The following is a 55,843-nucleotide window of genomic DNA, read 5'->3' as shown; positions in this document are numbered from 1 at the left end:
CTGTCCGATTGCGAATTTGGCTGTTTTCATCGTACTCACCACTGAATTCCTTGAGCTTATTTGGCGCAGACCGCGCATCAATTCAATCCCGAGGCGCTTGACGCCCTATTAAGCAACGGGCTAGCCCGGCGCCAGGGTTTCGGACCAGCATAAAAATGTCTGACGTCATCGGTCTTGTTCTTCCGTTCTTCGGCTTGATTTTTGTCGGGTTTCTGGTGGCGCGCATCACCAGGCAGCCGCTGGAGGCGCTCGGCTGGATGAACACGTTCATCGTCTATGTCGCGCTGCCGGCACTTTTCTTCCAACTGCTTGCCAAGACGCCGTTCGAAGACCTGACGGAATGGCGCTTCATCTTCGGCTCGGTCGTCTCGACCTTCATGATATTTTCCTTGATGTTCATGGGGTCGGTCCTGACCTCGCGCGGCGAGATAGCGCAATCGACAATCAAGGCGCTCGCGGCCGCCTATGGCAATATCGGCTATATGGGACCGGGCCTGGCATTGCTGGCCTTCGGCGAGGAGGCGGCTGTGCCGGTCGCCTTGATCTTCTGTTTCGAGAACATCATGCATTTCGCCATCGCGCCCATGATGATGGCGCTGTCGGGCGACGAGAAGACCACTCCTCTCCGGCTTGCGCTGGGTGTGGTGCGCAAGATCGTGCTGCACCCGTTCATCATCGCAACCGCCCTGGGTGTCGGCGCCGCCTATATCGGCTTTCGACCGCCCGTGCCGGTGGAGCGATTTCTAGAATATCTTTCCCGTGCGGCCGCACCTTGCGCGCTGTTTGCCATGGGCGTCACGCTGGCGCTCAGGCCACTCAATCGCGTCCCGCATGAGATGGTTCCGATCGCGGCGCTGAAGTTGATCCTGCACCCGTTGCTCTGTTATGTCGTGCTGAGCTGGATCGGCAATTTCTCTGAGACATGGGTCTTCTCGGCGGTGCTTCTGGCCGCATTGCCGACCGCCACGAACGTCTTCGTCATCGCCCAGCAGTATGGCGTCTGGGTACAGCGAGCGTCGGCCAGTGTGCTGATCACAACCTGCCTGTCGGTCGTGACCGTTACCGGGCTGCTCTACCTGATCCGGCACAATATCCTAGCGCCGGACCTGTTTCCCTAACCCGCCGGCAAGCGCGGCAAAACCGCTGCCGGGACGAAGCCCCTCGCGCATGAAAAAAGCCCGAAGCGGCGCGAAGCCTCCGAGCACGCCGAGCCCGGCAACGCGGGCCATCTGCGCCGGCAGCATGTCGGAAAGCAGCGACATGTTGAGCAGGTTGACCGCGCTGCTGCGCGCCAGAATGTCGGGGCGGCGCTTGAAATCGTAGGCTGCAAGCGCCTTGGCTGCGCCCGGATCGGATCGATTTTCACAAGCGATTCCAATTAGATCGTCGACGTCTCTGATGCCGAGGTTGAGGCCTTGCGCACCGATCGGCGGAAACACATGGGCGGCTTCGCCGACCAGCGCCACCCGATCCCTTGCGAAACGCAGCGGCGTCACCGCCGATAGCGGGTAGATCTGCCGGCCCGGCTCGACAGCCACCCGGCCCAGCATCGACTGCATCTGCTGTTCGACCCGCTGAGAAAGTGTCGCATCGTCCAGCGCGGCGAGCTCGGTCGCGGTCTCGGGCTTGACCACCCAGACCAGGCTGGAGCGATTGCCGGGCAGCGGGACCTGCGTGAACGGACCGGTCTCGGTGTGGAATTCCGTCGAGGTGAAGGCGTGGTCGCCGCTATGGCCGAAATTGAGGACGAGAGCTGCCTGCGGGTAGGACCGGGCCGAGGTCGAGATGCCGGCCGCCTGGCGCGCCGGTGACAAGCGTCCGTCAGCGGCGACCGCCAGCGATGCGTCAACCGAGCTGCCGTCGGCGAGGCCGGCACGAACATGCTCGGCATCGAGATGCCAGTTCGCCACCATCGACCTCAGCCAGTCGATGCCGGCGTGCGCGGCAACGGCGCTGGCGAGTGCCGGGGTGAGGACGCTGTTGGGAAGGTTCAGCCCGAATTCATCCTCGTCGATCTCGCTGGCGCGGAAGGTGACGACCGGGCTGCGGATCAGCCGGCTGGTGGCGTCGACGATGCGCATCACCTTCAAAGGCGCCGCCTTGGATATGACGGCTTCGAGCACGCCGAGCCGGTCGAGCACTTTCAAGGCAGGGTTCATCAGGGCCGTTGTGCGACCATCGGGGGCGGTGGCCTCCGGCCCGACCAGTGTCACCAGGAAACCTTCGGCGGCAAAACCCAGTGCCGCGATCAGCCCTGCCGGCCCCGTGCCGGCAACCAGTATCCGCGCAGTTTGCTGATGCTCCAAGATCGGCTTCCGGCTTGCAATGCGAGGCGGTCCACCCGACCTGCCGTTCGATCAGCATATAGGTCAGATCATGCCGCTTGATCAACGCGGCGATTCGGCCCATTCGGATGTCATGACCGGCCAGCAGGACGACTTCAGCCATCTCGACCGCGCCGGCCGCGCCATGGCCGGCATCGCGCGCAATCCCCGGGTCACGGTAAACGTCGTTGTCGGCGCTTGCATCCTGCTTGCATGGCTGTCTCTTGCGGCGATGGCAATCCGCGGGGCTGAAACAGGGATTGCGGGCGTCGGCGCCCCTGGCGACACGATCCTTCGCAGCCTGCCGCAACTGCCGCTGCCCTATTTCCTGGAACGGTTCTTTGTGCTGTGCCTCTCACCGGTGCCTTTGGACGCAGGTCTCGGCTTGCGGGCCGGCGCGCTCGTTTCGATGTGGTTCCTGATGGCGATCGCGACGATGCTGCCTTCGGCGGCGCCGATGATACGCACCTATTGCGAGATCGCTGACACGGCACGCATCAAGGGCGAACCGGTCGTTCACCCGCTGCTGCTGGTCGCCGGCTATCTCAGCGTCTGGCTCGCCGCTTCAATTGCGTTCGCGGCGCTGACCTTGGCCGTCCATGCATTCGCTTCGTCAGCCGGGATGCTCGATCCGGTCATCGGCATTGCCGGTGCGCTCGCTCTGCTGATTGCCGGCCTCTACCAGTTCAGCGGCCTGAAGGAAGCTTGCCTTAAGAAATGCAAGAACCCGTTCTCGATCCTTTTCGCGAGCTGGAGCGCAAGGCCCCTTAACATCTTTCGGCTCGGTGTCGCGCAAGGTCTGTGGTGTCTGGGCTGCTGCTGGGCCTTGATGCTGGTGATGTTCGCCGTTGGCGTCATGAACGTTTTCTGGATGGCGTTGATCAGCCTGTTCACCCTGATCGAAAAACAAACGGCCAGCAGGGTTCCAACCCGGCTGGCCGGTGCGATACTGCTTGTCTGGGCAGCCGCGCTGCTAGTAGTCTCGCTGTGAGTGGGGGAAAATCGATGGCAGACCAGAGCTGGGCGATGAAGGGAGAGCTCGTACTCTCCTGCAATTGCACGGTTTTTTGCCCTTGCGTGCTCTCGCTTGGCAATCATCCGCCGACCGAAGGCTATTGCCAGACATGGGCCGGGTTTCGCATCGATGCCGGCCATTTCGGTGAGGTCGATCTGTCCGGGCTCAATCTTGGGCTGATCATGGAAATCCCAGGCTATATGAGCCGCGGCAACTGGACCGCGGGCCTGTTCATCGACAGCCGCGCCTCTGTCTATGCGGTCAAGGCGCTGACAAAGATCTTCACGGGCAAGGCAGGTGGAACCACATCGCTGCTCTCAATCCTCGTCGGCAAATTCCTCGGTGTCGAGCAGGTGCCGATCACCTATGAGACGCGTGACAAAACGCGTATCTTCCAGATACCCAGGATTATCGACGGAGCGGTCACACCCATCCAAGGCAAGGACCGTGACAAGGATACGGTGATCAGCAATTCGGAATACTGGATCGCGCCCGAGATCATCGTGGCCAGGTCCGACAAGAGCAAGATGCGGGCTTTTGGCCGCAATTGGAATTTCGCCGGCCGTTCGGCCGAAATCTGCAAGCTGGATTGGCGGGGCCCGTGAGCAAGAACACAACGGCCAGGAATTTGGCAGCACGAAAAGCCGCCAAAAAGATCACGGACCGGATTCCGCGCCCGAAGAAGAAGGTCACCTGGCCGCAGGCGAGGGCGTTCTCCGTCCACCTTTTGACCGCCTCGGGGTCGTTCCTGGCCTTCCTGTCGCTCGTGGCGGCAAGTGAAGAGCGCTGGACCGCAATGTTCTGGTGGCTCGGGCTGGCCCTGTTCGTCGACGGCATCGATGGGCCGATCGCCAGAAAACTCGAGGTCAAGGAGATCCTGCCGACATGGTCGGGCGAACTGCTCGACAACATCATCGACTACGTGACCTACGTGCTGATCCCGGCCTTCGCGCTCTATCAGCGCGGCTTCATGGGCGAGGGCCTGTCATTCCTGTCGGCGGCGATCATCGTCGTTTCCAGCGCCATCTACTATGCCGACACCGGCATGAAGACGAAGGAGAATTTCTTCAAGGGATTCCCGGTGGTCTGGAACATGGTGGTGTTCACCCTGTTCGTCATCGAGCCCGGACAATGGGTTTCGTTCGCGGTGGTGGTGGTGGCCGGCGTCCTGACTTTCGTGCCGATCAACTTCATCCACCCGGTGCGGGTGGTGCGGCTGCGGCGCATCAACCTTGGGATGACCCTGTTGTGGTGCGCTTTCGGCGCGCTTGCCCTGGCCCAAGCGGCGCTCGCCGCCTTCTACGATCAGATCGGCGTGCTGGGCGAGCAGGTCAGCACCTTCACCAAGATCGGCATCACCATCACCGGGCTTTATCTTGCCTGCATCGGTGGCATCATGCAGTTCTTTCCCAATCTCGGTGCCAAAAAGGCCTGATCGGCCACTCCCACAGGGAGCCTGGCCCCACAAGCCTAGCCCACAGGAAGCCTAGCAATGTCCAAAGCGATCCGCATTCATGCCAATGGCGGCCCGGAAGTTCTGACCTATGAGGACGCTGATCCCGGCCAGCCGGGATCCGGGCAGATCCTGGTCCGGCACACCGCGATCGGCCTCAATTTCATCGATGTCTACCATCGCTCCGGTCTCTATCCGCCACCCGGCGGCTTCCCGCTCGTGCCAGGCAGCGAAGCCGCCGGCGTGGTGCTGGAGGTCGGCCATGGCGTCGACTGGCTGAATCCGGGCGATCGCATCGCCTATGCCGTGACGACGGGGGCTTACGCGCAAGAACGCGTCATCGATGCCAGCCGCGTGGTCAAGGTTCCGGATGGCATCAGCGACGAACAGGCCGCAGCGATGATGCTGAAGGGCATGACCGCGGAATATCTGCTGCGGCGGACGTTCAAGGTGAAGGCCGGCGACACGATCCTGTTCCATGCCGCTGCAGGCGGCGTCGGCCTGATCCTCGGCCAATGGGCAAAACATCTCGGCGCCACCGTCATCGGCACCGCCAGCTCGTCCGACAAGATCGAGCTCGCCAGGGCGCATGGTTTCGATCACGTCATCAACTACAAGGAACAGGATTTCGTCGCCGGCGTCGCCGCCATCACCGGCGGCAAAAAATGCGATGTCGTCTACGATTCGGTCGGCAACGACACGTTTCCGGCTTCGCTCGACTGCCTGCGGCCGCTCGGCATGTTCGTCAGCTTTGGCCAGTCCTCGGGACCTATACCGCCGTTCAGCATGTCGTTGCTGGCACAGAAGGGCTCGTTGTTCGCAACAAGGCCGACACTGTTCGTCTACAACGCAAAACGCGAGGACCTCGACGCTTCTGCTGCCGCCCTGTTCGAGGTCGTGCTCAGCGGCGCGGTCGAGATCCAGATCAACCAGCGCTACGCGCTGAAGGACGCCGGCAAGGCGCATTCCGACCTCGAGGGCCGCAGGACCACAGGGACGACCATTCTCATCCCTTAGTTCGTTCTGCCTTGCTATCCCTTGAATTTCCGCTGAAATTCTTGAAGCTCTTTCAAGACGTGTGCCGCTTTCCGATGAGAGCCGGCCGCGCCTACCATGCCTGCGGGAACACAGAACATGTCTGGCTAACCAGATGGGAGGCACTGTGAGTGCAAATCAGGACGGCACGAACCTGCTTGAGGTGCGTGGCCTCACCAAGATATTCGGCACGCTGACGGCGTGCGATCATATCGATCTCGACATTGCCAGGGGTGAGATCCACGCCTTGCTCGGCGAAAACGGCGCCGGCAAGTCGACGCTGGTCAAGATGCTTTTCGGCTCGCTGGAGCCCAATGCCGGCGAGATCTTCTGGAACGGTCAGGCCGTCAGGATTTCCAGCCCGGGCGTCGCGAAAAAGCTCGGCATCGGCATGGTGTTCCAGCATTTTTCGCTGTTCGAGGCGCTGACCGCGGCCGAAAACATCGCGCTGTCGCTGGACGACGGCTCGCCGATCAGCAGCATCGCTGCGAAGGCGAGGGCGCTTTCCTTCAGCTATGGCCTGCCGCTCGATCCTGAATCGCTGGTCGGCGACCTGTCGGTGGGCGAGCGCCAGCGCATCGAAATCATCCGCTGCCTGCTGCAGACGCCGCAGCTCATCATCCTGGACGAACCGACCTCGGTGTTGACGCCGCAGGAAGCCGACAAGCTGTTCGAGACGCTGGAGCGCCTGCGCTCGGAAGGCAAATCCATCCTCTACATCTCGCACCGGCTCGAAGAGGTCAAACGCATCTGCGACCGCGCCACCGTGCTGCGCCACGGCAAGGTGGTCGGCCATTGCAATCCGCGTGAGGAAACAGCCTCTTCGCTGGCGCGAATGATGGTCGGCAACGAGGTGCAGGCCGTGGTGCGCGCGCCGGTCGAGGGCATCGACAAGGCGCAGCCGCTGCTCGAAATCCGCAATCTCAGCCGCCAACCGGCAACGCCGTTCTCGATCCCGCTCAAGGGCATCAACCTGAACGTCCGCGCCGGGGAGGTGATCGGCATCGCCGGCGTCGCCGGCAATGGTCAGGGCGAGTTCTTCGAATCCGTTTCAGGCGAAGTGCTGCAGCAGGATGCCGCCTCGGTGCGCATTCGCGGCAAGGATTCGGGAAGCCTCACCATCACCGGACGGCGCCTGCTGGGCGCTGCCTTCGTGCCGGAGGAGCGCCTCGGCCACGGTGCCGCACCGCGCATGAAGCTTTCCGAAAACCTGCTGCTGTCGCGCCATGCCACCGACGGCAAGGCGTTCGTCGGTTCCGGCGGAATGGTCAAGAGCGCCGCCATCCAGGCCGCGTCCCAACGCATCATCGAGGCGATGGACGTGCGCAAGAGCGCGCCGGATCCGGAGGCCGCGGCTCTTTCGGGCGGCAATCTGCAGAAATTCATCGTCGGCCGCGAACTCGACCGCCGGCCAAGCGTCATGGTGGTGAACCAGCCGACCTGGGGGGTCGATGCGGGCGCTGCCGCCCACATCCGCCAGGCCTTGATCGAGTTGTCGCGCAGCGGATCGGCGGTGCTGGTGATCAGCCAGGATCTCGACGAGCTGTTCGAGATCTCGGATGCGATCGCCGTCATGCACAATGGCGAGTTGTCGAAGCCGATACCGATCGCCGAGGCGACCTTCGAGAAGGTCGGCTTGCTGATGGGTGGCGCCGAACCCGGTCACGCCGAACACACGTTGGAGACGGCATGATGCGCCTCGAACTCGTCAAACGCCCGCAGCGTTCCATGCTGTTTTCGGCCCTGTCGCCGTTCATCGCCTTCGCGCTGACCATCATTGCCGGGGCCGTCATGTTCGCGCTGCTCGGCGTCAATCCGCTGACTGCGTTCAACATCTATTTCATCGAGCCGATCAGCCAAATCTGGCAGTTGCATGAGCTGGCGATCAAGGCCGCGCCGCTCATCCTGATCGCCGTCGGCCTGTCGGTTTGCTACAAGGCCAACATCTGGAACATCGGCGCCGAAGGCCAGTTCATCCTCGGCGGCATCGTTGGCTCGATGCTTCCAGTACTGTTTCCGCAGTTCGAAGGCCCGCTGGTGCTGCCGTTGATGCTGTTGCTCGGCATGGTCGGAGGTGCGGCCTATGCGGCGATCCCGGCTCTGCTCAAGACGCGCTTCGGCACCAACGAGATCCTGACCAGCCTGATGCTGGTCTATGTCGCGCAACTCTTCCTCGACTGGCTGGTGCGCGGACCGTGGCGCGATCCGCAGGGCCATGGCTTCCCGCAGACCATCCAGTTCAACGATTCGGCCGTGTTGCCGGAACTGATGCCGGATGCCGGACGGGCAAACTGGGGTTTTGTCTTCGCGCTGGTCGCCGCGGTGCTGGTCTGGATCCTGATGAGCCGCATGCTGAAAGGTTTCGAGGTGCGCGTGCTGGGCTCGAGCCCGCGGGCAGGACGCTTCGCCGGCTTCGGCCTCAACCGGATGGTGTTCTTTGCCTTCCTGCTGTCGGGCGCGCTGGCGGGACTTGCCGGCATCTCTGAGGTCTCCGGCGCCATCGGTCAGCTGCAGCCCGTCATCTCGCCGGGCTACGGCTTCACCGCCATCATCGTGGCGTTCCTCGGCCGTCTCAACCCGCTTGGCATCGTTGCCGCCGGACTGGTGCTGGCACTGACCTATCTCGGCGGCGAAGCGGTGCAGAGCGCGCTCGGCATCTCCGACAAGGTGGCGCGGGTGTTCCAGGGCATGCTTTTGTTCTTCGTGCTCGGCTGCGACACGCTCATCCATTACCGCATACGCCTGGTCGGCCTGGCGCTGACCAAACCGGAAGGCGTGGCCAAACTCGAAGCCGCACCGAAGCTGAAGGAAGCCCGTTGATGGACATCACCGTAAACATCCTTCTGACCATCGCCACCGCGGCAACGCCGCTGCTGATCGCGGCAATCGGTGAGCTGGTGGTCGAGCGCTCCGGCGTACTCAATCTCGGCGTCGAAGGCATGATGATCATGGGCGCCGTCGGCGGCTTCGGCGCAACCTATCTCACCGGATCGCCCTGGATCGGCCTTTTGGCGGCCATTGCCATGGGCGCGATGTTCTCGCTGCTGTTTGCCGTCATGACGCTGTCGCTGGCCACCAATCAGGTGGCGACCGGCCTGTCGCTGACGCTGCTCGGCCTTGGCCTGTCCGGCATGATGGGCACCAGCTTCGTCGGCCAGCCCGGCGAAAGGCTGCCCAACCTCGACATTCCCGGCTTGACGGAAATCCCTGTGGTCGGCAGGCTGCTGTTTGGCCAGGATCCGATCTTCTACATCTCGATCGCGCTGACCGCCGCCGTCATGTGGTTCCTGTTCAAGACCCGCACCGGGCTGACGCTGCGTTCGATCGGCGACAGCCACACCTCGGCGCATGCGCTTGGCATCAAGGTCATCCGCTATCGCTACCTCGCGGTCATCTTCGGCGGCGCCTGTGCCGGTCTCGCCGGCGGCCATCTCTCGCTGGTCTACACGCCGCAATGGGTGGAGAACATGAGCGCGGGCCGCGGCTGGATCGCGCTGGCGCTGGTGGTGTTCGCCTCCTGGCGGCCATGGCGGGTGCTGGCCGGCGCCTACATCTTCGGCGCGGTGTGGATCGGCCAGCTTCATGCACAGGCTTTTGGCATTCCAGTGCCCTCACAGTTCCTTTCTTCACTGCCCTATCTGGCAACCGTCGTGGTTCTCGTTCTAATCTCGCGCAACAAGCGTCTGACGATGATGAACACGCCGGCTTCCTTGGGGCAGCCATTCGTTCCGGATCGTTGACAACAAAAACAAACGGGAAGCTCCAAGGCTAACTCAGAGAGGTAACACGATGAAAAAACTGCTTATTGCCCTGATGACCACGACCGCCGCCATGTCGCTGGCAGCGACGGCCGAGGCCGCGGACAAGCTGAAGGCCTGCTGGGTCTACACCGGCCCGATCGGCGATTTCGGCTATTCCTACCAGCACGACCAGGGCCGTCTCGAAGTGGAGAAGGCGCTCGGCGACAAGGTCGAAACCGCCTATCTTGAAAACGTCTCGGAAGGCCCCGACGCCGACCGCGCTTTCGAGCGCCTGGCACGCGAAGGCTGCAAGATCATTTTCGGCACCTCCTTCGGCTTCATGGACCCGGAAGTGAAGGTCGCCAAGAAATTCCCGAAGGTGATGTTCGAGCACGCCACCGGCTACAAGACATCTGACAATCTCGGCATCTACAATGCGCGTTTCTATGAAGGCCGTTATGTGCTCGGCCAGATCGCCGCCAAGGAATCGAAGGCAGGCGTTGCCGGCTACATCGTTTCCTTCCCGATCCCGGAAGTGGTGATGGGCATCAACTCCTTCATGCTCGGCGCGCAGTCGATCAACCCGAACTTCAAGGCCAAGATCGTCTGGGTGAATTCCTGGTTCGATCCGGGCAAGGAAGCCGACGCCGCCAAGGCGCTGTTCGACCAGGGTGCCGACATTATCGTCCAGCACACCGATTCGACCGCTGCCCTGCAGGTGGCCGAGGAGCGCAAGCTGCACGGCTTCGGCCAGTCCTCCGACATGATCAAGTTCGCGCCGAACGCGCAGCTGACCTCGCTCACCGACGAATGGGGTCCCTATTACATCAGCCGGGTCCAGGCAGCCCTCGACGGCACCTGGAAGCCGGACAATGTCTGGCTTGGCATCAAGGACGGCGCGGTCAAGCTCGCCCCCTACACCAACATGCCCGACGACGTGAAGGCGATGGCGGAGGCCACCGAGAAGAAGATCGCCGGCGGCTGGAACCCCTTCACCGGGCCGATCGCCAAGCAAGACGGCACGCCGTGGCTGAAGGATGGCGAAGTCGCCGATGACGGCACGCTGCTCGGCATGAATTTTTATGTGAAGGGTGTCGACGACAAGCTGCCGCAGTAAGCAGCACAAGAGATCGAAATGAGGAGGGCGCCGCGAGGCGCCCTTTTTCATTCGGCGGGCTGCGCTCCGGCTGAGACGCGACGAAATCGCGCCAGGCCAGCATCGACCGCGCGGCCGAGCCAAATCCTCAGCAACCGCTGTGCGGGTCGTTCGCAGGCGCGCCAGATTGCCCACGAAACGAAAAGCATAAGTGCGCCGCAGCCAAAGGCGGCAAACCATTTGCCGATAAGGGGCGTCGCCGCATTGATGACGAGATAGCCGATGTCCTGGTGCAGCAAATAGAGCGGATAGGTCAGCCCGCCCAGCGCCAGAGTGAGCCCCGATGCCCTGATACGGCCGCGCAGCAGCACCGCACCGATCAAGGCCGCGTGCATGACGACGTCGGCGATGACCAGATTGGCCGACGAAACGGCAATGCCGTAGTGGCCAAGCATCCAGTGCTGCGTCACCGACAGCGTGCCGCAGGAGATCAGGAACGCGGCGGCAAGCAGCAGCATTGCAGGCAGTGAACGGCCATGCGCATGCAGGTGGTGGACCAGCACGCCGGCGGCGAAGAACGGTCCAAACTCGGTGATGAACAGCAGCCTGGCGGCACCGCTGCCGATGAAGAACTCGTTCAAGGCCGAGATCGCCAGCCAGATCAAGATCAGCTCCAGCTTGCGTCTCTGAAACAGCCCGGTGAGCAGCGCCAGCGTCACCCAGCCGTAGAACACCAGCTCAAGAACGATCGACCAGTAGACGCCGTCCATGAAGGGCTGGCCGAACGCCGGCGCCAACATCGACAGATTGGCGGCATACTGAACGAAAGAGGCCGAAAGCAGCGGCGACCCGGCAAGGAAGACAATCGCGAAGGTGATCGTCATGCAGAGCAGGAAGCCCGGATAGAGGCGAACGAACCGCGCGACCGCAAACTGGTCCCAACTGCGGTTTTCCGCCGACCAGGCAATGACGAAACCGCTGATCAGGAAGAACAGATTGACGCCGAGATAGCCGTAGAGGGCGAACGGTGCCGCAAGCGGATAACCCTCAGCCAGAATGCCCTCGGCAGCCGCGCCGCGAAAGAAATAATGGAAGAACACGACAGCCATCGCCGCGACCAGCCTGAGCAGGTCCAGCGTCGCAATGTAATTTTGTTCCGCAGGTCTGGTGTTCATCCGCATTTCCCGCATCTACGGTCAGCAAACCATAGAGCGGATCGCGGCTGAGCGGGTTAAGAGGCCTAGATTATCGCCAGATGTAGTAAATTTACGGCGGAACGAGGCGTCAGACCGCCGAACCATAGAGGTCATAGGCGTCGGCACGGTCGATCTTGACGGTGACGATATCGCCTTGGCGCAGCGGACGACGCGACTGGATGTGCACCGAGCCATCGATCTCGGGCGCGTCGTATTTGGTGCGGCCCTTTGCCGATGTGCCATGCGCCTCGTCGATCAGCACCGGGAGGCGCTTGCCGACTTTTCTGGCCAGCTGTGTCGCCGAAATCTTCTGCTGACGCTGCATGAAGCGGTGCCAGCGCGCCTCCTTGATTTCCTGCGGGACCTGTTCGAGACCGAGATCGTTGGAGCGGGCGCCGCGGACCGGCTCGTATTTGAAGCAGCCGGCGCGGTCGATCTTGGCTTCATCGAGCCAGTCGAGCAGCATCTCGAAATCGTCATCCGTCTCGCCGGGGAAGCCGACGATGAAGGTCGAGCGGATGGCCAGATCCGGACAGACCTCGCGCCAGCCGCGAATGCGCTCGAGCGTCTTTTCGCCATGCGCGGGCCGTCGCATGTTTTTCAGCACCTGCGGCGAGGCATGCTGGAACGGGATATCCAGGTAAGGGAGGATCTTGCCCTCCGCCATCAGCGGGATGACGTCGGCGACATGCGGGTAGGGGTAGACATAGTGCATGCGCACCCAGATGCCGAGCTTGCCCAGTTCCTCCGAAAGATCGAGGAATTTTGCGCGCACTTCACGGTCGCCGAACATCGACGTCTGGTACTTGATGTCGATGCCGTAGGCGCTGGTGTCCTGTGAGATGACCAGAAGTTCCTTGACGCCAGCCTTGGCCAGTTTCTCAGCCTCACGCAGCACATCTGCCGCCGGCCGCGAGACGAGGTCGCCACGCAGTGCGGGAATGATGCAGAAGGTGCAGCGGTTGTTGCAGCCTTCGGAAATCTTGAGATAGGCGTAGTGACGCGGCGTCAGCTTGACACCCTGCGGCGGCAGGAGATCGATATAGGGATCGTGCGACGGCGGTGCGGCCTCATGCACCGCGGCCATCACGCTCTCATAGGCCTGCGGCCCGGTGATCGCCAGCACGTTGGGGTGCTTTTCGCGAATGACGTCCGGCTCGGCGCCCAGGCAACCGGTGACGATCACTCGGCCGTTTTCCGAAAGCGCGGAGCCGATGGCGTTGAGCGACTCGTCGCGGGCGGAATCGAGAAAACCGCAGGTGTTGACGACGACGAGGTCGGCGCCGTCATGCTTGCGCGCGATTTCGTAACCTTCGGCGCGCAGGCGCGTGATGATGCGCTCCGAATCCACGAGGGCCTTCGGGCATCCAAGACTGACAAAACTCACGCGGGGAGCGGACATAGAGGGTTTCCGGGCTTTTCAGGATTGCCGGCGCAGTACCACACTTATTGCGGCATTGGTATGGGCAGGCCCGCGATGCGGCAAAACGCACGGCGGTCTTGCTTCGACGGAGTGAAGACGCGGATGTCCGCCAGCTTCAGCCGACCACGTTGTTCACATGTGGCCAGACCTCCACCGCGCCACGATAGACCATGTCCAGCGCGACATAGAGTATGATCAGCAGGCCGACATAGGCGATCCAGCGGTGGCGATGCAGCAGCTTGGCAATGAAGGTCGCAGCCAGCCCCATGAGCGCGATCGACAGCACAAGGCCGATGACCAGCACCGGAAAATGATCACGCGCCGCTCCAGCCACCGCCAGCACGTTGTCGAGCGACATCGACACATCGGCGACGACAATCTGCAAGGCAGCCTGGCCAAGGGTCTTGCGCTTCGACTTGCCGGCGACTGCCTGGTCACTGTTGAGGTCCGAATTCGACAGCGCCTCGGTCGCTTCCAGCTCATCGGCATGTGACGTGCGCAGCTCGCGGTACATTTTCCAGCAGACCCACAGCAGCAGGATGCCGCCGGCCAGCAGCAGGCCGACGATCGCCAGCAGCTTGACGGTAATTGCGGCAAAACCGATGCGCAGCACCGTTGCCGCAATCACGCCGATGAGGATCGCCTTCTTGCGTTGGTCAGCCGGCAGGCCGGCAGCGGCAAGGCCGATGACGATCGCATTGTCGCCGGCCAGCACGAGGTCGATGGCGATGACCTGGAGCAGGGCGGTCAGGCTGGCAGCGCTGAAAAAAATGTCCATCGACCGGAAGCCCTTGCTGATTTTGCCGAGTGTTCGTCGATTACCCAGAGGCCCTAACTTGGTGGTCCCTTGGCGTCAAGGGATCACGCGTGGCGCCATCACCGAAGCATCGTTACGTCAAGCCAGATCCAATGCTCGCGGCACTCGCCGACAGCCAGGCAAAACCATGGCCGATCGCCAATCAATCGTAGAGATTATACTTTGCCCAGTCGGCTTCCGGAATCTCGTCGCCGATCCGGTAGCGGAGTTGCAAGACTTCCATATGGTCCGGCCCGGTCTGGCACTTGAATTTCAGCCTATACCACTGCCCCTTGCTGCGAAACGCAGCACCCGGGCTCTTGATGGCATCGGCGCCCATCTCGGGCGTGGCAAAGGCGTAGGCGACGACGCGATCGGCTTTGAACTTGCGATCGTCATGGGTGATGCGGTCGAGCACTTCGGCGTCGCAACGCTGTTCAAGGCGAGTTTGGGGATCGAGTTTCATCAGTCCGGCGCGCAATGCATTGTCCATTGCGCTGGCTGGAAAACTCAGTGTCACTGACGCCAAGGCGGTCATGCAGAGCTTCTTCATGGGCGGGACAAGCAACATATTTTGTCGGAGAAATCAACCGAGCGGACCGCCTCGGACGCTGCGGGAATCTTCAATCATATGGCTGCTGCGTTCAAAATTGCGTGTCGGGATTCGTCGTGCGATGCCTGCGGCCAACGGACCAAAGAGGCACGGCCGGCATCGGTAAGATCGTACAGGCCGCGGTCGACGCGCGCGAACCAGCCATAGACATTGTGCTGCAGGATCTTGGGCGCGATCGGCGTCACCGCCTTCAGATCTCGCAGCCGCCTGGGGCCATCCACCATGGCGGCAGCGCAGGCGAGGGCGCTTTGGCGATAGGCGGTCATGATCGGATTGCGCGATCCTCCTCCGGCAACGGGATCGCCGCGACGGCGCTGGTGCTCGTCGACCAGGCGGGAGCGCCGGCGGGCATTCTTGCGCGGCGCCAGCGCGATCGGGCTGAGAAGCACCTCGACCCGGTCCGTCGCGGTCACGCCAAGCAAGCCGAAGCCAAGCCGGCGGCAGAGATTGCGGAACCTGGCATCGCTTTCGCGTCCCTTGCCGCGAGCCGACATGCGCGCGGCCAGCCACACCTCGTCGCAGGCCGCCGCACGATCGACACCTTGCAGCACCAGTTCGAGATTGAACTGCAGCTTCAACTCGCAGATGACGACAACCGGCGGCTCCCCCTCGCGCAACGCAACAACATCGCAGCCGTCGATCTCGCCTTTGACGACAAAGTCGAGGCTTTCGAGGAACCGCTTCACCGGCGCATAGAGTGAGGTCTCGTTCATGGCGCAAGGTTTAGCCGATTCGAGGCGAAAAGCCTTCCGGTGGTTCGGCGTCCTGCGGCTCGAAAGGGGACCGGTGTGGATACCGCAACGCCGGGCCAGCCGTCAGGTTTCGGCGTTCGGCACCGCCCGGTTCGGCAGCTTCCTGCGGCGCAGGAGCGGATAGCCGATCTGGCCGAAATAGGTGGAAGGGATCGGATCGTCGACGCCGTACTTCTCCGGCACCTTGTCACCGGTGGGATTGTAGGTGCCGAACAGCACGTCGAGGAAAGGCAACTGCCCGGCGAAGTTCTTGTCATAGGCTTCGCGCTGGTTGGCATGGTGCCAGCGATGGAACTGCGGGCTGGCGATCAGCCACCTCAAGGGGCCGAACGGAATCCGCACGTTTGAATGCACAAGCAGCGTATGTCCAAGGTAGAGAGTCGAAAAGACGGCGATCGACGCTTCCGAGAAGCCGAGGAAAAAGATCGGCGTCAGCGATATTGCCTTTGTGACGATGGCGTCGACGGGATGATTGTGGAAGGCCCCGAGCCAGTCGAGTTCCTCAATGCCGTGGTGAACGGCATGGAACTTCCAAAGCGCCGGGATTTTGTGAAAGGCCCGATGTGTCCAGTAGACGCCGACATCGGTGATCACGATGATTTCGGCAACCTGCAGCCAGACGGGCTGGCCGCTGACGGCATGCGTTATCGCTTGCGGGACCAGGAGTGCAGCGGCACCGAGCGCGCCTGCCGCCATCATGACGATGGCCAGCTTTATGATGAAGCCGTTGAACAGCAGATAAATCAGATCGACAGCGAAGCCCTTGCGAAAGATCTTCTGCGGCCGCTCGGCAAACAGATGTTCAAACGGAATGAAGATCAGGGCGCAGATCAGAAGTGCCTTGATGCCAAAGATATCCATCGATTCGCCTCAGCGCGCAGTCCGCGCCTCTGAGAGGAACCACATCTCCCTTTCCAAAGGCTAAAGGCTCTGCCTTTTGCGCGAGTGGCGGCGGCAAACGCGGATTGTGAATGGAACGCGGGCGGACGAGGAGACGCGAATGCGGGCTCGTTCTGCGGCGTGTGGCCCATCCCCCAGCTAGAACCTGACCGCGAGATTGGCTTTCACGCTCTGGTCTGCGGCGCGACTGCCGAATTGTCCCCCATAGGTGAGGCCGAGCGTGGCATTGTGTGCGATGGCGATGTCGAACCCGACATCGAGTATCAGCCCGTCCTTGGCGACCGGCACGCCCGCGACGGTGAATGGCGCGCCGCCGGCGAATGCGAAGCGCGACAGCGGTACGGCCTCGCCGAAGGCATGGCGCCAGCCGAGCGTGCCGCGAACCGTCGCCGCCATCTCGCCGACGGTGAACTCGCCTGAGGCATGTAGGCCGAGCGTGGTGAAGGTCGCATCGGTGATTGCCGAAGCGCTTGTCAGCGTCGCCGCGCCGCCTGTCTCGGTGAAGCCGTCAGTCCGGAGGTTCACATAGGCGAGATTGGCAAAGGGCTCAAAGCCTAAATTTCCAGCATGGATACCATAGCCCAGTTCGCCGAACACCTGCGCCGTTCCGGCGCGATAATCTGCCTTGAGGCTGTCATTGAAACCGGGGAAAGTGACGGAGCGGCTCGTCGCGATGTCGTGCCAAGTATAGGATGTACCGGTGCGCAAGCCGAGCGTGCCGCCCCCAACATCCCAAGTGGTGCCGCCATAGAGGCCGAGATGATAGTTGTCGCTCGAGCCCGACGAGGCGCGGTCTTTCACATCGAGGTTGGTGCGGCTGTATCCCGCCATGATACCCAATCGCCAGGTGTCGAAAATGGCGGCGTCACCGCCAGCCAGGAAACCGCCAGTCGAGCGGTCAACGCGGGCAGCATTGCCGTCGCTGCCAGTATGGCCCCATGAACCAAAGCCCTGACTCCAGAGGGCGAAGCGATCGGTGTCCGACGCCACTGCAGCGGTCGTATTGGGATCGAGCGAGACATAGGCGCCCGCAGCACCGCCATAGGTCTGATCGGCGTAGGCCATGACCGGAGCGGCCGATGCACCGACGATACCGAAAGCGGCCCGGATGCGGTTCGTCGCCGCGTCGCGCAGAAGACGGCTATCTTCGATGAGGGAAGTCTGCGCCGAGGGATACACCTCGCCCGAGAGCTGGTCGAAGGCATCACGTGCCTGCACATCGGTCGCGAGGTTGAGGATGACGTTGTACAGGGATCCGGATGTCGGCAGGCTCTCGAGCCCCCCAGCGGTTGCGATCTGATTGCGGGTCAAGGCTGCGTCGGTGAAGTTGCGGTATTTTAGGATGTCGAGATAGGCGTTGTTGGTGTCATAGGTATCGACAAGCCTGAGGAAGGCGGTGTTGACAACTCCAGTCAAGGCAGCGAACTGCCCGGTCAGCCCGGCATCGGCGGTCAACACCGTATAGCGGGTGCCCGGCACCGCAATGCCGCCCGCGGCGTTCACGGTCAGCGTCGCGCCAGTGATCGTCGCGGTGCCGGAGGTGCTGAACCTGTCGGCCTGGCCGGCCGTGTTGATATCGATCGCCATGATGCTGCCAGTCGCGAAAGCGGTATTGCCGCCGGTTTGCCGGATCACATCGCCGGCGCCAGCGTCGGCCATTGTCAAGGTGCCTTGATTGGTGAACTGAAACAGATTGGTCCATTGCGTCGTCTCCGCGACGCCGGCGGAGTTTCCACCGACGGCGGTCCCGTCGTTGACCAGCCTGCTGGCGCCACCGCCGAAATCACTGGTTCCACCGGCGCCGTTCCAGTTCCCGTCGTTGGCGAACAGTGTCGCGCCGCCGGCAAACTGCGCTGTACCGACGATCGAACCGGCGTTTGTGAGCGCCATCGTCGCGGCATTGGTCTCGATCGCCGCATCGCTGGACAATCCGGAAAGACTACGGATCGCGCCCGACGAGGCGACGTTGATGGCGCCCGTCCCACCAGTCAAAGTCAGGCCACGCGTCGCGCCCGTCACCGTGCCGGCGACTTGCACATCCACTACGCCGTTGCCCGTCGCGACGATGCCCTCGGCCGACGTTCCGGTCACCGCGCCATTGGCGATCACCGTGATCGCGCCCGTGCCAAGATTGGTTGCCTGGATACCTGTCGTACCCGAGACATTGCCATTCGTCGTCACATTGATCGTGCCAGCGCCCACCGGATTGTCCTGGAGCGCGAAGATCGCCGTAGCCGCAGTTGCGTTCACAGCACCCGTTATCACCGCGACATTGCCGGCCGAGCTTTCAGCGTCGATACCTCGGCCAGTCGTCGCGGTGATCGGACCAACCGCCTTCACGGTCACCGAACCTGTACCGACAGTCCCTGCGACAATCCCGCTGCTCGCGTCGATCGCGCCGTTCGCCGTGACATCGACGTTGCCGCTTCCCGAGGAAAGGCCAGCGAAGATACCGGGGCCGCCCGCCTTCACATCACCGTTCGCCACGATCGTCACATTGGCCGTCGCCGACAGCATCTCAACGTCGATGCCGATCTTGCCGGCAGCCAGCGCCGTCACCGCGCCCGTCGTGACGCCGATGTTGCCGCCCGTCGCCGTGTCGCGCACCACGATGCCGCCGCCACTCGTCGAGCTGCTGGCGCCGGATATATCGACCGTGACCGTGCCCGGGCCATAGTTCTGAATATTCACCGCATCGTCGCTGCCGCCGACGAAGCCGCCCGCGCCCGTCACCGAGAGATTACCCGTGCCGCCGCCGCCACCAATCAAGGTCAGGCCGGAACGCGCGCCCATCACCGTGCCGGCGACCTGCACGTCCACCGCGCCACCACCGTTCGCGACGATGCCGTCAAAGGATGTGCCGGTCACCTCACCATTGGCGATCACGCTGATCATGCCCGTGCCGGAGTTACCTGCGAGGATGCCTCCAGTGCCCGAGACATTGCCGTTGGTCGTCACATCGATTGTGCCTGTGCCTGTGCCGGTCCCTATTGCATAGACCGCCTGACCGCCCGTCGAGGTCACCGCACCCGTTGTTATCGAGACATCGCCCCGGCCCTGAGCGAAGACGCCAAGGCCCGACGCCATTGTCGCGGTGACCGGTCCCATCGCCTTCACCGTCGTCGAGCCGTTGCCCAAGTTCTGCGCGATAATGCCGTTGCCTGCGTCGATGGCGCCGTTCGCCGTGATATCGATGTTGCCAGTTCCTGTGGAGGAAACTCGACCCAAGATACCGGTATTGCCCGCCTTCATGTCGCCATTCGCCACGATCGTGAGATTGCCTGCCGTCGAAGACGACTGGACGTCGATACCGAACATGCCAGCAGCCAGCGCCGTCACCGCGCCCGTGGTGACATCGATGGAGCCACTCGCCGCCGTGTTACGCACCACAATGCCTGAGCCGGCAGCCGCCGTGATATCGCCGGTGGCATCGACATCGATCGAGCCCAGGCCATTCTGCTTTATTGCGAAGGCATCGCCACTGCCGTTATTGGTGATCGCGCCGCTGCCTGTGTACGTGATCAGGTTGGAGGCGGCATCGATATTGAGTGCCGCGGTCCCGCCGGCTGTTGGCGTGTTGCCCGCATCGACACTGATCGTGCCGTTGTTGACGACCATGACGGCGCCATTGCCGGTATTCTCGATCGCGAGGCCAAATCCGCTGACCGTCGCCCCGGCATCGATCGCGAGGTGGGCCGTAAACGGTGAAGCAAATGAATAGCTCCGGTCGCTGGGCGGAGAGGTCGGATGGGTCGTATTGGTCGTGGAGGTGGTGCCGCACTGCACATCAGTTCCCAGAGTGACCGTACATGCCGCCTGCGCCTGCGGGGAAAAGAAAACAGCCGAGCCGGCGAAACCGGCCATGCCGATTGCGAAACGCAGTGCCGAGCGACTGGCCTGCGAGAGGAGTTGCGCGCGCAAGGAAACGAGTGGGTAGGCTTTGTCTGCCGAAAAACCGTAGAGTCTCATGATAGGCCCGCCCCATCGTCCAATAAATGCAATCTGCCGTCATCAGAACAGCCCAAGCAAAGCAATGCTTCGAGCAAATCAGTGCTTCAGATTCGCAATAACGGATGATGGGTGGGCGATATATATATCAAATGCCATAGACCGGCCAAAGAGTGGCGCACTGTCGCTGGCTCGCCACAGTCGCAACGCCCTGCACTCGAAGAACCTTAATGTGCTATTGCAGCTTGTTAGGGCAGAAGACGAAATGCATTCAGCAGCGCAATGAGCTGACTCTGCCTCTGCGTATCTGTCTTGCGAAAAATCTTGTCCAGATGAACGCGTGCGGTGCCGTAGGCCATGTTTTCCCTGATCGCTATTTCCTTCAAGGACAATCCGCTTGCGAGCGCGAGCGCGACGGAAGCTTCTTTCCCTGTCAGCCCAAAGGTTTTTCGCAGTTGATCGGCTAAGCTCGTCGACAGGGCCAAACGTGATTCGCGCGCCAGCACCACCGCGCAAGGTCCAGCCGACAGGCCGAACATCTCGCCGTCGGGCAACAATCCAATCGACAATACCAGTTGGTCGCCGCGCTCCGACCGCAAGATCAAATCGGCAGCCGAAATGGGAAACTCGCTCTCGTCCACCCGGCAGACTCGTGCAACCGCACGTTGCAGCATTTGGGTTTGCGTGGAATCGGAGGTGGCCAGATGGCCACCGTTCGCCGTCAGCAGAGTGATCGGCTGTACCAAAAGTCTTTGCGCGGCGTCATTCATGTCAAGGATGCGCAGGCGCGGATCGACGATAAAGCCGGCGAAGGGCAGGTGGCCGAGCAGCGATTGGAGCACAGGTCGCGCCTCGAAATGTCGGCCCAAACCCGCAGCGCGCTGCAGATGAGGCGTGATCAGGGCGAGCATCGCACGATCATCGGCGTCGAACGCCGGCTGCCCCCGGCCTCGCTGCACGTCGAAAAACCAGTAGTTCTTTTCCGACGCGCGCAGATTGCAGAACATGCCGTCATACATGTCCTGCGGCATCATCCATTCGTTCCAGACGGAGGTGCGTTCAATACGGTGCCGCCCAATCAACTGGGTGTCGCTAAAAACCCGGCCAAGCGGCGCGGCCACACGCGGCGCAAAGAGTTCGTTGGTCGCGAAATGGTCAAGGAAAATCCTGTCCCAATAGGGGTCGCGGCTCGGTGAGACGCAAAAGCTATCCTCGACATTGGCCCAGTCCATGCCCGAGAAACAGGCTCTGGAGCCATGAAACATGGCTTGCAACTGAAGGATCACGTCAAGCCAAATCGATTGATCGTAGGCGGCCTCATATATGCGACCGATCACTACCGACAGGCGCTCGTGAGAGATCGAATATCCCATAAGCCTTGCGAAATATACAACCAGAATGAAGTGTTAGCATACCTCTGATTGCGGTCGATGCAAGGGATAGAACGTCGAATGAGCAGGGGGGTTACCAGTGCTGACGCCTAAGGTCAGGAGAAAGCAGACATGATGTTTGACGCTTCGCCCTTACCTCCACGGAGGCGGAAATCGGCGTACTCAGTTCTGTATGCTCTGTATGCCCTTCTCGATCGACTGGCGGAGGAAGTGTCCGTCCGCCTAACTCACGCTTAATTCCGCCGAGTTCCGAAAGCTCAATAAACGCAACGCGCTAACAGCCTAAATCGCTCCGAAGAGTTCTGCCCAATTCCGGCCAAATCCAATGCTTGTTTGTGGGTTGGATTGTAGGTATATTTTGCCCATCACAAAACAATAGTGTTGGACGGGCGTATGGCTAGATCGATCAACAATCTAAGCGCTGTCGAAGTGGCGAAGAAAGCCAAGCCGGGCACCTACGGTGACGGCGGCGGCCTTTATCTCCAAGTGGCGAAGAGCGCCGCGAAGGGTGCCCAGGAGGGCGACGTCACTAAGTCCTGGCTTTTCCGCTTCATGATCGGGGGCAAGGCCCGGTACATGGGACTCGGGGACGTTCAGACGTTCTCCCTGAAAGAGGCACGGGAACGAGCGCGCGACGCCCGCCAGAAGGTCACCGATGGCATAGACCCTATTGAAGTTCGGAAGGAGAAGAAGGCCACTCTTCGGGCAGAAGATGCCAAGCGCGTGACGTTCAAGCAGGCCTCGGAGCGCTACATCACGGCGCACTCCGCTGGCTGGAAGAACGCCAAACATGCGGAGCAGTGGCGCAATACGCTCGCAACGTATGCGTGGCCTGTGATCGGGGACTTGCCGGTGGCAAAGGTGGACACCGCCCACGTCATGCAAATCCTTGAACCGATCTGGGCGACGAAAACCGAAACAGCGACCCGCGTCAGAGGTCGCGTCGAATTGGTGCTCGATTGGGCCAAGGCTCGACACTACCGCAGCGGGGACAACCCAGCACGGTGGCGCGGTCATCTCGACAAGCTGCTTCCGGCCCGGTCGAAAGTCGCCAAGGTTGAGCATCATGCGGCCATGCCGTACGCAGGGCTTCCCCCATTCATGGCTCAACTCCGCTCAATGGGAAGCATATCGGCTCGTGCGCTCGAGTTCACCATCTTGACCGCTGTCCGGACTGGCGAGGCTATCGGGGTGATGGAGGGCGAGGTTGATTTCGCTAACAAGCTATGGACGATCCCGGCCGCGCGCATGAAGGCCGACCGACCGCACCGCGTCCCGCTCTCGGATCGCGCGATCGCGCGATCGAGATTTTGAAGAGCGTTCCACGCGAGGCGGATAGCCCCTATCTCTTCCCCGGCGCTCGAACCGGGAAGCCGCTCAGCAACATGGCAATGCTGGAACTGCTCCGGGGCATGGAAGGAATGGACGGCCTAACCGTCCACGGTTTCCGCTCAACGTTCCGCGATTGGGCAGCCGAGCGCTCAAATTTCCCGCGCGAAATCGCGGAGGCGGCGTTGGCGCACGTCATTTCAGATAAGACGGAGGCCGCGTATCAGCGCGGTGATCTGTTGGAAAAGCGGCGCAAGCTTATGACCGCATGGGCCGCTTTTGCGGATAAAGGGGCAAAGCGTGTCTGAGGTGCTGCTTCACGCTAGCCCAGGCGGGCCGGGCAACGTTTTTATCTAGACTTGCCACGACCCATCGTGACCTTCTGAGCGCGCTCTCCGAGAAGCAGTAGCCTTGTCATGGACAAGTCTTCCCCCTCTTCCTCTTCCTCCTTTTGGCCCGCCATCCCAAAAGCTGTAGCCGGCAATCCGAGTGCGCTACACAGAGTTAGGAACAACACCGTGGCATCAATCTGTAACTCGGCTTCCTCGTTAAATTCGGGCCTATTGTATGGCTTGATTTCTTTGCAACTATTCGGCCCTTTACCGGGAGGGACATAGGAAGTGTTGTCCTGGACTACTGGTATGCCATGCTGGACCATGAAGGATACAACTTCCTTCAAATCAACAAACGGTACTCGACGCCAGAAATTACTAAGTTGAATTTTGTAGAACAAGCGCCACCTCAATCCCTCACGAGCTAGTAGGGCCTTTTTGCGTCGCATAATACTATAGAGGACGGCATACAGCTGGCTGATGTCCACCAAATGAAAACCTCGCAGGTTGTCACTTGACGATTTCCGCATAAACGCTTCTCTAAACTCATAGCCCTCAAGGAACTGCCCCATGTCTCGCACCTCGTTGACCCATACACTGTTCAGAGGAAGCAGAATTTCGCTGGAGCAATTGTAATCATACCGCCAGGAGAAAACTGCTCCTGTGGCGTTGTTATTTCTTATTTGACGTCCGATGAAACCGCTATCCGTGGTAAAAATATTGTCGAATGGTATACCTCCATCGGCAGGGTCAAGACTACTCATGAATCCAGCGAAGTCGTCGAATTCAAGCTTCGAAGTTAGCTGCCTCTCTTTCCAAGGATCGGGGAAGAAGCAGATGCGTACCGTACTGATGTGCCCCTCAGCCTCCGACAGGCCCACTTTTTTATGGACGAATTTATCGAATGCCTTTTTAGTATCATCGCCGCGCTTCCACAGCAGATCTAAGAAGTGCCGGTCAGTCTCAGGCCTCGGCTCTGAAGAGTCCGCCACCCTACGGTATATCACCCCAGAGCCATGCACATAGGGAGCATTGTTCCCGACCGGAACTCCGATGGCGATGACAGAATGGTCCGCATCAATTCCGAGTGCCTTGTCAGGCCCGTTGAGTATTTTTGTTTCAAAAGTTGGCGGCGGTGACACCAAGGCGCTGGCCGCTTGCCTAATGGCTTGCTCGGCGGCGGGAACTTCCGTGGTCAATATCCCTGGAAAGCCTCCTGCAACTCTGCGGCCGTCGGCACTCTCCTTAACGCCGTAGAACAGCCACCCTCCATAGGTATTGGCGAACGCACTCAGAGACTTGGCGATTGATCGGCCATTCGGAATCTCTTGCTTATACTCGACGTACCAACCTTCAGGAACGTCACGCAGCACCGACAAGTCGCTAACCGCCACATCCTCGATAGCTTTTTCGAACGGATTATAGCCATACATGCGCTATCACCTCGAGGTGTGCCCCCTCTGCACGATCATCTGGCGGAAGGGGCAAGTGAGTCAGAAAGAGATCTGAATATTGCCGGTCTTAAATGCTATCCGCTAAACTTGGGTTCTGACCTTTAGTCTTCTGTCGGATCGAACATCGTCGACATTAGGTCTTTGGACCAATCGTCTCCGTCGATCTTACTGAATTCGTATATTGCTTTCCGCAGGACTTTTCGATCCTTGAAACCGTAGTAGGTCGAGAGGTACAGAAAGAGGCCCATGGGAGTCTGGAGTTTGGAGTCCAACCAATCTTCATCGCAGGCCCCACCGCTCGCGAGATAGTTTTCAGTGCGCGCGTCTTGTTCGTCAATGTTTACGACAATAAGGTCATGAATGACCATCGGCTCATCATCGACGTTCCAGAGGATTAGAGCTTTGTTCTCAGCTACCATTTTTCGTCACCTAATGCTTTGAGTGTCACGGCTCCGGGCTATTCAGCGCCCGTAGCATGCCGGCTTCAAAAATTCTCGCAAAATTTGCGAGGGACCACGTAGGGGGCAGGCCGGGGGCCGGCATCAGCGAAAGCCCCTCTGCGTCAAATGAGAATGAGGGGGGTGGGAGCTCAAAAGCCATATCGATATGCGCCCCGCACACGGCCCACAACGCGCGGCGTGCACGGCCCGGCCATCACATGCCCAATGACGTTGAATGCGCGTCCACGGCCCGCCCACAGCCACGGCGTTCATGGCCGCCCGATCCACCATCCGCCGTGATCGCAACACGCCACGTTGAGCCATACCCCAGGCTCCCGATCCGATCCGCAGCCCTCACGATGCGTGTTCAAAAAACCCCTCCGAAATGCCCGCGCCTTAAGGGCGGAAATCCGGGCTTTTGAGCCTGTCATTTTTGCGTTCAAAAACCATTTGTTTTTCGCACATTGGCGCTTGACTGCCGCACATAGTAGAGCGACATTTTTCAAGTAAATTCAGTTGCTTAACGCGGTCAGCCGCAACATCGAACGGAGATACAGCTATGCAAGTCACGCGCACGTTTTCACACCGCGAGTTTGGCCACTTGGGCGAGGCAACTTTGGCCGTTGAAAAAGGCAAATGGACACTCGACGGCCAAGCCCTTCCCGACCCCTCGGTTGAATACCTCATGGGCTTCGCCCTCCAATCCCTGCAGGACGCATACGCGGGTGCCAAGAGTCAGGAGGCGGCCAGCGCCGCTTTCGACGCCAAGCGCAAACGGTTGATCGAGGGAGCCATTGGGCGAACGGCTGGCCCGGCCGAAGAGCCGCACGTTCGGTTTATCCGGCAGATGGTTCGCAATGCGCTCAGCCCCGACAACAAGGCCCGATATGAGCAGACCGAGGCGAAAGACCGGAACAAATTCCTCATGGTGCTTTTCACGGGGCTACCCACCTCGAAACGCGAGCGTCTCGACGCCCAAGCGCGGACTGCCCATGAGGCATCACTCGCCGCGAAGGCCGCGACCGAGTTTGAACTAACCATCTAACGGCATCGCCAATGTTCTGCTGGGCGGCTCGCGAAAGCGGGCCGTCTGGTTGAACGCTAGGCACTTCATGGAAAGGGCGAACGCCATGCGCGCCGCACTCTACCTCCGCGTATCCACCGACCAGCAAAACACCGACCGACAAGAGCGCGAATTGCGGGAAGTCGCGGGCCGTACGGGGTGGGATATTGTCCAAGTCTACCGCGATCACGGCGTTAGCGGGGCAAGCGCCAAGCGCCCCGCCTTCGAAGCTCTCTGCAAAGACGCTGCCCGCCGACGCTTCGACGTCGTGATGGCGTGGAGCGTTGATAGGTTGGGCCGTTCACTTCAGGGCCTCGTCGCCTTCCTCTCCGACCTCCACGCTCTCCGCGTCGATCTGTTCCTCCACCAGCAGGGTATCGACACGACTACCCCGGCGGGCAAGGCCATGTTTCAGATGATGGGCGTGTTCGCGGAGTTTGAGCGCGCAATGATAAGCGAGCGCGTCAAATCGGGCCTCAACACAGCTCGGGCGAAGGGCAAGCGGCTTGGCCGTCCTCGCGTGGCTAAGGCGACGGAGGAAGCGATTGCCCATGATCAAGGGAGCGTCCGCGCTCTCGCGGCAAAGCATGGCGTAAGCGTCGGCACTGTGCAGCGGATCAAGAATGCCGCAGTGCCCGCCGGCTGACGCACTATTTTGCGCGAGCTCGGCAACTCGATGAGAAGAAAGAGGTTGAACATCAGCGATGTCGATAAACTAATTCTTGCAACGGTGACTGGCCTCAACTATGGCAAGCTATGGGGAAGGGGACTTCTAGGCTTGACGGACTGGACGCGTTGCGCGGCATGGCCGCAATCGCAGTGGCGATCTACCATACGCTTATTCTGATGAAGCTGGTCCCGGTTCCAGAGTTGCCATGGATTGTCACGACATTCTACATCGCCGTGCCGCTCTTCTATGCTGTTTCGGCTTTCTCGATGTGCGCTGGCTATGTCGATAGATTGGAAAACGGCGCGCAGATCGGGGCCTTCTACGCTAGACGCTTCCTACGCATAGCGCCGCTCTTCTATGTGATGATCGGTGCTTGGATACTGTTCTATTCGTATCTGTGGGGCTCTTGGCATCTCCCGCCACTTGGCGATATCGCTCTCAATTTCGCTTTCATCTTCAATTTTTTCCCATCGGCCTCCAGCAGTGTTGTCGCTGCGGGATGGTCTCTCGGCAACGAGGCCATTTTCTACGCTCTGTTTCCGGCGCTGATTATCATCCTGACAAATGTCTGGCGCTGCGTTTGGGCTCTACTTTTCTCTCTGGCTGTCGCAGTGTTTGCCGGCATCATGCTGACGTCGGTCCCCAACCAGTTCGGCTGGTTCACAATTTTGGTCCAGGCTCCGTTCTTCATAGTTGGCATCTTGATGTTCCACATCTTCACGAGACTGAAGGACAAGACTGCAACGGAGAGGAAGTGGCTGGCCTTGGCCCTTATCGCTCTGTCCGGCGTCAGCCTCTATTTGCTGTCTCAAGTGCCCGGATCATGGATGATATTCGACGGATGGTCCGCCTCGCCTCACCTGATCGGTCTGGCCTTCTCGCCTCTTGTGTTGTCGTTCGCCCTGTTCAAGTTTTTCGTTCTTGTGAACCGCTTGACGGTCTACATTGGGACGATCAGCTACGGCATTTATTTGATCCATCCGCTTGTGATCGCTTCAATCAATAGCTCGCCGCTGAAGTCGATGCTGCCGGAGTTGTCGGTATTGGTGGTGATATTGTCGGTACTGATCCCCGTCGTCGCTCTGGCGTCTGTCTCCTATCGGTGGTTTGAACTCCCGTTCATGAGGCTGACGAGCAGGCCCAAGAAATCGGTTCTGACGCCACAGCCAGCCGCATTACCCGCCGAATAAATCGGCGCTCGACTGGCTCGCGCCTCACTGTGGCGTAAATCGCGGGCTGTTCGGATTCGGTGGCGATGATCGGTTTCATGACGCTGTCTCCGTTTTTCCAACAGTGAACAAAATGAGGAACGAAAGAGTCAAGAGGCCCTTGACCGTCAAGGAATACGTTCCTCATTTTCAGCGTATGCCGGAGCAACCAGAAAAGTGGCCGAAGGGAGTCCCATGGACCCTGATGCATGCCCCACAACGCAGGGCAGATTGTGCGCATCCGCTGCGGTCATTGCAACATTAAGCGCTTTTACAAGCCGCTTGAATTGCCGGAGGTTATAGGCAACGTCACGGTTGATCAGTAGCAGGCGAAAGTTCGCTGCGAAAAATGCGCCGAGCTATCCCATCCGGTGGGGCAGGAATTGGTCGAAATCCGATCTCGGCGGTTGGTTGAGATCCGATGGGAGCGGCGAGTGGTGTGGCGGGATGAAAAGTAGCCACCCCTCTTATTTCCTCCCGGCCATCTCCAACAGGTCTGACAAGTTTGGGGGGGCGATTTCGGAGTGAGTGCTGCCATCCACCGGACGAAAAAGGGCGTTGAAGACAATCGCCAACTCAGCCGGCGTTGCGGCTTGATCTGCAGTAAGAGCGCTATAGGTCGCAGCGATTGTGCCTCGGATGCGGGCGTCTGCACCGAGGGCAAGGTTTTGGACAATTACCCGGCTGACGTGCCGTAGCAACCAAGCGAAGGCCAGTGTGGGGAGCGTAACGAACGCAAGCGGCACGAGGGCAAGTAGACCTGCGTCTTGACCAGTTCCGACGATACGTTGATGGGCGTTTGCAACCAGATCAACACCGTAATGTGTCAGCCAATATGTTCCGCCTCCGAGACCGAGCAGGAATAGAGCACCGAACCCGAGCGCTATTTTCACGTGATCGTTTGCTTTGTTCGACCAGTAGGTTGTCGGCGCCTCTAGAATGAGGCGATTTCGCACCTTGTCCTCAAGTTCTAATATCCGGTCGTTGGAGTCAGCTAGGGCTTGCGCTAGCTGCGCTTGGGCGTATTTGACGGCATCGGAAGAGCTTTTGCGGAACTTGTCGATATCGGCCCCGGTATCGGTTTGGGTCTTCTCGCGCCAAATTTCAAAACCGCGCTTTATCTCCTCCGCCTCGTCTCGATGAGCGAGCGCATCGCCCACAATACTAGTCAATTGGTCGGCCTCGGCCTTGGTCACTGTCGACGGCTTCAGTTCCATTACGGCGCCAAGCCCAGACAACCACAAAGCCCAAGGGAATGGCTGACGACCGCCTTGGTCGGGCCACGCATTGCTAGGTCCGAGATTGACAGCTATTGAGGCAACGGCGCCGGGGTACAGGTTGGGCTTTTCAGCCTTCAGCTTGCTGAGCAGGCGTCCGTGTAAGCCTTCGCTCAAAATCGCGCCCCGCTCTTCCACAATTTTGAGTGCCTCTTCGAGTTGAGGTCCAGTATTTAGCGCGTCTTGAAATATCCTCGTTGTGAGGGGATCGAGGAATTGAAGGCCCGCAGGCCCCCCTGGAAGGGGAAAATGCCTCGGTTGGTTCTGCTCTCCCCAATGCGTGATTTCAGACGTCAGGAACTTATGCAGTTCTTCCTGAGTGCGAAATGTCCTACTCCATCGCTGGTTAGGAACATTGAACCTGGCGGGATATCCGCCGTCTGTAAATTTGATTGGCATGGTTCCCCCCAAGATCTCGCCAAACCCGAGACTTTATTAGCCCGGAAGCTTTGGGGTAGTATTCATGCAAGCTAAGTGTGGACGCAAGCGGCAGTCTGATTGGCAAGTTCTAATTCAGTGCCTTTCGCTTCGCCTCCACTCTCAGCCGCGCCGCCTCCAGCCGCAGTCCGAGACCCTCCATCGGGTCCGCCCCCTTCGTCGTCCCGGGCGACACGCGCCGCGCCTCGACTTTGCGAAGCAGTTCCAGCGCCTTCAATTGCAGGCCGACATCTTGCTTGGGGTCCTCCGCCACTCCCATCAGGAACTGGTAAGTGAGGTCGAACACCTCGGGCGGAGCTTCATACTCGATGATTGCTTTCGCGGCGTCGATGGAGCGCGCAACCGGCACCTCTGGCGAGGTCATGATGTCCAGCAGCTTCCGCAGCGCCGCGCTGATTTCAGGTTCGGTCATTTTTCTAGCTCCACTGACAGTCGACTTTCGGCGCTACACCGGGCGTAACGCCAATGTTACCCGAATTATTGTTGATTTTCATTGTTGTAACAGTAGTAACATCTGTAACACCGATAAATAATGTATTGGGGATGTGATATATCAGAACGGGAAGTCTATAGCGCGCACCCGTTACACCCGTTACGCCGTTACAAACCACCGAGAGCCATACTTCACTCATCCCCGATTGTCTTCCAATAGCCCCGCGCCGGCCCCGTATCGAACCGGATCAACTTCGGCCCCTCCCATCTCAGCCGTCTCATGCAATCGGCCAGCCGCTGCGAGGAGCTATTTCTTGCGTTGCCGAGGTCTAGCTTCAGCACTCGCTCGAAGATGGTTTGCGTGGATATTCGCATCTCACCGGCCCCAATTTGCGCCATCGACTCCAAGCCACCCATCAACAAATCCTCCCAGGGGTCTCCCGCCACCCTTTCAGCCTGCCTTTCTGCAGCCACTGTCCACAGCCCCTCGGGAATGGTGAGCGGGTCCGGCGCGTCCGGCTCCGCCTCTGCGGCTTCGGCCCAAAGCTGGAGCATATCTTCCGCCAACCCTTTCAGATCAATTTTGCCCACCACCACCGGCCAGAACCTGCGGTTCCCGGTCGCGTCGCGGAGGTACTGAGAGTCGTTCGTCGTGCCGATGAAGATGCATTTACGAGGCAAGTTCTCCACCGAGCGCCCGAATGCCGGCCTCCCTCGGTCAAACTGCTTCGAAACGAACTGCTTCACGCCCCTAATGTCAGCATTCCGCAGGCCCGCCAGTTCCGGCAGTTCCACAATCCATCGGCCACCCAAGAGCTCTTGCTGCTCCTTGTAACTGACACCGATTACGATCTCGTCGGAGAAGAATTCCTCGCCCCCTGCCATTATCTTCAAGGCGCTCGACTTTCCCAAGCCCTGCGCGCCTTCCAGCACCAGAACGTAATCCCACTTACTGCCCGGACGCCTCGCCCTCCGAACGCCCGCGATCAAGACCGCTCGCCCGAACGCCCGGTTGAGTGCGTTGTCCTCCGCCCCGAGATAGACGCTCAGCCAAGCGTCGATCCTCGGCACCCCGTCCCACTTCTGCGCGTCGATGTAGTCAAGCACCGGATCGAATGAATTCTGCATTGCCAGAATTTGGATCGCGTCGCGGGTGTGCTGGGCCTCCGGGTCGAATTCGAACCGCTCGATGATCACTTCCCGCACATGCAGCACGATCTGATCCATCGTCACGCCGAGATGGCGATCGGCACCCTCGAAGGTCACGCGCTGCCGGAACTTGTCGTACCGGAAGACTATGCCCAATTGCTGGATCCCCTTCATCGCGTTCTTTAGCGAAGGCGAAATCCCAGATGGATTGCGTACTCGGCTAAATTCCGACGCGGTATCCTCCGTTTTGGCGGGGACTGCGGAAGCCTGCTGCTTTCGGGTCAGTTGCTCCGCAAACATCTTCACCAGCGGCCCGTTGCCGCCCCCCGTCGGCTTTTCTTGCCCGCGCTCAAACGCCCTCCACTCCGCGTCGGCCTCCGTCGTCAGCCCCGCCATATCCTCCTCCGTGAGCGGCCCCGCCACCTCCCAATCCACAGCCTCTGCTTTCATCACTTCGCGCACTGGCCCAACCTCCTCTGTTCCCGATCAAGCATCACACCCAATCCCCGCAGGAGCAGTTGCCGCGCCCGCGCCGTCTTCGGCAATTGAATTGTCTCCACGAGTTCCAGCGCCTCGAAGATAGGCTCCCACGCGGCTACAAACGCCTCATCAACTGGCGGCTCAGGTGGCCCCCTCCACTTCGCCCGCACTTCATTCAGGTTGATTATCGTTCCCATTTCCAACCTCCTTTCAGGTCCGCCGGCACGACCCACACGATTACGATCACAGAAAAAAGGCGAGCGCCGCAAGCGCAGGAAGATCTCGCGGCGTTCTGATCATCACAGCAGCCTCAGCGGCACTTGGTTCCCAAAGCCTCGCCGCTCAAGCTCCTGCTCGCAAAGAAGGAGAACGCGCTCTTCCTTCTCAACAGTCTCGGGAGGCAGTTCCCAGCCGAGCGCCGCCATCACGGCTTTTATCTCTCGCAACATCACCAAACCGGCCCGAAGCTTCTCGTCGGGCTCGATGTGCTTTAGTTCCGTGATCCACACCTCCGGGTGGTGCGCCAAATTATGCTGAAACTCCCCGACGAATTCGGACCAGTCCCAGGATAGCTGGACGAGCGCCCGCATCACGGCAGCAGCCGTCTCCGGCCTAAGATGGGCAAGCAACTGTCTGCCCAAGATTTCGCCGTTGGGCGGGTAGACGAGGCTGTCGAGGATGCGAGTGACTTGTTGCTCGATCTCACTCTGGCTCACGGGCGTCACTCCTTGAGAGAGATAGTAGAAGGTCGGCAAGCCACGGGTGCTGGCCCAACGCCACTTCGAGGTCGTCGTGGACGTTCGGATACGCAGCGAAGACTCGCGCCACCTTCGCTTCCTTCTCGCGCCGGAGTTCCAAATCGCGCTTGGCGGCTTCCTGCTGCTCGGTTCGCCACTGCTCTTTGGCGAACGACGCGATTTCGTTCCTGTTCTGCGCGCCCTCGTGCAAATCCTTGTCCGAGACGAAGTCGACGAAGGACTCGAAGTATTGGCTGCGCGGAGGCGGCGGGGGCTCCGGAGCCCGCAGAGCAGGGGCGAGGCCCTTTTGAAGAAGGGTGTGAGAAGTTTCGTCTTTGGCCATCTTCGTATCCTCCTCACGCCGCAGCGCTGTCGCGCTGGGCGATCTTGCGTTCTTGCCATTCGGTCACGTCAGCGAGTCTCCACGCGACTGCCTTCGCCCCGATTTTAATCGGCCGGGGAAAATTCCCCTCCTTCATCTGCTCGTAGAGCGAACTGGTCTTCAGCCCGGTTAGTCTTTCGACATCTGGGCGCCTTATGAAAGTATTTGTGGTGCGCATAATGCATTCTCCTGTGATCGGCAGTATTACCGAAGAACAATGCAATAATACCACAGAATATCGCGCGGCAATCCCCGGCATAAAAACAAATATCACAATGAAATCAACGGGTTACAAAGAACATATCGAATGCTACTTCATCCGATTCATTACTAGGTATACTTAGGCTGTATCTTTGTCGCCAGGGAAGGCCTCGCAGGTCGGCAGCGCACCGCGCTGGGGCACGTTCAGCGAGCCGGATGGAATAGGGGCCGCACGGCTGGCGTATCTTGAATTGGCGGGAGGGAGAGCTATTCGACGGATGCGCTGCGTCAGGGGGAAGTATGGCGAATGGATAAAATATAAAAGCCATACTTAAAACTGGGCGGCAAAAAAACGCCCGCAGAGTCCCGCACGGAGGGGGTCGAGGGGCGGGAGTCGCCGTCGGTGCGGGAACATTCTATGCCCGCCGTCCTGCGAGTCCCGGTGCGCGCAAAATAAGAAAATAATCCCATGTGGGTAGGAATGTGGATCGAGATCCGATATACCCGTTAACGTATTGATTTTATTGAAAACATGGCGGAGGAAGTGGGATTCGAACCCACGGTGAGCTTGCACCCACGCCGGTTTTCAAGACCGGTGCCTTAAACCGCTCGGCCATTCCTCCAACTAATTGCAATCCTTGCGGTTTTGTCTATTAGCGGCAGGCATCAAAACGCCCTTTGCTACGCACTTTGCAACTATTTGCCTTTTCGCTCGCTGCTTATAGCCGCCTGCAATGCCACGTCAACTTGCTCCGCTGCGTCGGCCTGCATTCCTGGCATGACATGCGAATAAAGGTCTAGCGTGATGCCGATGTTCGAATGCCCCAAGCGCTCGCTTGCTATCTTCGGGTGAACGCCGGCCGAAAGCATCTGCGTGGCGTGGGTATGCCGCAAATCGTGGAATCGGATGCGGGGCAGGGATGTCTTGCCGAGAACGCGCACCCACTCATGCGTGAGGGAACGGGGCTGGAGGGGCTGGCCATCGACCTGGGCGACAACGAAGCTGTCGGCGTCCGGACGAATTCCTAGGCGCAACTGCTCCTCAGCCTGACGCGCGCGATGCGCCTTCAGTTCGGCGACAGTGCTGGCCGACAGCGCCACGGTGCGCGCCCGCCCTGACTTCGGCTCCTTGTACCTGACGCCGTCGTTGGTCTGCTCGGCGCTTTCTTCGATCGACATCTGCCGGCGATTGTCTCCAAGCTCCAGATGCCGCCAGCGAAGGGCAAGGATCTCTCCGCGACGCAAGCCGCACGTCACCGCCAACAGGATCGGGATATACATCCTCGTCGGCCGAAGGGTTTCCAGCAGCGTAGCTGTCTGGCTGACATCGTAGGCGAGCATCTTCTGCCGCTCGACCTTGGGTGGCGTCGTCGCCAATGCCGGGTTGCGTGACAGCCGCTCCCAGGTCACTGCCTGGCCTAGGGCCTTAACCAGCACTCGACGGTAATGATGGACCGTTCGCGGCGCCAGCGGCGGAAGGGCGTTCGACGGCCCGCCATCTTTCTTTTTGCGATGGTCGACGCGTGGCGCCGTCAGTGCAGTCGTAAAGGCCGCGTCAATCCGGTCCGTTTTCAGTTTGGACAGAATCACGTTGCCGATGAGTGGCGCCAGCCCCTTTCGGCAAATCTCGGCATAGCGTTCGAGCGTCTTTGGTGCGACCGACGGCTTGATAAAGCCAAGCCACTCGTCCAGGAACTCGGCTACCGTCTGCTTGGTCGGCTCGACATAGAGGCCTTGGTCAAGAACCGTGATGAGGCGCGAGCATTCCTTCTGCGCCTCGCGCTTGGTGCCGGTGAAGCTATGCCACTTTCGCTTTTTCTTGCCGGTCTTCGGGTCAATCTCGCCGACGTCGAGGACGATTGCCCAATGGCCTGGGCTGCGTTCGCGGATATGGCCTTTCATTCGCTCACCTCGCGTTTCTCATGGGCTTGTTGGCGCTGGGCCTGGATTTTGTCTCTCCGCTTTCTCCACCATTCAAGCTGAACTTTGCGAGATGCGCCGATCGCCAGCAAGACTTCTTCGTTGGGATACTCCTCCGCCGCTAGGCGGTCGGCGTCTTTGATCGCCTCCGAAAGCGCAGGGTTGTTTATGAGTGGCGCTATTTCCACGAGCAGGCGAAATAGATTGTCCTGAGCTTCAATCTGTCGGTTGAACACGAAATTCACGGAGTCAAAGAGCCTATGAGCAATGGCTTTGTCCACCTCGACTTGGGGGGCATCCTCCACCTCCAAGCCGGCGAGGACTAGTTCAGGGATATCTGTTGCTTCTGCTGCAAGGTCGAGAACATCGGCCACATCTTTGACGATTGACGGCATCGACCGCACCGTTCGCATTCCAATCTGAACAAGGCGGCGCATCGCGTCCGATCTCGTTGCAACCTTGTTTGCGTGTTGCCAATTGTCGACGGCCTCCAACTCCTCAGGCGAAATGAGCATGTGGAGCCGCTCAGTCTTCTCGCGCCCCTTGTACCCCTTCGGCATCGGCTGTCCCCATTCGTGTGAAATTGGGGAATATGCACATATCCGCGTTGCGAACAATGCCGAATTGGCTTAGAACGAGATATGCACATATTCCGCATAACCCAATGGAGGTCACTTTGACGCTTGATGAAGCTCTGGCGCGCCCAACGGTATCTGTTCCGGTTGCGGGCGCAGTTTTTTACGATTTGGGCCGAAACGCTGCCTACAGCGCGGCGAAGAGAGGGGACTTCGAAACGATCAAGATTGGCGGCCGGATTGTAGTCCCGGTGGCGCCGATCGCCGCCCGGCTTGGCCTTCAAATGAGCGTCAATGAGAAGAAGGCGGTTGCTGCTTGAGCGCCGGTCAGAAAGATCGGACCACCAAGGGCAAGACCTACAATCTAGTCAGGAAGCGCACCAAGCCGCCTGTCGACGAAAACGGCTGGCAGGCTTTGACGGCCGACTTCATGGAGTCTGACGCGTTCCGCACGCTTAGCGGCAACGCCTACAGGGCACTCTTCCGGTTGATAATTGAACACGTCTCGCACGGTGCACTTAGCAACGGCCGGCTTGTCGTGACCCATGCTCAGTTCATCGACTACGGCGTGACCGGCGAATACGTGGCCGATGCGACCGGTGAGCTCGAGTTCAAAGGGATAATTCGAGTGAAGCGTGGGAAGGCTGGCGATGGCACGTCTCATCCGAACACATATCGCCTGACCTTTACCGGGGATTTCGAAGGGGCAGCTGCAACAAACGAATGGCGCCGTTTCACTATGGCAAAGGCGAAAGAGTGGTCGACAACAATCAGGAAGCAATTGGCCGAACAGCGCGGCAAACTCGGGCGGAAGAAAAAAACCTCGCTTCGGAATCCCGAAATGCCGCCGCTTGGGAATTCCGAAATGCGTCAGGCCTCGTGATGATTTCAGCGCCAAAAAATCTCATGAATTCAATAGCAAGGACATTTCGGAGTTCCGAAATCCTATACATATATCGGAGGGGATATCAATGCGGAGTCTGAGAGCACAGCCGATCACTGATGCATCGTGTGACGTCTTACCCTTCCCGACAAATCGCCGGGTCGGAAAGATCCGTCGAACCGTCGAAGTTCTGTCCGATCGATCCGGAAAGGGGGCCGACCAGTACTGGAAACAGGTGATTGCAGGTATGCGGACCCAGATGGTGTCGGCCGGCTTGGCCGATGACGTCATCGAGAGGGAACTAAGGGCTTTCGCCGACGAGGTTTTTGGCCGGATCAGTCACAGTCCTCGACCTGAAACGAACGGTGCAGCATGAAGGGAAAAGACCACATGAAATACGTTTGGCCGGCCGGTCTCGAACCGCTGCGCAAATGGCTAGTAGCTCAAGGGGTCGACACAAAGTCGATCGTCAGCGAGCGACAAGCCGCGTTCTTCGTCCAGAAACTGAGCGACCAGCGCATTAAGTTTCCGGCTGATCGCACGGCCCCGCATTTCCCGCTGCTCAAGAAGCTGCAGGATATCATTTGCACAGGCGCGGCGACGCCCCGGCCTGTGCCGACGCGCGGTCAACCGTTCGTGGCCAAGAAGAAGGGCAAGGCAAGGCCTTCGCACGGACAAACACACGAGATGCCATCTGACGCGCTGGTGATCTACTGTGATGGCTGCTGTGAACCAAATCCCGGCGTCGGCGGGTGGGGTTTTGCAGTCTATCGGGACGGCGTTGAGATTGATGCCAGCTTCGGCGGCGCGGCCACTGCCACAAACAACACCATGGAACTAACCGGCCTGCTGATGGCGTTGGCTTGGGTCGCGGCCTCGGCACCGGCAGAGCCTGCCGTGATCTATTGCGATAGCCAATATGCCGTCAAAGGGCTGAACGAGTGGGTGCCAGGTTGGAAGGCCAAAGGCTGGAAACGGAAGGGCGGGAACGCCAGCGAGAAAAACCAGTCCATCGCGAACCTGGCCTTATGGCAGGCTATCGATAGGGCGCGGGATGAACTGCAGTTCATCAAGGTCAAGTGGGTGAAAGGCCATGCCGGCGCCGTGGGCAACGAGCGAGCCGACGAATTGGCAGGGCAGGGGCGGGAACAAGCCGTCCCGGCCCCAGTGTCGCCGCTGGATTTAATCCGCCAACAGCTCGATTACAGTTCTAGAATATGACGGGAGCGCAGATGACCTCACGTCCTCATCGTGCCGCGCTGCCGTTCTATGCCTACTCGTCCTTCAACAAGAGGGGCGGGAAGGTCGTCGACATCGTGACCAGGCGCCGCAACAAGGCGCTCGACATGTATCAGGAGATGTCGACCTACGAGACGATTGCGGAGTGTCTAGACATTTCGCCCACCACTGTCGTCCAATACGTGAAACGAGCCCGAGACAAGGGTGACGTGAGGGCAAAGCGGGCCTTCAAACACCGGGGCCGGCTACTCGCCTTGCAAAGGCGGAAAGCGATCAACGACATGAAGGCGCTCGGCATGTCAGCCCGAGAGATTTCGAAGCAGCTCGGCATCAATGTCCGGCTTGTGCAGATCAGGTTGAAGGAGTCGGGCAATGGCACGACCAAGTGAATTCACCCAGGAGATAGCCGACACCATTTGCCAGAGCTTGGCAGAGGGGAACAGCCTGCGGTCGATTTGCCTGGCCGATGAGATGCCCGACAAGTCTACCGTCTTGCGATGGCTACTTGATCCGGTCCGCGCGGCATTTTGCGACCAATACGCGCGCGCGCGGGAACTCCAGGCAGATATCCATGTCGATGAAATGCCCGACATCGCCGATGACAGCCGCAACGACTACATGACCAAGGTCAATGGCGACGGCACCACCACCGAACAACTCAACAGCGAGAACATCCAGCGCTCGCGGCTGCGCATCGACACGCGCAAATGGATTGCTGAGCGCATGCGGCCGAAGAAGTACGGGGCCAAGGTGGCGCTCACTGACGGCGAGGGCGGCCCGCTAGTGGTTCAAGTGCTGAAGCTGGCGGACCAGGAAGCACAGGCGAATGCCGACAATCCAGCTACCTAACGCCGGCTGGCGGCCTCGCTGGTATCAGAAGAAGGCTTGGGACACATGGGAGCAGGGGTGTAAGCGCCAGCTCTTGTTCTGGCATCGTCGCGCGGGCAAGGACGAGATCAACCTCAACATGCATGCGGTGTCGGCGCACGAGCGTCCCGGCACGTATTGGCACATGCTGCCGGAGGCCGCCCAGGCGCGCAAGGCAATCTGGAACGCGATCAACCCGCACTCGGGCAAGCGCCGGCTGTTCGAGGCCTTCCCAGAGCCTCTAATCGAGAACATGAACGACAATGAAATGTTTGTCCGCTTCAAGGTCGGGTCTACTTTCCAGGTCGTTGGCAGCGACAACTTCAACAGCCTGGTTGGATCGCCACCAGTCGGAATCACCTTTTCGGAATGGGCATTGGCGAAGCCGGCGGCGTGGGCGTACCTGTCGCCCATCCTGGCAGAGAACGGGGGCTGGGCTTCGTTCATCACCACCCCACGCGGCAACAATCACGCCAAGGGCATGCTGGACGCCACAAAGAGAAACGCCTTTGATCCGCTGACCAACCCGCGCGGCTGGTTCACCGAAGTCCTGGGCGTCGATGCGACACAGGCGATATCAGAGGCGGACATTGAAGAGCAGCGGGTGATTTATACCGGCCTGTTCGGCAAAGAGATTGCCGACCTCCTCATTGACCAGGAATTCTATTGCTCGTTCGCGGGCGCGCTCGTCGGATCATATTGGGGCGCCGAAGTTGCCAAGGCAGAGCGGGACGGGCGCATTGGTCGTCCAATTGCGGTCAACCCGGCCTATCCGGTTCATACAGTCTGGGACCTGGGCAAGGCGGCCAACAATCCCATTTGGTGTTTTCAGGTCATCGACGGTACGCCCATCATCGTCGATTTCTATCTACCCGACAGCGAAGACCTCGCAGACTGGTGCAAATGGCTCGACGACCAGGGCTACAAGGGCAACGACTACGTTCCGCACGATATCCTGCACCCGCAATGGGGAACGGCTCGCACGCGGCTGCAAACGCTGAAGGATCATGGCCGCAAGCCGAAGATGGTCGGCATTGCGAGCTTTGCCGATGGTGTGAATGCCGGCCGGCAGACAATCAAGCTCGCCCGGTTCGCCGACAATGAGCGTGTGGCCGATGGCATCGAGGGCCTGAAGGCTTTCCGCCGCGAGTGGGATGACGACAAGAAATGCTTCCGGGACGTGCCGGTCAAGAACTGGGCAGAACACTACGCGTCCGCGTTCCGATATCTGGGCCTCGCGTGGCGTGAGGCAATCGTTGCGGTGGTAAAGCCAGAAGGCGATAAGGGCGCCTATCAGGCGATGCCAGACGGCTCAATCCGCAGCGGCCAGACGGTCAAAGAGGCGGTTGATGCGATGGTGAGGCGGCGGCGGAACAGTCGCTAAAAATCGGTTTTCACGATTGGAACCGAAATGTCAGAACGATAGAACCAGCGTCTTGTCCATTCAAATGGACCCTCGCAGATCGCCTTGAGGGGTCTATAATTTGGGGTCTCGATCCAGATATTACAGCGATACCACTGCTTTTCCTTCTCAAGGGTCTTGTCATATTGGAAGACAACGGTTTTGACACTATCAAGCGTGGCTTCGTAAAGGCGACGACAATTGTCAGGTTCCAGCGATCCGGCGTCCATCTTTGTCAGAGGTCGCTTTTGAGCGCGCCAAGGCCGGAAGGGATGATCCCGCGTATACACTGTATCCGAAGTGTAGACTAACTCCTCAATGGCCAACTGAGGCTCATCGCCAAATCTTTGAAACTGAGATGTCATTTGAAGCGATGGAGCATTACTTACCCACTCGTTTGCTTGCCTCAGAGGGGCACATTCCTCGGGAAAAACCTTAGATTCGGAACTCGCCTCAGCCGTTGATGGGAGCCAGGCACAAAGAGCACCAATCACAAGCGTTCTGGAAATCCTGCCCAATACCAATATGCGGTTCATACGCATTCTCTACCGATAAAGACCTGGGTATTTGGCCTTCTCCGTCTGGCAATTTCCCGCCCTCTGGACCGCCATGGCGTAAGCTCTTTCATATGTGCGAATGGCCTTCTTGAACTTAGGAGGATTAGGCGTCAGGTGTTTTTCTATCCCGTCGTACAAAAGCACAGGGACAGCAATGATAGCTTTCCCATCTTCTGTAGGTCTCAGCCGGCACCGTTGCATAACGCCGTTGAGGTTGCCTGCCATTTTAGCGGCCAAGTTTAACTTGGCATCGGGCATCCCGGCCAGGAAGTGGATGTTGTCCTGCCCGGCCGAAGCCGAAGATGCGAAGCAAACTCCTGCGGCGAGTGTGACCAAAATGCGGATCAAAGTGGCGTCCCCCAATATTCCCAAGTTCGAGCCGGGTTGAATATTTGGCAACCTAGCATCAAGCTCACTATCCACAAGCGGCTTATCATTTCGCGCCCCCGGCGGCGATCATGCCTCGATCGTTAGATTGGAGCAGCTATGCCGCGCGCTGGTGGAGTATATTCGGCCCCTCCGGGGACCGCTGGAACACCAAACACCACCATCGAAAGCGCGAAATACAATGCGCTTGTCGCCGATCTTGTTGCCGATGCCAACGCGGCAAGGCCACTGACGGCGGGTGGATCGGGCGCTACAACTGCTGTAGGCGGCAGCGACAATTTCAACGCCGCCGGCACCAGTTTGGCATCGGCGGCCACCGTCAATCTCGCAAATGCGACGGGTGTCGCAGTCACGGTCACCGGAACCGTCGCGATCACCGCCTTCGGCACCGTGGCGGCCGGCGCCGAGCGCGTTCTGACGTTCGCGGGCATTCTAACGCTCACCCACAACGCAACCAGCTTGATCCTGCCTGGCGCGGCGAACATCACCACGGCGACCGGCGATGTCATGACGCTCCGGTCTCTCGGAAGCGGCAACTGGGCCTGTGTCGGCTACCAGCGGGCGAGCGGCGGCCCGGTGGCTATCCCCGCAGGGACCTCCATAGCCGGGCCGGCTTTGGTGCTTGAACAGAGTGCATCGCCCACGCCGACGACAGAAGGGCGGGTCCAGTGGGACACTGACGACAACGCAATTGTCGTTGGCGACGGGGCCACAACCAAGATTTTTGTGCCCCTGCCTGCATCGACCGCAGCCGGCGATATCCTTTACCTGTCTGGCGCCAAGCTGCCGGCTAGGCTCGCCAAGGGAGCGGCTGGCCAGACATTGCGCATGAATGCCGGCGCGACCGCTCCAGAATGGGGCGGCGGCAATGGCGTTCCTGATGTCGTCATTGAAGATCAGAAGCCATCCGGCACGAACGGCGGGGCATGCGCATCCGGTTCGTGGCTTATCCGAACGCTCAATACGAAGGTTCGTGACCCGCTGTCCCTCGTCACCCTATCCGACCCGAATTTTACGCCCAGCGTGGACGGGTGGTGCGAGTGGTCCGCCCCGGCTACGCAAGACGACAACAACAACCATCAAACGCGCCTCTTCGACATCACCGCCGGCACTGTCAGTGGATACGCCGCAAGCAGCAATTCGGATGATGGTGCGGTGTCTTTCAGCTCAGGTGGAGCCCCGGTTGTCGCCGGCCATGTCTACCGGCTGGAGCATCGGGTAGGGGTCAGCCGAGGCAGCGACGGCTTTGGTGACGCCGCTGGGTTCGGCGGCGCTGAAGTCTACACCCGTGTCAAGTTCTGGAGGGCATAGCCGTGGACCGCAATTTCGCCCGCGCGCTCGCGCTCGTTCTGAAATCTGAAGGCCTCTGGTCGGACAATCCGGCTGATCCCGGCGGCGCCACCATGAAGGGGGTGACACTCACCAATTTCCGCAAATACGTGAAGGCTGACGCGACCAAAGCCGATCTAAGGAAGATCAGCGATGCCCAGGTGGCGACGGTCTATCGTAGGTTCTATTGGGACGCGGTTCTTGCTGCTGAACTCCCTGATGGAGTGGACTACGCCGTCTTTGACTTCGCGGTAAATTCCGGCCCGTCACGGGTAGCGAAGTACCTTCAGGCTGTTGTCGGTGTGGTGCAGGACGGGCGCATAGGCCCAGCGACCATCGCCGCCACAAACGGCAAGCCGGCGGGCGTCGTCATCGATGCGCTCTGTGATGCCCGCCTGAGCTTCCTGAAGCGGCTCCCGACATGGGCCACTTTTGGGCGCGGTTGGAGTGATCGGGTGAAGTCGGTCCGCACTCAGTCGCTCATTTTGGCAGGGCAGGGGAAAGCCGCGGTTCAGCCTGTCATCGCTCCGTCGACGCCTGTACCCGCTCCCGTTCCGCCAGCTTCGCTGCAGATCGTCTATCCCGAGCCAACCCAGACTGCCGAAACGAAGACCGTCGAACGCAACTGGCTGTGGCGGCTGCTGTTCGCGGTTGTCGGTGCCATTTTCAAGAGGAACTGACCATGCGAACGGTTCGCCAGCCAGGCGTTTTGCCCACGAATAAGCTGACAGCCGCCATGGTGTCGGCATCGGCGGCCGGCATCGTGAAGGCACTTGTCGTGCACAACTTCCCAGATTTTGCCGACCCCGCGATTTGGGAGCCGCTACCCTATGTCGTTGGCGGACTCGTCGGCTATTTCGTCAAGGACAAGCCAAATGTCTGAGCTGCTAGTGGGGCTGTTCAGTGCCGTGATCGGCAACAAGGTCATCATGGCCATTCTCGCGGCTGTCGTCGGTGGCGTCAGCCTGTTCGTTGCCGGTGGGATTCGCCGCGCCAACAAGGACAAGGCCAAGCAGGCGGCCAGAGACCTCGCCGCCGCCCAGGACAGTCTGGAGATGAACCGGGAGGCAACAGCAGCCGAACGGCAGGCCGCCGGCATGACTGACGATCAAGCTCGATCGGAGGCCACCAAATGGGCAAAGCGCTGATAGTCCCGGCAATCCTGCTTCTGTCGGCATGCGTAGCAGCGGCCCCAGTCGAAGACCCTCGGAAGGTCTGGTGCGACCACAACACCCCCCGCCGGCCGTCGCTGCCGGTCGTTGAGATAATGACCCGAGCCGAACTCGACGAAATGAACGCTTTCGACGCCAAGGGCGCTGACTGGTGTGGCTGGAAGCCATGATGCACGATTTCTTGGACCTCTTGGGGATCAAGGCCCCTGTCCTAGTCGCCGGCCTCTCTGGTGGCATTCTGCGGGCTCTTTCGCGGCATCGGTACAAATTGCGCGAAATGGTGGCCTCGCCCGTCTGTGGCGCGCTGGCGGCGGCTTACCTCACGCTGCCAGTGGTGTCCTATTTCAAGGCGACAGGCCTGCCGATCCCAGATCCGGCCGACGACACAACCACATTGGCGGCGGCTTTCCTCATTGGAGTATCAGCAATGTGGATCTCAGATATCCTTTTTGAAATGATTGTGCGGAAGTTCAAAACCATGCCAGAGGAGTGACGGCTCATCTTTCGCCCGAGCCGGAAAGAATCGAATTTTTCCGGAACGTGTGAGAAGTCAAGACTGTTTATATATGCGTGACCCGGTAAGGTGACGAAATCCAAAGGCCAACGGGAGAGCAATTATGGCGAGGCAATCGGCATTTGCAGATTCAGCGGGTTTGCACGGAGCGCGGGCCTACGCGGCGGAGCGGCTGTCGTCCGTTTCCAGTGTCAAGATAGCCGGTTCGAAGGGGGAAGTGACGATATCGGTCTCTACAAAAGGAGGCCGGATAGTTTCGTCGCATACAGGTCGGGGTGAGGGGAATGCCAGCAAGGACAAGGCTGTACACAAAAAATGACTGGCTGAGAGAAGCGGTGGTTACCCCGAGTGCAACGCTCGGGGTGGAAAAATACAGGGATCAATCAAGGCGCGACTTTGCCCGCTTGATCCATTGCCCGTCGTTCCGTCGCCTCCAAGGGAAGACACAGCTCTTTCCTTCACATGAAAGTGACTTTTTCCGAAATAGGCTGACGCACTCTCTGGAAGTCGCGCAGATCGCGAAATCAATCGCCATCCGAATTAACAGCACTGATCCGTTCTTCAAACGCAACCCTATCAATCTGGATATGGTGGAGTTTGCAGGGCTTGCCCATGACTTAGGCCACCCGCCGTTCGGCCACAACGGGGAGGCGACGCTGGATCGACTGATGCTCCGGCATGGCGGGTTCGAGGGCAACGCGCAAACACTCAGGCTCATTGCAAGGATTGAAAAGAAAACCACGACGGAATTCCCGAGTGCATCACGCAGCCCTCGCGCTGTGGATCCGGTGTCATTAACTGACCTCCGGCTTGGGTTGAATCTAACGTATCGATCCCTTGCTTCAATTCTGAAATATGACCGGATTATTCCGCAAACTGAAGCGGCTCGCGTTAGTCAGGGTTCCGAAAAGAAACCGGTCAAAGGATACTATGCATCGGAGGGAAAACTCGTCGAGCGGATCAAGGCGCATGTGGCGCCGGAGTTCGGTGACAAATTTCGGACGATCGAATGCCACATTATGGATGTCGCTGACGACATCGCATATTCGACATACGACCTTGAGGACGCCTTCAAAGCCAATTTTCTGACCCCGCTGGCCATGATGGCGAAGGACGACGAGTTCAAGGAAAAAATTGCGGCCAAGGTACGTGAAAGCCTGTCGACTAAGCTTCCAGGTGTGTCCGCTTCGTTTGCGGTTTCCGACGTCAACGACATTCTGGGCGAGATATTCAAACCCCTTCTTCAATTCAACGACGCCACGCTCAAGAAACTTAACGAAGGGGCCACCGAAGCGGAATTGTCGTTCCTAATTGGCACGCACACATCAGCAGGGTCACAAGCGTTAGCTGAGAAGGGATATCTTCGAACCTCGTTCACATCAGATTTGGTCGGGCGTTTTATCCGCGGCGTCCAGGTGATCCCAGATTCCTCCTGCCCGTCTATGTCTGCGGTGCACCTCGATGTGGACACCTTCAAAAGCGTCGAGACCCTCAAGCATTTCGCGTTCGAGCTGCTAATCGTTTCCCCGATGTTGAAGATAGCTGAGAAGCGCGGAGACCAGATAATCAAGACGCTATTCGAATGCTTTATGGGCGACCGCAGCCTCTTGCCATCTGACTGGCGGGAGCTCTATGGGACCATCGACAGCGAGGCTTGGCAAGCTCGGGTGGTCTGTGACTACATATCCGGAATGAGCGACCGGTATTGTGTTGAGATGTATGCTCGGATAACCAGCGAAAATCCGATTACGATTTGGAAGCCACATTAGAAAAGCGATTACAGTCGGTTCCCGATTTCAAGCGGCTTATGTTTTCGCTGGCCGGCCCGGCATCTTGCCGCCATGGCCAAGGCTGACAAGCGCACACCCGACCAGCAAAAGCAGGGAAAGGCCCTTCGCGACGAGGGAGCCAAATGGCTGAACCGCGTCGAAGCAGCCGGCAAACTTGAAAAGCAGTGGCTGGACGACGCGGAAAAGGCGGTCAAGGCCTTCACTGGCGAAACAGCGAGCAACGACTTCACCCCGTCAACGCTCGGCACCACCTACGATTTCAACATTCTTTATGCCAACGTCGAAACCATCGTTCCGGCAGTCATCAACAGCCCGCCCGCGCCAGACGTGCGCCGCCGTTTCGCCGATGAAGATCCAGCCGGCAAGGACGTGGCTGAAATCATCGAGCGGTCGATCAAGGTTCAGGTCGACGATTCAAAGCTCCAGGTCGAACTGGAGGGCGAGGCCCAAGACGCCTTCCTGGCTGGTCGCGGCGTGGTGCGGCTCCGGTTCAAGAGCGACATCGTAAAGGACGTGACTGATGAAATCGCAGCCGATGACGCGAGCGCAGATATTGGCGCTCCAGAGGCTGGCGGTGAGCCTGAAGGCGGGGAAGACTATTCATCGCCATCTGGCGGCACTCCTGCGGCAAGCCAGCCCGAACGCCTCGCAAACGAGCGCATCGAATTCGAGGCCGTAAGCTGGCGTGACTTCCGCCATGGCCCGGCCAAGCGCTGGAGTGATTGCCCATGGCTGTCATTCCGCTTCGTCGTCTCGCGCGAGAACGAAGATACGGCGTTCGATTCCGCCATGATCGGGATGCAGACGAGCGACCAGGAAAAGAAGGCGCGCGGCGAGTCCGACAATGATCTGACCGGCTGGGAAATCTGGTGCAAAACCAGCCTCAAGGTGTACTTCGTTGATGATACGGGCGTGATCCTGAAGACGGTAGACGACCCGCTGGGCCTGACGAATTTCTTCCCGATCGCAACGCCTGTGCAGCCGGTGGAACTCACAGGCCGCCTGATGCCGGTCAACCCGTTCTCTATCTATTCGAAGCTCGCCGACGAGCTGGACCTGACCACCAAGCGCATCAACATCATCACCAACCACATGAAGGTGAAAGGCTGGTTTTCGGGAGATGCCGGTGACATCGCCAACATGCTGGCGGCCGACGACACGGAATTCGTTCCGATCGGCAATGCCGACATCTGGGCGGCCAATGGCGGGCTCGCTGGCGCCGTCGCGTTCTGGCCGGTCGAAAAGTTCATCCTTGTCCTTCGCGAGCTGTACAACGCCCGTGAGCAGACCAAGCAGGCGATTTACGAAATCACCGGGATATCGGACATCGTTCGCGGTGCCTCGAAATCCAACGAGACGCTTGGCGCCCAGCAGATCAAGACACAGTGGGGCTCGCTGCGGATCCAGAAGATGCAGCGCATGATGGAACGCGGCGCGCGTGATCTGTTCGTGATGATGTCGGAAATCATCCCTGCGAAATTTTCACACGAAACGCTTCAGCAGATGACGGGTGTCCAGATCATCCCGACGCAACAGGATCTCACGCCCATTCAACCACCGCCACCGCCTCCTCAGGGTGCGCAATTGCCGCCCGACCAGTTGCAGCAGTATCAGCAGGCCACCCAGGCTGCGCAGATGGCGGAGAAGGCCCGGCGGGCCAAGCTGGCACAGATGCAGAGCGTTCAGCAGCTTCTCACCCAGAAGCTATCGACCATGTACCGCATCGATGTCGAAAGCGATTCCACAGTGAAGGCGGACCTGTCGCGGCAGAAAGCCGAGGCGGCGGAATTCCTGCAAGGGGCAGGCGCGTACTGGGCGGCTGTCGGCCCAATGGTCCAGTCCGGCGAGCTTCCGAAAGAGGTTGCCGTCGAAATCTTCGCGGCCAACTCGCGCCTGTTCAATCTCGGCAAGTCTGTTGAAGACGTTCTGGAAAAGATGGTCACCGATGCCAAGGCGAAAGCCGCACAGCCTGAGACACCAAAGCCTAGCCCCGAACAAAAAGCGGAAGCGGACGCGAAGGCGCGAGCGGAGGACCAGGCGGCAAAAGCTGCTGATGCGAAGCTTAAGGGTGCCCAGGCAGAACAAAATATGCAGTTCGCCCGTGAGCAGCACGACATGACGATGAAGGAAAAGGAATTCGATCTGCGCTCCAAACAGATTGCGGCTGCAACCGACCAGAACCAGGTCCTGGCCGCGAACGGCATTGTTCCTCCGCCAATTCAAATCGACCCCATCGGCGGTGAAGCGGTCCTTAAGGAGCTTGCCGCGCAACGGCAGATGTTCGGCGAATTCATGCTGGAAGTCACCAAGGCGCTGACGGCGCCGAAGCGGATCATCAAGGACCAGCAGGGCCGCCCGGCCGGCGTCGAGACAGTCCAGCCTCAACAGCAACAGGGAATGCAGTAAATGGCAACCACCAGTGAAATCGAAGTTGGCATGGCAGCTATTGCCCAGCGTCTCTATGACCAGCGGCAGGTAATGATCAAGGCAAAGGCGAACGCCACCTCGGCCTCTGCCGCTCTTGCTGCCATCCCGGCAGACTACGCGGCGGTCATCTCGGCCATCAACGCCTACGGCACCAGCGATGCCTACGAGGCGGGTGTGAAGGCCAAGCTCGCCAAGATGGTCACGGAGTACAGCGCTCTCAAGACGGTCGCCGACGCTGTGGCTGGGGCGAACATCGGCTAATGTTTGACCAAGGGCAGTTCTACCCCGGCCAACCGATCCAGTTCATGGAGGGGCTGCTGAACCCGATCATCGGCGCGAACCAATACATGACGTTCTTCTCGGAATACACCGTGGGAGCGCAGCCGTCTGACTGGACGAGCAGGTGGGTGGCGGGGGGATTTACCGCTCTTGTCCAAACTGTTCCGGGTTCCCTTGGTGGCAAGGCTTTGCGCTGGACAAAGACAGCCGCCAATCGCCAAGCGCTCTCGTGGAACCGAGTGCCGAACACCGCCGACGTAGAGATACTGATGCGCATGCGCACGATCGAGGCGTGGGTAATCAACGACAATCTTATCGCTCCTTGGGCGAGAGGTGCGGGGGCTGCGGCATCCGAAGCAGGCTACCGCAGCGCTCCCGGTGGTCAAACTAGCGGCACACAGTACGTCACCCAGATGGGCAAGTATGTCGGCGGTACGTTCACCGCTCTGGGGGTAGCCTCGTTTGGACCGTCCCCCAATTTGGTGGCCAACGATTGGCTTTGGACACGATTTCGAGTGAACGGCACTTCATTGAGCAGGAAGACGTGGCACGACGGAGCCGCTGAACCTGGGGCTTACGACGAAACCGTAGTCGATGCTTCGGTGGCTGCTGCCGGTTGGGTTGGCCTTACTCAAGTCACGACCAACCCCGACGTCGAGATTGATTTCTTCAGCGTCGGCCTGAACGGCGAAGTGGCTCCAAGCCCATGAGAATTCCATCCGGCAAAGTCGACCAATACATCTACTTCGTCGCGGTCGACAGCGTTGACCTGAAGACGAAGAAGACTGGCCTCACGGGGTTCACCGTTCTGCGCGAGCGCAACGGCCTCAATCGTGCGTTCTACACCACCCCGACCATCGTGGAATTGGATAGCGTCAACTGTCCCGGTCTTTACCGCCTCCTGATTGATGAAGATACCACCATCGCTGCTGCCTCCGACGCAGAGGAATACGTCGTCCACATCAACGTTGCGGGCATGGCTCCGGTGATCCGGGTTATTGAGCTGTTCCGCCGCGACACGACGAGCGGCCGAACCCAGCTTGTGGACGCCAACGGCAGGGTTGACGTTTCTGCAATCGCAGGCACAGCGCAGACCGCACGCGACATCGGCGCAAGCGTGTTGCTTTCCTCTGGCACCGGTACCGGACAGATCAGCCTGACTGCCGGTGTGGCGGCCTCGAATGTCACCCAGTTCGGCGGCGCTGCCGGCGCATTTGCCGCTGGTCGGCCGGAGGTGAACATGACGCATATCGCGGGCTCTGCCGTGAGCGCGACCACCGCGCAACTCGGCGTCAACGTGGTGAACGCTGGCGGCACGGCATGGAACTCCGGCGCGATCACCGCCAACACCTTCGCGGCCGGCGCGCTTACTGCCGCCAAGTTTGCGGCCAACGCGCTCGATGCCGTTTGGTCGACCACCACGCGCATCTTGACCGCCGGCACGAACATTGTCCTGGCCAAGGGAACAGGGGTGACAGGCTTCAACGACCTGGATGCGCCGGGCGTGCGCACCGCTGTCGGTATGGCCTCGGCCAATCTTGACACCCAGCTAGCCGCGATCGGCAACAAGACCATCAATCTGCCGCCCGATCCCGCCGACGCATCGGATATCGCCACGGCGACTACTGCCATCTTTAACCGCCTTGGCGCCCCGGCAGGAGCTTCATTCTCGGCCGACATCGCTGCGGTCAAGGCTGATACCGGAGCGATCAAGGTCAAGACCGACAACATCCCGGCCACTCCCGCTGCTGTCGGCGACATCCCGAGCGCCACGACTGTCGCAACAGCCGTTCATGATACTGTGGTGGATGGAGCTTTGACCTTCCGCCAGTCGACCAGGCTGCAGAATGCTTCGCTGCTCGGCAAGGCCAGCGGAATGACGACCGCGACCGCTGTCTTCCGCGATGTTTCAGACACCAGGAACCGAATTGTGGCCTCGGTCGATGCTGACGGAAACCGCCTGGGCGTGACGCTGGACCCGAACTGATGTTTGCTGACCGCTATTTCGGGAAACGGTACTTCCCGAACAGGTACTTTCCGACTGCGGCGGAATCGCCTGTCATTGCCCATCCTTTCGGTGGCGATCCCGGCTTTTACCGCCGGCCCATCAAGTACGTGCGAGACGGCAAAATCGTCGATCTCAACGAGCGGCAAGAGCCGGTCCATGAGGTAGTCGAGTGGCCGGAGCTTTCTCCGCAAATCATCGCAGCACTGCGGGCAGGCGTGCCTGTGGATCAGCCGGCCGCCGTGGATCTCGCCGCGATGCTGGAGCAGAAGATGGGCCAGTTGATGATACAGCGCCATTTGGCGGAGATGGCCGATGACGAGGCTACCACGGCCCTTCTGCTAGCCTGATTTTTCAAACGGCTTATCTTTTCGCACCGACAGACCGCACCCTTCATCCTGCCTCCAAGCGGGACTTGAAATGGCTCGGTACGTGTTTCGAAACGGCATCTTTGTCGACCGGCAAACGGGCGCTCCCATGGAGAAGCCATTCGCCGGCCAGATCAGTATGCCGAATGTTATCTCCGATATTCCGGAGTACCGCTCGCCGATCAACGGCGCGGTAATCGGCTCACGCTCTCAGCGGCGCGACGATCTGAAGAAACACAATTGCGTCGAGTACGAGCCCAGCCTTTCCCCGACCAATGGCAAATTTCGCAATCCCGACTTCTGCCAGAAGCGGGGCCTTCAGGTGTCAGAGGAATTTCGATGAGCGCTCAACTTGCTGCCGTGGCTGAAGCCGCACCCGTCGTCGTCGATGCCGGTGCGATCAACGACAATGCTGCCGCCGACGATACGGCGCTTGAAGCAATCTGGAACAAGAACGAACGCGACAACGGTGCAGAGCGCGAAAACGGCAAGTTCGTCAGCGCCGACAGGTCCGACGCGGCCGACACGGTATCGCCGAAAGGCGGTGATGGCGGGGAACCGGCTGGCGATGGTCTGACGCCTGGCGCCGGTTCGGTTCCCCTGCCTGATAACTGGAAGGGTCTCCAGGGCGCCGATGTCGTCAAGGGCGCATGGGAAAAGACACCCGCCGAAATCCGCGCCTTTGTCGCTGCTCGTGAGCAGGAGCTACAGGGCCGCCTGTCCGATCACGGCCGGCAGCTTTCGACCGTCAAGCCCATCCAGGAAGTCATCGATCGGCATTCCCACTACTTCGACCCGCAGAAGGGCCGCAAGCTCGCTGATGGTTCTGTGGTCACGCCCGCGAAGGCGATAGATTTCCTGTTCAATGCCCAGGCCAACCTTGACCGGGCACCCGTCGAATCCATCATGGCCATCATCGACAGCTACGGCGTGCGCGACAAAATCGCAGCAGCCTTTGGCCAGACCGTCCAGCAGGGCGAAAGCGAATTGCGGCAAGAGATTGCCGGGTTGAAAACGTTGCTCGCAACGGTTGGAAACCCCGCAAGTATCGACGACCGCATAAACCAGAAGCTTCAGGAACGCGCCGATCAGACATCGGCCGAAACTGAGTTGACCCGCTTGTCAGCCGACAAGCCGCTCTACTCGGAAATCCCTGAAGTCGACATGGTTGAAGCAATCCACAAGGCGCGAAGGAAGCTTGGCGATGCCGCCTCGAAAGAGGCCGTGTTTGGTCTGGCTTACGACATGGCCGTGAACGCCGACCCCGATCTTCGGGCCAAAGCAGCCGCTGGAAAGCCAGCCGCTACCAATGGTGCCGCCAAGGTCGAAGGCGCTCGTCGGGCCGCCGCCGTCAACATCCCATCAACCGCATCAGGCAAGGGTCGGGCTCTCACCGAAGAGGAAGAGTTGGCCGCTGTCTATGATCGCAATCAAAAGGGTTAAACACCATGGCTGGTCCGTCGACCACCTTCACTGAAATGGTGTCCACCACGCTTCGCAACAGCGCGAACGAGGTGGCGGACAACGTTTCGAAGAACAACGCCTTCCTCAACCGACTGAAGAAGAAGAACAAGATCCGCAACCTCGATGGCGGCACCGAAATTCAGGTGCAGCTCGAATATGCGGAAAACAACACCTACCAGCGCTATGCCGGCCTCGACACGCTGAACACCAACGGCTCGGATGTCGTCACGTCCGCGAAATTCGACTGGGCGCAAGTCGCGCTGCATGTCGTCTCCAGCGGCAAGGAGCTTCGCCAGAACAGCGGCAAGTTCGCGATGATCAACCTGGTGAAGACCAAGAAGGGCAACGCGCTGAAGACCGCCGCGAACAACTTCTCTGTCGATCTGTACTCGGATGGCTCGCTGTCCAACCAGATCGGCGGCCTGGCCAACATTCTCCAGACCAACGGTCAGGGCACGGTCGGCGGCATCGATTCCGCAACCTGGACGTTCTGGCGCAACAAGTTCCTGGAGGCCACCGGCACCAATCTTGCCGCCTCGCCTTCGGCAGCAAACGCGGCATCGTTCAAGGCGGACATGAACAAGCTCTGGCTTGCTCTGACGCGCGGCGCCGACAAGCCGGACATCATCACATTCAGCCACGACTTCTATTCGCTCTACGAACTCGGCGAACAGCAGTTGCAGCGGTACATGGACGCCGACATGGCCCAGTCCGGGTTCATCGGCCTCAAGTACAAGACCGCTGACGTGATTTTCGACGACAACACGAATTTCACGACCACGGCTGAGAAGGGCTATTTCCTCAACACGGATTACGTCTACGTCGACCAGCACAAGGAAGCTCAGTGGACGCAGGACGACGAGAAGAAGCCCGTCAACCAGGACGCTGTTGTCATCCCGTTCTACTGGATGGGCAACCTCGTCACCTCGAACCGGTCGCTTCAGGGCGTCCTGTTCGACGCGGCATAAGGAGCGAAAATCATGACCTCTTTTGTTGGCGCCAACATCACCAAGACCTACACCGCGGCCGATCTCACGGGCGCGGAAAGCGGCAAGGCACCCCGCCTTGGCGACACCTACGAATCGTATGACGGCAAGGTCTATCGCTTCGTGAAATACAACTCCGGTGCCGGCGCAATCGCCGCCGTCGCCAACAACGTGGTCGGCTTCTACGCACCGGGCGGCGTCTCTGCCGGGCAGTCGAACGAAGTGACCTCGGATGTATCCGACACCGCCGCAAACGGTGCCGGCGTTCTCGCTGCTGCTCCCGGCAACGGCGAATACGGCTGGATACAGGTCAAGGGTGTGGCAACGCTCACGACCGCGCTGGTTTCCGGCGCGGACGGCAACGCCCTTGTCTTGTCGGCCACCACGGATGGCACCCTGAAGGTTGCCGCCGCCGTGACTGATACGGTCTGCGCCTACGCAATCGACGCTTCGGCGAAGATTGTCATGTGCGCCTTCCCATACTGATCCGGCTTTAGGGCGGGGCTTCGGCTCCGCCCGTCTCCCTTTCAACCGCAGGAGCACGGAAATGACAAGAGCAGCAGCAAAGGCCGCGTCAGCCGATACCGGCGCAGAGAAGCACATCAAGAAGCTTTGGAACGGCGGCGAGCGCCTTCGCGCGGCCGAAGCCTTCAAGGCAGCAGAATTCGACGAGGACCAGGCAGACGCCATCTTGGCGGAGTTTCCGGACCTTCGCGACCTTATCAGCGAGTAATTGGGCGCTTCGGCGCCCGCCACGTTTCAGGAGCAATGCAAATGTCCGAAAACCAAGCCCCGATGATCCGAGTGATGGGGTTCAAGACGAGCTACGAGATGTTGCCGGTGAAAGGCGATCCGGTGGCGGAGAAATGCGACTTGAAGGGCTACAAGCTCGACGCTAGCGGCCGACGCATTCTGGAGCGGCAGGCGGAGGACTGGGTGACCTATTCCCCGTCGCATTCACCGATGAACACCAAGACGACCGATCGCGTCCGCCTGATGCTGCCTGACCCGTCGAAGATGGGCGAGGACCAGGACGGCGAAAAGCTGAAGTTCATGACGGCCCGGTGGATGCAGATCGAGCCGGCCTATGACGCTTTCAAGAAGGGTCAGGACATCCCGGTCAACGGCATGGCCTTGGCGGCGTGGCCTGGCGTCTCGCCAGAGCAGGCCGAAGTGCTTCGCCAGTCTGGCATTCGCACGGTGGAGGAAGTCCGCGACCTTCAGGAAGGCCAGATGGACAAGGTGCGCCTGCCGAACATGCGCGAGATGCGCAAGCAGGCAAAGATGTTCCTCGAACACACCGACGCGGCCAAGGCATCCGAGCGCGAGGCCCAGAAGGACGCCATCATTGAACAGATGGCGGAGCAGAACGCGGCCATGGTCGAACGAATGACCGCTATGGAAGCGCTGCTTGAAGAGCGCACCCAGCCCAAGGCGAAAGCCAAGGATGCCGCCTGATGTCCATTCTCGATGTGGTGAAGGGCGCAGCGACCGTACTCGGCATGGACGTGCCGACGCTGGTCTATGGCGCCACCAATCGAGAAATGGTTGAGATGCAGGAACTTGCCAACGTCATGGCGTCGGAAATCGTCGACGCCTACGACTGGCAAAAGCTGCTGGTGCTGAAGACCTTCACGGGTGACGGCATCGCGGCCGATTTCAATCTCCCGGACGACTATGAGCGGATGCAGCAAACATCGTCGCTGTGGTCGTCCCGGTGGTTGTGGGCAACGAACCATCTGACCAGCCCGGATCAGTGGATTGAGCTTCAGGTGACGCCGATCGCCACGGTGAACGGCTACTGGATTATTTTCGGTGACCAGTTTCACCAATGGCCGGTCATGGCCAACAGCGAGACGGTGAAATTCTTTTACGTCTCCAACCAGATCGTCCAAGCCAGCAATAGTTCGCTGAAGCCGGCGTTCACGGAAGACGCCGACACGTTCAGGCTCTCCGAGCGGTTGCTGAAGCTCGCCATCATCTACCGGTGGAAGCAGAACAAGGGCCTTGCCTATCAGCAGGCGCAAGACGACTTCGAAACGCTGAAACTCCGCATGATCGACAAAGACCCCGGTTCAAAGCCGGTCGTGTCGGGCCTGCCACCCCTTAGCTGGCGCGGTCGCAATGTCGCGTGGCCTGGGACTGTCACAGGTGCGCCGTGAGGCTTGGCGAGCGTTTCCCCGGCCGCCGCAAGGCTGTTCCGGTCCCGGCTGCGGCTAAGGCCCAGCCGTACACCTTCGGCGCACCCGTTGCCGGATGGGTGACCAATCAGAGCCTTGTGAAATCCAAGCCGTTTTCGGCCCAGACGCTCGAGAACTTCCTTCCGACCTCTACCGGCATCAGCATGCGCGGCGGTTCGATCAAGCGCGCCACGATCGGCGCCGTTCCGGTTGAAAGCTTCATCA

At 59.8% G+C, this 55,843-nt stretch carries 60 protein-coding genes, 1 tRNA gene and 1 pseudogene (2 of these 62 cut by a window edge); 39 read left to right on the top strand and 23 right to left on the bottom strand.

Features of this window, described 5'->3' with window-relative positions:
- Positions 1-30, bottom strand: partial view of a heat shock protein HspQ gene (hspQ, locus tag MESCI_RS19455; protein WP_027161605.1) — the 5' end (the start) only. 294 nt of this gene lie to the left of the window's left edge; only the first 30 of its 324 coding nucleotides appear in the window; it begins with the start codon at positions 28-30; the stop codon falls past the left edge of the window.
- 125 nt (positions 31-155) lie between these two features.
- Between hspQ and MESCI_RS19450 the strand changes: the two genes are divergently transcribed.
- Positions 156-1,118 (top strand): AEC family transporter, encoded by a 963-nt coding sequence (locus tag MESCI_RS19450; protein WP_013531656.1) that lies wholly within the window; start codon positions 156-158, stop codon positions 1,116-1,118.
- Here MESCI_RS19450 and MESCI_RS19445 read toward each other — a convergent pair.
- Positions 1,095-2,306, bottom strand: coding sequence for a UbiH/UbiF family hydroxylase (locus MESCI_RS19445; RefSeq protein WP_013531655.1), 1,212 nt, complete (start codon positions 2,304-2,306; stop codon positions 1,095-1,097). The genes MESCI_RS19450 and MESCI_RS19445 overlap by 24 nt on opposite strands.
- 70 nt (positions 2,307-2,376) lie before the next feature.
- Here MESCI_RS19445 and MESCI_RS19440 point away from each other — a divergent pair, with 70 nt between their 5' ends.
- The 8 genes from MESCI_RS19440 to MESCI_RS19405 all read left to right on the top strand — a co-directional run bounded on the left by MESCI_RS19440 (position 2,377) and on the right by MESCI_RS19405 (position 10,684).
- Positions 2,377-3,315: a DUF2182 domain-containing protein gene (locus MESCI_RS19440; RefSeq protein ID WP_013531654.1), complete on the top strand. Its 939-nt coding sequence runs from the start codon at positions 2,377-2,379 to the stop codon at positions 3,313-3,315.
- A gap of 14 nt (positions 3,316-3,329) precedes the next feature.
- A complete protein-coding gene (locus MESCI_RS19435) occupies positions 3,330-3,944 on the top strand; it encodes a DUF1326 domain-containing protein (RefSeq protein WP_013531653.1) in 615 nt (204 codons plus the stop codon).
- 23 nt (positions 3,945-3,967) lie between these two features.
- The gene (gene pcsA / locus MESCI_RS19430) at positions 3,968-4,774 is read left to right on the top strand and encodes a phosphatidylcholine synthase (protein ID WP_024503276.1); all 807 of its coding nucleotides are present in this window, start codon (positions 3,968-3,970) and stop codon (positions 4,772-4,774) included.
- 57 nt (positions 4,775-4,831) lie between these two features.
- Positions 4,832-5,809, top strand: coding sequence for a quinone oxidoreductase family protein (locus tag MESCI_RS19425; RefSeq protein ID WP_013531651.1), 978 nt, complete (start codon positions 4,832-4,834; stop codon positions 5,807-5,809).
- 133 nt (positions 5,810-5,942) lie between these two features.
- Positions 5,943-7,520, top strand: coding sequence for an ABC transporter ATP-binding protein (locus MESCI_RS19420; RefSeq protein ID WP_164919942.1), 1,578 nt, complete (start codon positions 5,943-5,945; stop codon positions 7,518-7,520).
- Positions 7,517-8,647, top strand: a complete 1,131-nt coding sequence (locus MESCI_RS19415; protein WP_013531649.1) for an ABC transporter permease — start codon at positions 7,517-7,519, stop codon at positions 8,645-8,647. Before MESCI_RS19420 ends, MESCI_RS19415 begins: the two co-directional genes overlap by 4 nt.
- Entirely contained in the window at positions 8,647-9,567 is a 921-nt protein-coding gene (locus tag MESCI_RS19410) for an ABC transporter permease (protein WP_013531648.1), read from the top strand. The genes MESCI_RS19415 and MESCI_RS19410 overlap by 1 nt, the downstream gene beginning before the upstream one ends.
- Before the next feature lie 49 nt (positions 9,568-9,616).
- Positions 9,617-10,684: a BMP family ABC transporter substrate-binding protein gene (locus tag MESCI_RS19405; RefSeq protein ID WP_013531647.1), complete on the top strand. Its 1,068-nt coding sequence runs from the start codon at positions 9,617-9,619 to the stop codon at positions 10,682-10,684.
- Between the two features lie 47 nt (positions 10,685-10,731).
- Here the strand turns inward: MESCI_RS19405 and MESCI_RS19400 are convergent, their stop codons facing one another.
- From MESCI_RS19400 to MESCI_RS19365, 8 genes are all read right to left on the bottom strand, one after another.
- Positions 10,732-11,838, bottom strand: coding sequence for an acyltransferase family protein (locus MESCI_RS19400; protein WP_013531646.1), 1,107 nt, complete (start codon positions 11,836-11,838; stop codon positions 10,732-10,734).
- Between the two features lie 109 nt (positions 11,839-11,947).
- Positions 11,948-13,261 carry a 30S ribosomal protein S12 methylthiotransferase RimO gene (rimO, locus tag MESCI_RS19395; RefSeq protein WP_013531645.1) on the bottom strand — a complete coding sequence of 438 codons (1,314 nt, stop codon included), beginning with the start codon at positions 13,259-13,261 and terminating at the stop codon, positions 11,948-11,950.
- Between the two features lie 136 nt (positions 13,262-13,397).
- Positions 13,398-14,060 (bottom strand): TerC family protein, encoded by a 663-nt coding sequence (locus tag MESCI_RS19390; RefSeq protein WP_013531644.1) that lies wholly within the window; start codon positions 14,058-14,060, stop codon positions 13,398-13,400.
- Between the two features lie 181 nt (positions 14,061-14,241).
- A complete protein-coding gene (locus tag MESCI_RS19385; protein ID WP_032808257.1) occupies positions 14,242-14,649 on the bottom strand; it encodes a DUF930 domain-containing protein in 408 nt (135 codons plus the stop codon).
- Positions 14,650-14,705: 56 nt separating this feature from the next.
- Positions 14,706-15,404 carry a DUF2161 domain-containing phosphodiesterase gene (locus MESCI_RS19380; RefSeq protein ID WP_013531642.1) on the bottom strand — a complete coding sequence of 233 codons (699 nt, stop codon included), beginning with the start codon at positions 15,402-15,404 and terminating at the stop codon, positions 14,706-14,708.
- A gap of 102 nt (positions 15,405-15,506) precedes the next feature.
- On the bottom strand, positions 15,507-16,304 hold the full coding sequence (locus tag MESCI_RS19375) for a sterol desaturase family protein (protein WP_013531641.1): 798 nt from the start codon (positions 16,302-16,304) through the stop codon (positions 15,507-15,509).
- Between the two features lie 177 nt (positions 16,305-16,481).
- Entirely contained in the window at positions 16,482-20,207 is a 3,726-nt protein-coding gene (locus MESCI_RS19370) for an autotransporter domain-containing protein (RefSeq protein WP_245268550.1), read from the bottom strand.
- Between the two features lie 332 nt (positions 20,208-20,539).
- A complete protein-coding gene (locus tag MESCI_RS19365; protein WP_013531639.1) occupies positions 20,540-21,664 on the bottom strand; it encodes a helix-turn-helix transcriptional regulator in 1,125 nt (374 codons plus the stop codon).
- A 411-nt stretch (positions 21,665-22,075) separates the two neighbouring features.
- Here MESCI_RS19365 and MESCI_RS19360 point away from each other — a divergent pair.
- A pseudogene (locus MESCI_RS19360) lies at positions 22,076-23,319 on the top strand (tyrosine-type recombinase/integrase).
- 41 nt (positions 23,320-23,360) lie between these two features.
- Here MESCI_RS19360 and MESCI_RS19355 read toward each other — a convergent pair.
- Both MESCI_RS19355 and MESCI_RS19350 read right to left on the bottom strand, forming a co-directional pair.
- Positions 23,361-24,776 carry an AlbA family DNA-binding domain-containing protein gene (locus MESCI_RS19355; protein ID WP_013531638.1) on the bottom strand — a complete coding sequence of 472 codons (1,416 nt, stop codon included), beginning with the start codon at positions 24,774-24,776 and terminating at the stop codon, positions 23,361-23,363.
- Positions 24,777-24,898: 122 nt separating this feature from the next.
- Positions 24,899-25,216, bottom strand: coding sequence for a hypothetical protein (locus MESCI_RS19350; RefSeq protein WP_013531637.1), 318 nt, complete (start codon positions 25,214-25,216; stop codon positions 24,899-24,901).
- A 580-nt stretch (positions 25,217-25,796) separates the two neighbouring features.
- Here MESCI_RS19350 and MESCI_RS19345 point away from each other — a divergent pair.
- The 3 genes from MESCI_RS19345 to MESCI_RS19335 all read left to right on the top strand — a co-directional run bounded on the left by MESCI_RS19345 (position 25,797) and on the right by MESCI_RS19335 (position 28,160).
- Positions 25,797-26,282: a hypothetical protein gene (locus MESCI_RS19345; RefSeq protein ID WP_013531636.1), complete on the top strand. Its 486-nt coding sequence runs from the start codon at positions 25,797-25,799 to the stop codon at positions 26,280-26,282.
- Between the two features lie 85 nt (positions 26,283-26,367).
- Entirely contained in the window at positions 26,368-26,946 is a 579-nt protein-coding gene (locus MESCI_RS19340) for a recombinase family protein (RefSeq protein ID WP_164919941.1), read from the top strand.
- A gap of 110 nt (positions 26,947-27,056) precedes the next feature.
- Positions 27,057-28,160: an acyltransferase family protein gene (locus MESCI_RS19335; protein ID WP_013531634.1), complete on the top strand. Its 1,104-nt coding sequence runs from the start codon at positions 27,057-27,059 to the stop codon at positions 28,158-28,160.
- A 485-nt stretch (positions 28,161-28,645) separates the two neighbouring features.
- On the opposite strand, the gene MESCI_RS19330 is transcribed toward MESCI_RS19335, so the two are convergent.
- The 10 genes from MESCI_RS19330 to MESCI_RS19285 form a co-directional block, all read right to left on the bottom strand.
- On the bottom strand, positions 28,646-29,854 hold the full coding sequence (locus tag MESCI_RS19330) for a DUF6161 domain-containing protein (protein ID WP_013531633.1): 1,209 nt from the start codon (positions 29,852-29,854) through the stop codon (positions 28,646-28,648).
- 109 nt (positions 29,855-29,963) lie between these two features.
- Positions 29,964-30,305 carry a hypothetical protein gene (locus MESCI_RS19325; RefSeq protein ID WP_013531632.1) on the bottom strand — a complete coding sequence of 114 codons (342 nt, stop codon included), beginning with the start codon at positions 30,303-30,305 and terminating at the stop codon, positions 29,964-29,966.
- 212 nt (positions 30,306-30,517) lie between these two features.
- Complete coding sequence (locus MESCI_RS19320) at positions 30,518-31,936, bottom strand: virulence-associated E family protein (protein WP_013531631.1); 1,419 nt, start codon at positions 31,934-31,936, stop codon at positions 30,518-30,520.
- Positions 31,924-32,151, bottom strand: coding sequence for a hypothetical protein (locus MESCI_RS19315; protein ID WP_013531630.1), 228 nt, complete (start codon positions 32,149-32,151; stop codon positions 31,924-31,926). Before MESCI_RS19315 ends, MESCI_RS19320 begins: the two co-directional genes overlap by 13 nt.
- A 102-nt stretch (positions 32,152-32,253) precedes the next feature.
- Positions 32,254-32,670 (bottom strand): hypothetical protein, encoded by a 417-nt coding sequence (locus MESCI_RS19310; protein ID WP_013531629.1) that lies wholly within the window; start codon positions 32,668-32,670, stop codon positions 32,254-32,256.
- Positions 32,657-33,034: a hypothetical protein gene (locus tag MESCI_RS32435; protein ID WP_013531628.1), complete on the bottom strand. Its 378-nt coding sequence runs from the start codon at positions 33,032-33,034 to the stop codon at positions 32,657-32,659. Before MESCI_RS32435 ends, MESCI_RS19310 begins: the two co-directional genes overlap by 14 nt.
- 13 nt (positions 33,035-33,047) lie before the next feature.
- On the bottom strand, positions 33,048-33,251 hold the full coding sequence (locus MESCI_RS19300) for a helix-turn-helix transcriptional regulator (RefSeq protein ID WP_013531627.1): 204 nt from the start codon (positions 33,249-33,251) through the stop codon (positions 33,048-33,050).
- A gap of 556 nt (positions 33,252-33,807) precedes the next feature.
- Positions 33,808-33,897: transfer RNA gene (locus MESCI_RS19295), tRNA-Ser, on the bottom strand.
- A 73-nt stretch (positions 33,898-33,970) separates the two neighbouring features.
- The gene (locus MESCI_RS19290; protein ID WP_013531626.1) at positions 33,971-35,176 is read right to left on the bottom strand and encodes a tyrosine-type recombinase/integrase; all 1,206 of its coding nucleotides are present in this window, start codon (positions 35,174-35,176) and stop codon (positions 33,971-33,973) included.
- Entirely contained in the window at positions 35,173-35,754 is a 582-nt protein-coding gene (locus MESCI_RS19285; protein ID WP_013531625.1) for a hypothetical protein, read from the bottom strand. Before MESCI_RS19285 ends, MESCI_RS19290 begins: the two co-directional genes overlap by 4 nt.
- 116 nt (positions 35,755-35,870) lie before the next feature.
- On the opposite strand from MESCI_RS19285, the gene MESCI_RS19280 reads away from it, so the two are divergent.
- The 7 genes from MESCI_RS19280 (at position 35,871) to MESCI_RS19255 (ending at position 40,142) form a co-directional block, all read left to right on the top strand.
- Positions 35,871-36,089, top strand: a complete 219-nt coding sequence (locus MESCI_RS19280) for a DNA-binding protein (RefSeq protein WP_245268549.1) — start codon at positions 35,871-35,873, stop codon at positions 36,087-36,089.
- Positions 36,086-36,652 (top strand): hypothetical protein, encoded by a 567-nt coding sequence (locus tag MESCI_RS19275; RefSeq protein WP_013531623.1) that lies wholly within the window; start codon positions 36,086-36,088, stop codon positions 36,650-36,652. The genes MESCI_RS19280 and MESCI_RS19275 overlap by 4 nt, the downstream gene beginning before the upstream one ends.
- Positions 36,653-36,740: 88 nt before the next feature.
- Positions 36,741-37,028 carry a DUF6074 family protein gene (locus tag MESCI_RS33280; RefSeq protein WP_013531622.1) on the top strand — a complete coding sequence of 96 codons (288 nt, stop codon included), beginning with the start codon at positions 36,741-36,743 and terminating at the stop codon, positions 37,026-37,028.
- Positions 37,029-37,042: 14 nt separating this feature from the next.
- Complete coding sequence (locus MESCI_RS32675; RefSeq protein WP_013531621.1) at positions 37,043-37,873, top strand: RNase H family protein; 831 nt, start codon at positions 37,043-37,045, stop codon at positions 37,871-37,873.
- An 11-nt stretch (positions 37,874-37,884) separates the two neighbouring features.
- Positions 37,885-38,280: a helix-turn-helix domain-containing protein gene (locus MESCI_RS19265; RefSeq protein WP_013531620.1), complete on the top strand. Its 396-nt coding sequence runs from the start codon at positions 37,885-37,887 to the stop codon at positions 38,278-38,280.
- Entirely contained in the window at positions 38,264-38,740 is a 477-nt protein-coding gene (locus MESCI_RS19260; protein ID WP_013531619.1) for a terminase small subunit-like protein, read from the top strand. The genes MESCI_RS19265 and MESCI_RS19260 overlap by 17 nt, the downstream gene beginning before the upstream one ends.
- Positions 38,718-40,142 carry a hypothetical protein gene (locus MESCI_RS19255; protein WP_013531618.1) on the top strand — a complete coding sequence of 475 codons (1,425 nt, stop codon included), beginning with the start codon at positions 38,718-38,720 and terminating at the stop codon, positions 40,140-40,142. Before MESCI_RS19260 ends, MESCI_RS19255 begins: the two co-directional genes overlap by 23 nt.
- Positions 40,143-40,705: 563 nt before the next feature.
- On the opposite strand, the gene MESCI_RS19250 is transcribed toward MESCI_RS19255, so the two are convergent.
- Positions 40,706-41,140 (bottom strand): hypothetical protein, encoded by a 435-nt coding sequence (locus MESCI_RS19250; protein ID WP_027036516.1) that lies wholly within the window; start codon positions 41,138-41,140, stop codon positions 40,706-40,708.
- Positions 41,141-41,203: 63 nt separating this feature from the next.
- Here MESCI_RS19250 and MESCI_RS19245 point away from each other — a divergent pair, with 63 nt between their 5' ends.
- The 19 genes from MESCI_RS19245 to MESCI_RS19155 form a co-directional block, all read left to right on the top strand.
- On the top strand, positions 41,204-42,415 hold the full coding sequence (locus MESCI_RS19245; protein ID WP_013531616.1) for a hypothetical protein: 1,212 nt from the start codon (positions 41,204-41,206) through the stop codon (positions 42,413-42,415).
- A gap of 2 nt (positions 42,416-42,417) precedes the next feature.
- On the top strand, positions 42,418-43,113 hold the full coding sequence (locus MESCI_RS19240; RefSeq protein WP_013531615.1) for a glycoside hydrolase family 108 protein: 696 nt from the start codon (positions 42,418-42,420) through the stop codon (positions 43,111-43,113).
- 2 nt (positions 43,114-43,115) lie between these two features.
- A complete protein-coding gene (locus MESCI_RS19235) occupies positions 43,116-43,316 on the top strand; it encodes a hypothetical protein (RefSeq protein WP_013531614.1) in 201 nt (66 codons plus the stop codon).
- Complete coding sequence (locus MESCI_RS19230; protein ID WP_013531613.1) at positions 43,309-43,581, top strand: hypothetical protein; 273 nt, start codon at positions 43,309-43,311, stop codon at positions 43,579-43,581. Before MESCI_RS19235 ends, MESCI_RS19230 begins: the two co-directional genes overlap by 8 nt.
- Positions 43,582-43,774: 193 nt before the next feature.
- Complete coding sequence (locus MESCI_RS19225) at positions 43,775-44,098, top strand: hypothetical protein (RefSeq protein WP_013531611.1); 324 nt, start codon at positions 43,775-43,777, stop codon at positions 44,096-44,098.
- Positions 44,099-44,403: 305 nt separating this feature from the next.
- On the top strand, positions 44,404-45,888 hold the full coding sequence (locus MESCI_RS19220) for a deoxyguanosinetriphosphate triphosphohydrolase family protein (protein ID WP_164919938.1): 1,485 nt from the start codon (positions 44,404-44,406) through the stop codon (positions 45,886-45,888).
- Positions 45,889-45,960: 72 nt separating this feature from the next.
- Positions 45,961-48,315, top strand: coding sequence for a hypothetical protein (locus MESCI_RS19215; RefSeq protein ID WP_013531609.1), 2,355 nt, complete (start codon positions 45,961-45,963; stop codon positions 48,313-48,315).
- A complete protein-coding gene (locus MESCI_RS19210; protein WP_013531608.1) occupies positions 48,316-48,597 on the top strand; it encodes a hypothetical protein in 282 nt (93 codons plus the stop codon).
- On the top strand, positions 48,597-49,325 hold the full coding sequence (locus MESCI_RS19205) for a hypothetical protein (RefSeq protein WP_013531607.1): 729 nt from the start codon (positions 48,597-48,599) through the stop codon (positions 49,323-49,325). The genes MESCI_RS19210 and MESCI_RS19205 overlap by 1 nt, the downstream gene beginning before the upstream one ends.
- Positions 49,322-50,602, top strand: coding sequence for a hypothetical protein (locus MESCI_RS19200; RefSeq protein ID WP_013531606.1), 1,281 nt, complete (start codon positions 49,322-49,324; stop codon positions 50,600-50,602). The genes MESCI_RS19205 and MESCI_RS19200 overlap by 4 nt, the downstream gene beginning before the upstream one ends.
- The gene (locus tag MESCI_RS19195) at positions 50,602-50,970 is read left to right on the top strand and encodes a hypothetical protein (protein WP_013531605.1); all 369 of its coding nucleotides are present in this window, start codon (positions 50,602-50,604) and stop codon (positions 50,968-50,970) included. The genes MESCI_RS19200 and MESCI_RS19195 overlap by 1 nt, the downstream gene beginning before the upstream one ends.
- Positions 50,971-51,040: 70 nt before the next feature.
- Positions 51,041-51,331, top strand: coding sequence for a hypothetical protein (locus MESCI_RS19190; protein ID WP_013531604.1), 291 nt, complete (start codon positions 51,041-51,043; stop codon positions 51,329-51,331).
- Positions 51,328-52,431 (top strand): hypothetical protein, encoded by a 1,104-nt coding sequence (locus MESCI_RS19185; RefSeq protein WP_013531603.1) that lies wholly within the window; start codon positions 51,328-51,330, stop codon positions 52,429-52,431. Before MESCI_RS19190 ends, MESCI_RS19185 begins: the two co-directional genes overlap by 4 nt.
- A gap of 5 nt (positions 52,432-52,436) precedes the next feature.
- On the top strand, positions 52,437-53,420 hold the full coding sequence (locus MESCI_RS19180; RefSeq protein ID WP_013531602.1) for a phage major capsid protein: 984 nt from the start codon (positions 52,437-52,439) through the stop codon (positions 53,418-53,420).
- A 12-nt stretch (positions 53,421-53,432) separates the two neighbouring features.
- Positions 53,433-53,924: a hypothetical protein gene (locus MESCI_RS19175; protein WP_013531601.1), complete on the top strand. Its 492-nt coding sequence runs from the start codon at positions 53,433-53,435 to the stop codon at positions 53,922-53,924.
- 61 nt (positions 53,925-53,985) lie between these two features.
- Positions 53,986-54,171, top strand: coding sequence for a hypothetical protein (locus MESCI_RS19170; protein ID WP_013531600.1), 186 nt, complete (start codon positions 53,986-53,988; stop codon positions 54,169-54,171).
- Between the two features lie 41 nt (positions 54,172-54,212).
- Positions 54,213-54,896, top strand: a complete 684-nt coding sequence (locus tag MESCI_RS19165; protein WP_013531599.1) for a hypothetical protein — start codon at positions 54,213-54,215, stop codon at positions 54,894-54,896.
- Positions 54,896-55,600, top strand: coding sequence for a hypothetical protein (locus MESCI_RS19160; protein ID WP_013531598.1), 705 nt, complete (start codon positions 54,896-54,898; stop codon positions 55,598-55,600). The genes MESCI_RS19165 and MESCI_RS19160 overlap by 1 nt, the downstream gene beginning before the upstream one ends.
- Before the next feature lie 116 nt (positions 55,601-55,716).
- Positions 55,717-55,843 carry the beginning of a hypothetical protein gene (locus MESCI_RS19155; protein WP_164919937.1) on the top strand. The gene runs 1,607 nt beyond the window's last position, so the window shows 127 of its 1,734 coding nt (coding positions 1-127); it begins with the start codon at positions 55,717-55,719; the stop codon falls past the right edge of the window.

The sequence above is a fragment of the Mesorhizobium ciceri biovar biserrulae WSM1271 genome (assembly GCF_000185905.1).
Classification (GTDB): Bacteria; Pseudomonadota; Alphaproteobacteria; order Rhizobiales; family Rhizobiaceae; genus Mesorhizobium; species Mesorhizobium ciceri.
This window is presented reverse-complemented; position numbering and strand designations above follow the sequence as displayed.

Bases quoted from the DNA above. Each gene is read 5' to 3' on its own strand.
- MESCI_RS19450 (WP_013531656.1), top strand. From the start codon at position 156: ATGTCTGACGTCATCGGTCTTGTTCTTCCGTTCTTCGGCTTGATTTTT.
- MESCI_RS19440 (WP_013531654.1), top strand. From the start codon at position 2,377: ATGCCGCTTGATCAACGCGGCGATTCGGCCCATTCGGATGTCATGACC.
- MESCI_RS19435 (WP_013531653.1), top strand. From the start codon at position 3,330: ATGGCAGACCAGAGCTGGGCGATGAAGGGAGAGCTCGTACTCTCCTGC.
- MESCI_RS19425 (WP_013531651.1), top strand. From the start codon at position 4,832: ATGTCCAAAGCGATCCGCATTCATGCCAATGGCGGCCCGGAAGTTCTG.
- MESCI_RS19420 (WP_164919942.1), top strand. From the start codon at position 5,943: ATGGGAGGCACTGTGAGTGCAAATCAGGACGGCACGAACCTGCTTGAG.
- MESCI_RS19415 (WP_013531649.1), top strand. From the start codon at position 7,517: ATGATGCGCCTCGAACTCGTCAAACGCCCGCAGCGTTCCATGCTGTTT.
- MESCI_RS19410 (WP_013531648.1), top strand. From the start codon at position 8,647: ATGGACATCACCGTAAACATCCTTCTGACCATCGCCACCGCGGCAACG.
- MESCI_RS19405 (WP_013531647.1), top strand. From the start codon at position 9,617: ATGAAAAAACTGCTTATTGCCCTGATGACCACGACCGCCGCCATGTCG.
- MESCI_RS19400 (WP_013531646.1), bottom strand. From the start codon at position 11,838: ATGAACACCAGACCTGCGGAACAAAATTACATTGCGACGCTGGACCTG.
- rimO (WP_013531645.1), bottom strand. From the start codon at position 13,261: ATGTCCGCTCCCCGCGTGAGTTTTGTCAGTCTTGGATGCCCGAAGGCC.
- MESCI_RS19390 (WP_013531644.1), bottom strand. From the start codon at position 14,060: ATGGACATTTTTTTCAGCGCTGCCAGCCTGACCGCCCTGCTCCAGGTC.
- MESCI_RS19385 (WP_032808257.1), bottom strand. From the start codon at position 14,649: ATGTTGCTTGTCCCGCCCATGAAGAAGCTCTGCATGACCGCCTTGGCG.
- MESCI_RS19380 (WP_013531642.1), bottom strand. From the start codon at position 15,404: ATGAACGAGACCTCACTCTATGCGCCGGTGAAGCGGTTCCTCGAAAGC.
- MESCI_RS19375 (WP_013531641.1), bottom strand. From the start codon at position 16,304: ATGGATATCTTTGGCATCAAGGCACTTCTGATCTGCGCCCTGATCTTC.
- MESCI_RS19370 (WP_245268550.1), bottom strand. From the start codon at position 20,207: ATGGCCGGTTTCGCCGGCTCGGCTGTTTTCTTTTCCCCGCAGGCGCAG.
- MESCI_RS19365 (WP_013531639.1), bottom strand. From the start codon at position 21,664: ATGGGATATTCGATCTCTCACGAGCGCCTGTCGGTAGTGATCGGTCGC.
- MESCI_RS19355 (WP_013531638.1), bottom strand. From the start codon at position 24,776: ATGTATGGCTATAATCCGTTCGAAAAAGCTATCGAGGATGTGGCGGTT.
- MESCI_RS19350 (WP_013531637.1), bottom strand. From the start codon at position 25,216: ATGGTAGCTGAGAACAAAGCTCTAATCCTCTGGAACGTCGATGATGAG.
- MESCI_RS19345 (WP_013531636.1), top strand. From the start codon at position 25,797: ATGCAAGTCACGCGCACGTTTTCACACCGCGAGTTTGGCCACTTGGGC.
- MESCI_RS19340 (WP_164919941.1), top strand. From the start codon at position 26,368: ATGCGCGCCGCACTCTACCTCCGCGTATCCACCGACCAGCAAAACACC.
- MESCI_RS19335 (WP_013531634.1), top strand. From the start codon at position 27,057: ATGGGGAAGGGGACTTCTAGGCTTGACGGACTGGACGCGTTGCGCGGC.
- MESCI_RS19330 (WP_013531633.1), bottom strand. From the start codon at position 29,854: ATGCCAATCAAATTTACAGACGGCGGATATCCCGCCAGGTTCAATGTT.
- MESCI_RS19325 (WP_013531632.1), bottom strand. From the start codon at position 30,305: ATGACCGAACCTGAAATCAGCGCGGCGCTGCGGAAGCTGCTGGACATC.
- MESCI_RS19315 (WP_013531630.1), bottom strand. From the start codon at position 32,151: ATGGGAACGATAATCAACCTGAATGAAGTGCGGGCGAAGTGGAGGGGG.
- MESCI_RS32435 (WP_013531628.1), bottom strand. From the start codon at position 33,034: ATGGCCAAAGACGAAACTTCTCACACCCTTCTTCAAAAGGGCCTCGCC.
- MESCI_RS19300 (WP_013531627.1), bottom strand. From the start codon at position 33,251: ATGCGCACCACAAATACTTTCATAAGGCGCCCAGATGTCGAAAGACTA.
- MESCI_RS19290 (WP_013531626.1), bottom strand. From the start codon at position 35,176: ATGAAAGGCCATATCCGCGAACGCAGCCCAGGCCATTGGGCAATCGTC.
- MESCI_RS19285 (WP_013531625.1), bottom strand. From the start codon at position 35,754: ATGCCGAAGGGGTACAAGGGGCGCGAGAAGACTGAGCGGCTCCACATG.
- MESCI_RS33280 (WP_013531622.1), top strand. From the start codon at position 36,741: ATGCGGAGTCTGAGAGCACAGCCGATCACTGATGCATCGTGTGACGTC.
- MESCI_RS32675 (WP_013531621.1), top strand. From the start codon at position 37,043: ATGAAATACGTTTGGCCGGCCGGTCTCGAACCGCTGCGCAAATGGCTA.
- MESCI_RS19265 (WP_013531620.1), top strand. From the start codon at position 37,885: ATGACCTCACGTCCTCATCGTGCCGCGCTGCCGTTCTATGCCTACTCG.
- MESCI_RS19260 (WP_013531619.1), top strand. From the start codon at position 38,264: ATGGCACGACCAAGTGAATTCACCCAGGAGATAGCCGACACCATTTGC.
- MESCI_RS19255 (WP_013531618.1), top strand. From the start codon at position 38,718: ATGCCGACAATCCAGCTACCTAACGCCGGCTGGCGGCCTCGCTGGTAT.
- MESCI_RS19245 (WP_013531616.1), top strand. From the start codon at position 41,204: ATGCCGCGCGCTGGTGGAGTATATTCGGCCCCTCCGGGGACCGCTGGA.
- MESCI_RS19235 (WP_013531614.1), top strand. From the start codon at position 43,116: ATGCGAACGGTTCGCCAGCCAGGCGTTTTGCCCACGAATAAGCTGACA.
- MESCI_RS19230 (WP_013531613.1), top strand. From the start codon at position 43,309: ATGTCTGAGCTGCTAGTGGGGCTGTTCAGTGCCGTGATCGGCAACAAG.
- MESCI_RS19225 (WP_013531611.1), top strand. From the start codon at position 43,775: ATGCACGATTTCTTGGACCTCTTGGGGATCAAGGCCCCTGTCCTAGTC.
- MESCI_RS19220 (WP_164919938.1), top strand. From the start codon at position 44,404: ATGCCAGCAAGGACAAGGCTGTACACAAAAAATGACTGGCTGAGAGAA.
- MESCI_RS19215 (WP_013531609.1), top strand. From the start codon at position 45,961: ATGGCCAAGGCTGACAAGCGCACACCCGACCAGCAAAAGCAGGGAAAG.
- MESCI_RS19210 (WP_013531608.1), top strand. From the start codon at position 48,316: ATGGCAACCACCAGTGAAATCGAAGTTGGCATGGCAGCTATTGCCCAG.
- MESCI_RS19205 (WP_013531607.1), top strand. From the start codon at position 48,597: ATGTTTGACCAAGGGCAGTTCTACCCCGGCCAACCGATCCAGTTCATG.
- MESCI_RS19200 (WP_013531606.1), top strand. From the start codon at position 49,322: ATGAGAATTCCATCCGGCAAAGTCGACCAATACATCTACTTCGTCGCG.
- MESCI_RS19195 (WP_013531605.1), top strand. From the start codon at position 50,602: ATGTTTGCTGACCGCTATTTCGGGAAACGGTACTTCCCGAACAGGTAC.
- MESCI_RS19190 (WP_013531604.1), top strand. From the start codon at position 51,041: ATGGCTCGGTACGTGTTTCGAAACGGCATCTTTGTCGACCGGCAAACG.
- MESCI_RS19185 (WP_013531603.1), top strand. From the start codon at position 51,328: ATGAGCGCTCAACTTGCTGCCGTGGCTGAAGCCGCACCCGTCGTCGTC.
- MESCI_RS19180 (WP_013531602.1), top strand. From the start codon at position 52,437: ATGGCTGGTCCGTCGACCACCTTCACTGAAATGGTGTCCACCACGCTT.
- MESCI_RS19175 (WP_013531601.1), top strand. From the start codon at position 53,433: ATGACCTCTTTTGTTGGCGCCAACATCACCAAGACCTACACCGCGGCC.
- MESCI_RS19170 (WP_013531600.1), top strand. From the start codon at position 53,986: ATGACAAGAGCAGCAGCAAAGGCCGCGTCAGCCGATACCGGCGCAGAG.
- MESCI_RS19165 (WP_013531599.1), top strand. From the start codon at position 54,213: ATGTCCGAAAACCAAGCCCCGATGATCCGAGTGATGGGGTTCAAGACG.
- MESCI_RS19160 (WP_013531598.1), top strand. From the start codon at position 54,896: ATGTCCATTCTCGATGTGGTGAAGGGCGCAGCGACCGTACTCGGCATG.